Source organism: Pseudoalteromonas sp. G4, from assembly GCF_028875915.1.
In the GTDB taxonomy this organism is placed as follows: domain Bacteria; phylum Pseudomonadota; class Gammaproteobacteria; order Enterobacterales; family Alteromonadaceae; genus Pseudoalteromonas.
Window position 1 is genome coordinate 1 of record NZ_JAPEHW010000034.1, and the last position, 40,962, is coordinate 40,962.

41 protein-coding genes, 1 pseudogene and 1 riboswitch are annotated in these 40,962 nt (G+C 39.4%); of the genes and pseudogenes, 27 read left to right on the plus strand and 15 right to left on the minus strand.

Features of this window, described 5'->3' with window-relative positions; translation table 11 throughout:
* The 6 genes from tatC to ubiE all read right to left on the minus strand — a co-directional run.
* The coding region (tatC, locus tag ON073_RS11210; RefSeq protein ID WP_274761974.1) for a twin-arginine translocase subunit TatC at positions 1–589 on the minus strand (589 nt) is incomplete at its 3' end.
* Positions 570–911: a Sec-independent protein translocase protein TatB gene (gene tatB, locus ON073_RS11215; RefSeq protein ID WP_274761975.1), complete on the minus strand. Its 342-nt coding sequence runs from the start codon at positions 909–911 to the stop codon at positions 570–572. The genes tatB and tatC, both read right to left, overlap by 20 nt.
* Positions 912–913: 2 nt before the next feature.
* The gene (tatA, locus tag ON073_RS11220; RefSeq protein WP_274761976.1) at positions 914–1,138 is read right to left on the minus strand and encodes a Sec-independent protein translocase subunit TatA; all 225 of its coding nucleotides are present in this window, start codon (positions 1,136–1,138) and stop codon (positions 914–916) included.
* Positions 1,139–1,169: 31 nt separating this feature from the next.
* Positions 1,170–2,786, minus strand: coding sequence for a ubiquinone biosynthesis regulatory protein kinase UbiB (gene ubiB / locus ON073_RS11225; RefSeq protein ID WP_274761977.1), 1,617 nt, complete (start codon positions 2,784–2,786; stop codon positions 1,170–1,172).
* Between the two features lie 11 nt (positions 2,787–2,797).
* Positions 2,798–3,403, minus strand: a complete 606-nt coding sequence (locus ON073_RS11230) for a ubiquinone biosynthesis accessory factor UbiJ (RefSeq protein ID WP_274761978.1) — start codon at positions 3,401–3,403, stop codon at positions 2,798–2,800.
* 4 nt (positions 3,404–3,407) lie between these two features.
* On the minus strand, positions 3,408–4,160 hold the full coding sequence (gene ubiE, locus ON073_RS11235) for a bifunctional demethylmenaquinone methyltransferase/2-methoxy-6-polyprenyl-1,4-benzoquinol methylase UbiE (protein ID WP_274761979.1): 753 nt from the start codon (positions 4,158–4,160) through the stop codon (positions 3,408–3,410).
* A gap of 148 nt (positions 4,161–4,308) precedes the next feature.
* On the opposite strand from ubiE, the gene ON073_RS11240 reads away from it, so the two are divergent.
* Positions 4,309–6,228 (plus strand): EAL domain-containing protein, encoded by a 1,920-nt coding sequence (locus ON073_RS11240; protein ID WP_274761980.1) that lies wholly within the window; start codon positions 4,309–4,311, stop codon positions 6,226–6,228.
* Between the two features lie 8 nt (positions 6,229–6,236).
* On the opposite strand, the gene ON073_RS11245 is transcribed toward ON073_RS11240, so the two are convergent.
* On the minus strand, positions 6,237–7,241 hold the full coding sequence (locus ON073_RS11245) for a GGDEF domain-containing protein (protein ID WP_274761981.1): 1,005 nt from the start codon (positions 7,239–7,241) through the stop codon (positions 6,237–6,239).
* Between the two features lie 314 nt (positions 7,242–7,555).
* On the opposite strand from ON073_RS11245, the gene ON073_RS11250 reads away from it, so the two are divergent.
* Together ON073_RS11250 and ON073_RS11255 are read left to right on the plus strand one after the other, a co-directional pair.
* Positions 7,556–9,349, plus strand: coding sequence for a DUF885 domain-containing protein (locus tag ON073_RS11250; protein WP_274761982.1), 1,794 nt, complete (start codon positions 7,556–7,558; stop codon positions 9,347–9,349).
* A gap of 82 nt (positions 9,350–9,431) precedes the next feature.
* Positions 9,432–9,516, minus strand: a riboswitch (cyclic di-GMP riboswitch).
* Between the two features lie 172 nt (positions 9,517–9,688).
* On the plus strand, positions 9,689–10,750 hold the full coding sequence (locus tag ON073_RS11255) for a potassium channel family protein (RefSeq protein WP_274761983.1): 1,062 nt from the start codon (positions 9,689–9,691) through the stop codon (positions 10,748–10,750).
* 37 nt (positions 10,751–10,787) lie between these two features.
* Here the strand turns inward: ON073_RS11255 and ON073_RS11260 are convergent, their stop codons facing one another.
* Complete coding sequence (locus ON073_RS11260) at positions 10,788–11,036, minus strand: hypothetical protein (protein ID WP_274761984.1); 249 nt, start codon at positions 11,034–11,036, stop codon at positions 10,788–10,790.
* A 103-nt stretch (positions 11,037–11,139) separates the two neighbouring features.
* Positions 11,140–11,592, minus strand: coding sequence for an EVE domain-containing protein (locus ON073_RS11265; protein WP_274761985.1), 453 nt, complete (start codon positions 11,590–11,592; stop codon positions 11,140–11,142).
* Between the two features lie 74 nt (positions 11,593–11,666).
* On the opposite strand from ON073_RS11265, the gene tesB reads away from it, so the two are divergent.
* Positions 11,667–12,527 carry an acyl-CoA thioesterase II gene (gene tesB, locus ON073_RS11270; RefSeq protein ID WP_274761986.1) on the plus strand — a complete coding sequence of 287 codons (861 nt, stop codon included), beginning with the start codon at positions 11,667–11,669 and terminating at the stop codon, positions 12,525–12,527.
* A gap of 26 nt (positions 12,528–12,553) precedes the next feature.
* Here the strand turns inward: tesB and plsB are convergent, their stop codons facing one another.
* Entirely contained in the window at positions 12,554–14,965 is a 2,412-nt protein-coding gene (gene plsB / locus ON073_RS11275) for a glycerol-3-phosphate 1-O-acyltransferase PlsB (protein WP_274761987.1), read from the minus strand.
* Between the two features lie 250 nt (positions 14,966–15,215).
* Between plsB and lexA the strand changes: the two genes are divergently transcribed.
* The 5 genes from lexA (at position 15,216) to ON073_RS11300 (ending at position 20,289) form a co-directional block, all read left to right on the plus strand.
* The gene (gene lexA, locus ON073_RS11280; RefSeq protein ID WP_274761988.1) at positions 15,216–15,806 is read left to right on the plus strand and encodes a transcriptional repressor LexA; all 591 of its coding nucleotides are present in this window, start codon (positions 15,216–15,218) and stop codon (positions 15,804–15,806) included.
* Between the two features lie 341 nt (positions 15,807–16,147).
* Positions 16,148–17,278 (plus strand): cytochrome c oxidase subunit II, encoded by a 1,131-nt coding sequence (gene coxB / locus ON073_RS11285; protein WP_274761989.1) that lies wholly within the window; start codon positions 16,148–16,150, stop codon positions 17,276–17,278.
* Positions 17,278–18,852 (plus strand): cytochrome c oxidase subunit I, encoded by a 1,575-nt coding sequence (ctaD, locus tag ON073_RS11290; protein ID WP_274761990.1) that lies wholly within the window; start codon positions 17,278–17,280, stop codon positions 18,850–18,852. Before coxB ends, ctaD begins: the two co-directional genes overlap by 1 nt.
* Positions 18,852–19,427, plus strand: a complete 576-nt coding sequence (locus ON073_RS11295; RefSeq protein WP_274761991.1) for a cytochrome c oxidase assembly protein — start codon at positions 18,852–18,854, stop codon at positions 19,425–19,427. Before ctaD ends, ON073_RS11295 begins: the two co-directional genes overlap by 1 nt.
* Positions 19,411–20,289 carry a cytochrome c oxidase subunit 3 gene (locus ON073_RS11300; protein ID WP_274761992.1) on the plus strand — a complete coding sequence of 293 codons (879 nt, stop codon included), beginning with the start codon at positions 19,411–19,413 and terminating at the stop codon, positions 20,287–20,289. Before ON073_RS11295 ends, ON073_RS11300 begins: the two co-directional genes overlap by 17 nt.
* Before the next feature lie 13 nt (positions 20,290–20,302).
* Here the strand turns inward: ON073_RS11300 and ON073_RS11305 are convergent, their stop codons facing one another.
* Entirely contained in the window at positions 20,303–20,572 is a 270-nt protein-coding gene (locus ON073_RS11305; RefSeq protein ID WP_342455417.1) for a DUF2909 domain-containing protein, read from the minus strand.
* Here ON073_RS11305 and ON073_RS11310 point away from each other — a divergent pair.
* From ON073_RS11310 to ON073_RS11370, 13 genes are all read left to right on the plus strand, one after another.
* Positions 20,541–21,260, plus strand: a complete 720-nt coding sequence (locus ON073_RS11310; protein ID WP_274761994.1) for an SURF1 family protein — start codon at positions 20,541–20,543, stop codon at positions 21,258–21,260. The genes ON073_RS11305 and ON073_RS11310 overlap by 32 nt on opposite strands.
* Positions 21,253–21,777: a hypothetical protein gene (locus ON073_RS11315; protein ID WP_274761995.1), complete on the plus strand. Its 525-nt coding sequence runs from the start codon at positions 21,253–21,255 to the stop codon at positions 21,775–21,777. The genes ON073_RS11310 and ON073_RS11315 overlap by 8 nt, the downstream gene beginning before the upstream one ends.
* Before the next feature lie 11 nt (positions 21,778–21,788).
* The gene (locus ON073_RS11320; RefSeq protein WP_274761996.1) at positions 21,789–22,781 is read left to right on the plus strand and encodes a COX15/CtaA family protein; all 993 of its coding nucleotides are present in this window, start codon (positions 21,789–21,791) and stop codon (positions 22,779–22,781) included.
* Between the two features lie 9 nt (positions 22,782–22,790).
* Positions 22,791–23,687: a heme o synthase gene (gene cyoE, locus ON073_RS11325; RefSeq protein WP_274761997.1), complete on the plus strand. Its 897-nt coding sequence runs from the start codon at positions 22,791–22,793 to the stop codon at positions 23,685–23,687.
* Positions 23,688–24,314, plus strand: a complete 627-nt coding sequence (locus ON073_RS11330; RefSeq protein ID WP_274761998.1) for an SCO family protein — start codon at positions 23,688–23,690, stop codon at positions 24,312–24,314. It abuts the gene before it with no gap.
* Between the two features lie 79 nt (positions 24,315–24,393).
* Positions 24,394–24,690: an STAS domain-containing protein gene (locus ON073_RS11335; RefSeq protein WP_342455418.1), complete on the plus strand. Its 297-nt coding sequence runs from the start codon at positions 24,394–24,396 to the stop codon at positions 24,688–24,690.
* Positions 24,691–24,702: 12 nt separating this feature from the next.
* Positions 24,703–25,065 (plus strand): response regulator, encoded by a 363-nt coding sequence (locus tag ON073_RS11340; RefSeq protein ID WP_038638242.1) that lies wholly within the window; start codon positions 24,703–24,705, stop codon positions 25,063–25,065.
* 12 nt (positions 25,066–25,077) lie between these two features.
* Positions 25,078–27,189 carry a chemotaxis protein CheA gene (locus ON073_RS11345; RefSeq protein ID WP_274762001.1) on the plus strand — a complete coding sequence of 704 codons (2,112 nt, stop codon included), beginning with the start codon at positions 25,078–25,080 and terminating at the stop codon, positions 27,187–27,189.
* The gene (locus tag ON073_RS11350) at positions 27,189–27,695 is read left to right on the plus strand and encodes a chemotaxis protein CheW (RefSeq protein ID WP_274762002.1); all 507 of its coding nucleotides are present in this window, start codon (positions 27,189–27,191) and stop codon (positions 27,693–27,695) included. The genes ON073_RS11345 and ON073_RS11350 overlap by 1 nt, the downstream gene beginning before the upstream one ends.
* Positions 27,696–27,710: 15 nt before the next feature.
* A complete protein-coding gene (locus ON073_RS11355; protein ID WP_446728526.1) occupies positions 27,711–30,395 on the plus strand; it encodes a methyl-accepting chemotaxis protein in 2,685 nt (894 codons plus the stop codon).
* A 56-nt stretch (positions 30,396–30,451) separates the two neighbouring features.
* On the plus strand, positions 30,452–31,270 hold the full coding sequence (locus ON073_RS11360; RefSeq protein ID WP_274762003.1) for a CheR family methyltransferase: 819 nt from the start codon (positions 30,452–30,454) through the stop codon (positions 31,268–31,270).
* Entirely contained in the window at positions 31,267–31,875 is a 609-nt protein-coding gene (cheD, locus tag ON073_RS11365) for a chemoreceptor glutamine deamidase CheD (RefSeq protein WP_274762004.1), read from the plus strand. The genes ON073_RS11360 and cheD overlap by 4 nt, the downstream gene beginning before the upstream one ends.
* An 8-nt stretch (positions 31,876–31,883) precedes the next feature.
* Positions 31,884–32,912, plus strand: coding sequence for a protein-glutamate methylesterase/protein-glutamine glutaminase (locus ON073_RS11370; RefSeq protein ID WP_274762005.1), 1,029 nt, complete (start codon positions 31,884–31,886; stop codon positions 32,910–32,912).
* A 19-nt stretch (positions 32,913–32,931) separates the two neighbouring features.
* On the opposite strand, the gene ON073_RS11375 is transcribed toward ON073_RS11370, so the two are convergent.
* Positions 32,932–33,957 (minus strand): polysaccharide deacetylase family protein, encoded by a 1,026-nt coding sequence (locus ON073_RS11375; RefSeq protein WP_274762006.1) that lies wholly within the window; start codon positions 33,955–33,957, stop codon positions 32,932–32,934.
* Here ON073_RS11375 and ON073_RS11380 point away from each other — a divergent pair.
* Entirely contained in the window at positions 33,934–35,268 is a 1,335-nt protein-coding gene (locus ON073_RS11380) for an MATE family efflux transporter (RefSeq protein WP_446728527.1), read from the plus strand. The genes ON073_RS11375 and ON073_RS11380 overlap by 24 nt on opposite strands.
* Here the strand turns inward: ON073_RS11380 and ON073_RS11385 are convergent.
* Both ON073_RS11385 and nfuA read right to left on the minus strand, forming a co-directional pair.
* On the minus strand, positions 35,222–35,491 hold the full coding sequence (locus tag ON073_RS11385; protein ID WP_274762014.1) for a hypothetical protein: 270 nt from the start codon (positions 35,489–35,491) through the stop codon (positions 35,222–35,224). The genes ON073_RS11380 and ON073_RS11385 overlap by 47 nt on opposite strands.
* Positions 35,487–36,062, minus strand: a complete 576-nt coding sequence (nfuA, locus tag ON073_RS11390; RefSeq protein ID WP_274762007.1) for a Fe-S biogenesis protein NfuA — start codon at positions 36,060–36,062, stop codon at positions 35,487–35,489. Before nfuA ends, ON073_RS11385 begins: the two co-directional genes overlap by 5 nt.
* A 210-nt stretch (positions 36,063–36,272) precedes the next feature.
* On the opposite strand from nfuA, the gene ON073_RS11395 reads away from it, so the two are divergent.
* The gene (locus tag ON073_RS11395) at positions 36,273–38,831 is read left to right on the plus strand and encodes a M14 metallopeptidase family protein (protein ID WP_274762008.1); all 2,559 of its coding nucleotides are present in this window, start codon (positions 36,273–36,275) and stop codon (positions 38,829–38,831) included.
* 31 nt (positions 38,832–38,862) lie between these two features.
* Here the strand turns inward: ON073_RS11395 and ON073_RS11400 are convergent, their stop codons facing one another.
* Entirely contained in the window at positions 38,863–39,555 is a 693-nt protein-coding gene (locus ON073_RS11400; protein WP_274762009.1) for a ComF family protein, read from the minus strand.
* 61 nt (positions 39,556–39,616) lie between these two features.
* On the opposite strand from ON073_RS11400, the gene bioH reads away from it, so the two are divergent.
* The 3 genes and pseudogenes from bioH to ON073_RS11415 all read left to right on the plus strand — a co-directional run.
* Positions 39,617–40,360 (plus strand): pimeloyl-ACP methyl ester esterase BioH, encoded by a 744-nt coding sequence (gene bioH, locus ON073_RS11405; RefSeq protein WP_274762010.1) that lies wholly within the window; start codon positions 39,617–39,619, stop codon positions 40,358–40,360.
* A gap of 99 nt (positions 40,361–40,459) precedes the next feature.
* Positions 40,460–40,753, plus strand: coding sequence for a flagellar basal body rod C-terminal domain-containing protein (locus tag ON073_RS11410; protein WP_274762011.1), 294 nt, complete (start codon positions 40,460–40,462; stop codon positions 40,751–40,753).
* Between the two features lie 12 nt (positions 40,754–40,765).
* Positions 40,766–40,962 (plus strand): annotated as a pseudogene (locus ON073_RS11415) (putative metalloprotease CJM1_0395 family protein); the annotation flags it as partial.

Below are 40,962 nucleotides of genomic sequence, written 5' to 3' on the forward strand. Positions count from 1 at the left end.
TTTCTTTCAGACTTTCCTTGGTTGTTGCACCACTCCAGCAGAGCAACATAATCGCAACAGGTATTTCAAACGCAATACCAAATGCGAAGAACAACTTTAATACAAAACTTAAGTAACTACTGATGTCAGGCGTGATGGTCATGACATCTGGCCCTATACCTGTAAAAAAACCAAGCACTATAGGCATTACTAGGTAGTAACAAAATGCGATACCACTATAAAACAAAATAACGGAGGCCGCTAAAATCGGCATTAATACCTTTTTTTCATTTTGATATAAGCCTGGTGCAATAAATCCCCACACCTGATGCAAAATAAAAGGAAACGCTAAAAACAGTGCTGCAAATAATGTTAGTTTGAATGGCGCGAAAAAGGGCGCTGTAACATCTGTTGCAATCATGCTGGCATTTTCTGGCAGGTTTGATATCAAAGGGGTTGCCACAAACTCATAAATATCATTCGCAAAATAGACAAGCGCTAAAAATATTAACAAAATTGAGGCAAGTGCTCGCATTAAGCGATTACGTAACTCAACTAAATGGCTAATAAATGTTGGTGTTGTTTCAGCGTTACTGTGAGTGTTTGTCATTACTGCTATTCTGCACTTGCTCGGTCGTTTGATCGCTCGATTTGTAGCTGTGGGTCACTGATTGCGCAGCTTCAGAAAGTTCATTAATTGAACGCTGAAGTTCTGGCGATAGATTATCCATACCTTGTTGTTCGGCTTTTTTAAGGTTTTGATGCAGTTCATGTACACGCAATTCTTCGTTGATCTCAGCTTGTACATTGGTTGCCATTTGCTTAATTGTTTTTATCCAGCGTGCAACAGAGCGCACCGCTGTTGGCAAACGCTCAGGGCCCAACACAATCAGACCGACAACAAGAACAACAAAAAGCTCCCAAAAGCCCATGGTTATACCTTATCGTGCTTTTTTTCGCTTTCGCCTGTTTTATCGTGCTCAGTTTTATTTTGAATAGCCTCAGATTTTTGTTCTTCATCTGAAACTGCTTTTTTAAAACCTTTAACTGCACCACCTAAATCGCTACCGATCCCACGCAGCTTTTTAGTGCCAAATAACAATACGATAATTGCTAAGATAATTAGTAGTTGCCAAATGCTAATACCACCAATACCCATAATAGTTTCTCCAATTCAGTCGATGGTTAAATTATACCTGATGATTGCTTGAATGTCGCAAAGCGCGCCAAGCACAGATTGTAGCTGCGCTAAACAAAGCAATTGAGGGAATAATAAATTCAGTCACAAAAAATACAGTGCCAGTTAATGTAAATGTCATGGCAAAAATTGCCCATACAATAGCACGGTTAGATTGTTGTATTGTGACGTTTGCACTGTTATTTGTGTTTTGTTTAAGTGCTTTATAGAGTAAATCAGGCATTTCAGGCAGTTTTTCGCCCCAAAATGGAAGATTTTCTTTAATTTGTGAGAAGACCGCTTTAGGCCCTATTTGTTGTTTTACCCAATCTTCTAAAAATGGTTTTGCGGTTTTCCAAAGATCTAATTGTGGGTAAAGCTGGCGGCCTAATCCTTCAATATACAATAGCGTTTTTTGCAGTAGTACAAGCTGTGGTTGCACTTCCATATTAAATCTTCGGGCGGTATTGAATAGATTTACTAGTACTTGGCCAAAGGAAATTTCAGCAAGCGGTTTTTGGAAGATTGGTTCACATACCGTGCGAATCGCAAACTCGAATTCTTCAACATTTGTATCTGCTGGCACCCAACCTGAATCGACATGGAGCTCTGCCACTTTACGATAATCACGATTAAAAAACGCAATAAAGTTTTCGGCTAAATAGCGCTTATCTTCTTTGTTGAGTGTGCCAACAATGCCGCAGTCGATACCAATGTACATTGGGTTTTCTGGGTGTTCGCGAGAGACAAAAATATTACCTGGATGCATATCCGCATGGAAAAAGCTGTCACGAAATACTTGGGTGAAGAAGACCTCTACACCACGTTCTGCAAGCAGTTGTAAATTGGTGTTTTGTGCCTCAAGTGCGCAAATATCAGATACGGGAATACCGTAAATACGTTCCATCACCAGTACATTTTTACGGCTGTAATCACTATAAACGTAAGGGATATAGAGGCTATCGGAGTTTTCAAAATTGCGCTTAAGCTGAATCGCATTAGCGCCTTCACGCTGTAAATCAAGCTCATCTAACAGTGTTTTTCGATATTCGTTAATAACTTCAACAGGGCGTAGGCGTTTTCCATCAGGCAAAAATTGACTGACTAATTTAGCCAATTGCGCCATTAGCTTTAAATCCGCATAAATTGCATCTTCAATATCAGGGCGAATGACTTTTATCACTACTTCATGACTTTCATCATGGTGCTTTAACTGTGCAGTGTGAACTTGTGCAATTGATGCAGAAGCAAGCGGTTTAGTATCAAAATCGTCAAATAATTGATGAATGTCATCTAAGCCAAGGGCTTGCTCAATAAGCTTTTGCGCTTTTTCACCATCGAATGGCGCGACATTGTCTTGAAGTAAGCTAAGTTCTTTCGCGATATCAGGTGGCAGTAAGTCGCGTCTTGTTGATAACATTTGGCCAAATTTAACCCAAACCGGACCAAGAGACTCGAGTGCTAGGCGCAATCGCTGACCAACGCTCTTATCTTTGTGTTTGTTACCAAGCCAAAAGAAACATGCGCGCGCTATTTTTCCATACCAAGGAAACAAATGATTTGGGATAAGCTCATCTAGGCCGAAATTAAGCAAGGTTTTGATTATTTTATAAGCACGAGGGAAATGCACTAACTGGATCCTTAAATTACCGTTTTAAGCTTATCAACACGCTGTTCTAGTTGTGCCAAATTTTGTTGTAATGCACGGCAGTGTTGCTTGAATAATTGCGCTTCAAGCGGGTGAATCGAGACTTTTAACTCATCTTGTAAAAGGCTGGTAATTGTTGTCTCAGTTATCTTTCTTTGCTGTTTCAGTTTATGAGTTGTTTGTTTAATAAAGTTTACTAAGGTGTAAGCTGGGCCATCACCGAAATAGCGTGACAGATTATCCGCCCAATCGATGTCTAAGTTATTGAATGCTTTGCTGTAGTGCTGAGCAAGATTTAAATCACCGTCTAAATTGAGCTTACCGCTTCGGATAAGTTGAGTAACATTCTCAGGTTTTTCCAGTTCAAGCAGGGTGTTTAAATCTGCGCTAATAAAGCAGTCACTGCTTGCATCACCGTTTGGTAAAATATGAAACTTGGCACCGTCAAAAATCACCGTCATAACAGCATTAAGGTCGGTCACTTCAACGGTTAACTGCTGGCGAACAGCTGGAGTTAAATCATTAATAAACTCATTATCAAGTTTAATTAATTGATTTAATAGCTGCTCGATCGACGCTGCAATAAGGCTAGACACCATAGTGTTAGAACTTAAACCCTTTATGAAGAGCAACAATCCCGCCTGTTAGGTTTTCATAGCTGGTCATTTCAAAACCTACTTCTTCCATCATTGCTTTCAATGTTTCTTGGTCCGGGTGCATGCGAATTGATTCAGCTAAATAACGATACGATTCTGCATCGTTAGCAACGAGTTTGCCCATACCTGGTAGTAAGTTAAATGAGTAAAAATCATAAGCTTTATTCAGTGGCTCATAAATCGGCTTGGAAAACTCTAATACCAATAAACGACCACCAGGCTTTAATACGCGTTGCATTGACGCCAGTGCTTTGCTTTTATCTGTGACATTTCTAAGGCCAAAAGCAATGGTAATAAGATCAAATGTATTGTCTGGAAATGGCAATGCCTCAGCGTTCATTTGCACATATTCAATGTTCCCTACCTTACCTAAGTTACGCAGTTTGTCGCGTCCGACTTTAAGCATGGAATCATTGATATCACCAAGAATAACTTGGCCTTCTGGGCCAACAATATCACTGAAACGCGCGGTCAAATCGCCAGTACCACCGGCTAAATCTAAAATAGTTTGACCTTGGCGAGCACCTGAGCAAGCAATGGTATGGCGTTTCCATAAACGGTGAACACCAAACGACATTAAGTCATTCATTACATCGTATTTGGCTGCAACAGAATGGAATACATCGGCAACTAAACCTTGTTTTTCGTCTCTTGCTACAGATTTGTAACCAAAGTGTGTTTGCTCGTCTTGCGGCTTCATTTTCAATCCTATGATTATTAACGCCTATAGTTTACTCGAATGGAGTGAGAAATGACAATCATCAGCAAGGTCTAATAGCTTAAATTGGGCACTTTTGTTGATCTCACACTAGACTGAATTTATTGGTGAAAAAATGATCTTATAAAATATGACGTTAAAAACCTATTTTAACTTAATTGTGGCAGTCATTATGGTGCTGCTGTTTGCCGCTATTACAAGCTTTTCGCTGATAAATAGTAAGGCGTTTGTTAAACAGCAGTTAGCACAGCAAACTCAATTGGTTGGTCAAAATGCGGTGCAAACTCTCAAGGTTCAAATGGGGCTTGAGCAGGATGAAATGGTAAAACGCTTTACTGACTTTAAAAAAGCGTATGAGTTTACCTATTTACGACTTCAGCACAATAACAGCACTTTGCTTGAACACCGATCAAGCCCAAAAACAGTAATGCCACCTTGGTTGCAAAGCTTACTTGCCCTTAATAGCCCTTTATTTCAGCAGTCGGTATATGTTGATGAACGCGAATACTTGGTGCAGTTGCAAATATCAAATGTGATGGCCAATGATTATATATTTCAGCAACTAAAAGATGTGTGTTTGATTTTTGCTTTCTTTACGTTTCTTACTTGGTTTGTTTTTCGCGTCGCGATTAATATTATCAAAGCGCCTATTGAAGCACTTCAGCAGCATACCAATAAACTGGCCGATAACGATTTTTCAGTTGCCCCTGAAATTCACAGTGTTTCTGAAATGAATGCTTTGATGTCCAGTCATAATCGTATGACTAATCAAGTAAAAGAACTTGTTAATGAGCTTACAAAACGTCTTGAACATGCAAAAAATGCCTTATATCGCGATGAGTTAACTCAACTGGGTAACCGACGTTTATTTAGTGCGCAGTTTAGTCAGTTGTTGCATGAAGAAAAAAACCAAAACGGTGCGCTAATTTTGATGCGTCTAAGTGAATGGGAGAATGTTCGACGAAAAGAGGGGTTTTTAGTTGCAAGATCATTCTTAGAAGATGTCATTCATACATTGCAAAGCAACTCAAAGCAAGGAGCCAATGCGCGTATTTTCCGACTTAACGACAATGAGTTTGCTTGTGTTTTACAGCATCTAACACGTGATGAATTAGTAAAACTTCTCAATGATTTATCATCTGATTTAGCAAGGTTACAAGGACGTTATCAGCAGAAAAAAGAAGTGTTGATTGGTGCGGTACTATGGCACAGCAATGATGATATGTCGGCGGTAATGAAGGCTGCTGATGAAGCTGTTTTAATGGCAACAAAAGAACGTTGGCAATATCACTTATACGAACCTTCAGAACGCATTAAGAAAGTATCCGATATGCTTGCTACGCGTGAAGGAGTGCTATTAGCCATTAATGAATCAAGTCTGCACCTTTCTCAACATGGGGTGATGATGTCAGATCAATTGAATTTAATGTTTTCTGAGGTGCTAAGTAAAATTCAGTACAAGGACGAAATTATACCTACTTTATTGCTGCAGTCTAAAGCAGAGCAGTTTTCAGCAAGCGCGCAGTTAGATAAACGGATATTTGATCAAATTAGAGCCTTGTATATCAAGGGAAACTTAGATTTACCTGTGAGTATTAACGTCTCAGTGCACAGTGTATTAGATGATGAATTTTACGCATGGCTAATGGAGCAATCTCACCAATATGGAGATTTATTTTCTTCTATTATTTGGGAGTTTGATGAAATGATGTTGTCGCAAAGCCAATTAGCGCCTCAGGTAATCACTAAATTGCATAAACTAGGATCAAAGGTAGCGATTGACCATTTTGGTACTGGTGATAATACATTATTAGCTCTTCGCAAGTGGCCAGTCGATATTGTGAAGCTCGATGGCAGCTTTATTCATGAATTGGAGCAAAAACAAGATTCTTGGTATTTTCTTGAAAATATAATTAAGTTGGCGCACAGCTTAGGCGTTGTTGTTGTCTGTGAGCAACTTGAGTCTGAGCAACAAGTTAAATGGGCGAAAGAGTTGGGCAGCGATGGTTTACAAGGCTTTAAACTTGCACTGCCCCATTCGGTAAGTTGATTTATGCGTTAGGCTGGGTCGAAGAATACGTTATTCTTACCCTGCAGTTTTGCTCTTGCTACCGAGTGTCTTGCTGCTGCCGTCAGCTGATTTAGATTATTGTCATGCATTTCACTGATGCCCAATGAAATAGTCAATGTTGGCAAACGTCTGCCACTTCGCGAGCTGATAAACTTCAGCTTTTCAACACCTGAGCGCATTCTTTCAGCAATTTCTTTAGCTGTTTGCAAGCTTACATCAGGCAATAAAATGATGAACTCTTTCCCTTTGGTTCGAACAGGTAGTCCACTTTCTTGAACATAAGAGCGAATTTTTTTGGCCACTTTACCAATAACCACATCGCCAACGGCTTGACCGTACTTCTCATTGAAGTCATTAAAGTCATCAATATCAATGGCGATTGCACAGATAGACTTTCCTTGCTCAACCCAAACAGCTGCTTTATCGGCCATGTATGTTTCTTTATATAGACCTGTTAATGGGTCGACATGTCGCTGCTTTTCGATTTTTTGTAATTGTTGTTGGCAGATCTTGAGTTCTTGTCTGGCTTGCAATAATGATTCGTGCACATGTTGTTGCGAGCCTTTAAGCTCATAACTGGCATTGATTAAATCCGCGATAAGTTGTTTAGCTTCATTGATATCTGCATCATCAATTGCAATTAAACTGCTGTCGAGAGTCGCAATGTATTTATTGACGGTATCACTGCTTTTATCAATTGATGTATCCATAGTGTCTAATGTTTTTGAGACACCTTGAATTAATTCTTTCTGGCTTGAATCTTGTTCAGATAAATAGCGATTGAATAGATTTTCTAGGATGAAATTATCTAATTTTTCATCGGCGGCGAGTAATCCTTCCAGTTCTTCACACAAAGCATCGTTTGATTTTGAGATATAGCTATAAACTGTATGATAGTTGATCGGAATAGGTGGTAAATTATACCTTTCTAAAAACCAGCAAACCTCTGTCATTTTTTGCTGCGCTTGTGCCATGGAATCATGGTACTTCATAAAATCCCAACCTCAGTGGTTAATTACCGCTTAAATATTCACCCTAAATTATTAGCAACCTTCATCCATTAAAGTCCTAAGTAATTAGAAAACAATTTTTCTATTTTGGGAATAGGAAAAGTCTATTAATTATCAAAAAAAAGTGATTTTTTCACTATGAGTAATGCCAAAACTTAGTAATTGGAAACTATCACTACATAAATGATTAAAAACGCCTGTCTGTATACTGAAATGTTGACTTGGTCGCAAATAAGTTGAGATTAAAAAATGAAATTGCGTATGCTGGTACGAAATAATCATTTTGGTTTTAGTTTATGAGAACAATAAAAGTATCCCTATTGACGTTAGCCTTATCGAGCACTTTATTAACGGGTTGCCAATCAACAGACAATTCAACAGCTTCGCAACCAGTTGTTTCACAGGCGCAAACGGCACAGCAATTTGAGAAGTTAGCAGAAAAAATAGTCGCATACCGCAATAGTATTGACCCGTTTAAGAATAAAGATGGTGTCGATGGCTACTTTTTACAAAACCTCTCAAGTGAGTTTTTAGCAGAAAATTTTGCCAAGAATCAGGCATTTTTAAGTGAGCTCAACAGTATCAATGTTGCGCAACTTGATGAGCAAAACCAAATTAATCATTCAATTATGCTTTCTCAGGTGAAAAATGAGGTTGATGAATATCGTTTTAATACCCATTACATGCCATTAACCTCAGAGTTTGGTTTTCACTCTGCGCTGTCATTTATGGTTTCAAGCAGTAGCTTTAAAACATTAGAAGATTATCAGCTGTATTTAAATCGTTTAGCTGGGGTAAAACGCTATTTCGAGCAAAATACTTATTGGATGAAAAAAGGCATTGAGATTGGTTTAACACAGCCAAAACCTGTGCTTGTTGGTTATGAAGATTCAATTAAAGCATACCTAGTTGATGAGCCAAGCAAGTCAGCTTTTTACAAACCGTTTATTACAAAGCCTGAGCATATTTCTGACAAAGAGTTTGCTGAACTGCAGGGTAAAGCTAAAGCAATAATTGCAGAGCAAGTAATCCCTGCGTATGAAAACTACCTAGTTTTCTTCGAATCGGAATATAAACCAAATGCGCGTGCTGAAATAGGCATATCATCAACTCCAGGTGGAGTGGATTATTACCAGAATCGGGTGAAATACTACACCACAACCAATATGACTGCAGAGCAAGTACACCAACTTGGTTTACAAGAAGTAAAACGAATTCGTTCAGAAATGCAACAAATTATTGAATCGACAGGTTTTAAAGGTAGCTTTGCTGAGTTTGTTCAATTTTTACGAACTGATCCGCAGTTTTATGCCAAATCTGCTGAAGAGTTATTGAAAGAAGCGTCGTATATTGCCAAAAAAGCGGATGCGCAATTACCTAAATTCTTTAAACTGCTACCGCGCACGCCTTATGGTGTTGAACCTGTACCAGATTCAATTGCACCAAAATACACTACAGGTCGCTATGTGGGTGCCAATAAAGATACCGACCCAGGTTATTATTGGGTAAACACATATGGTTTGGACAAGCGTCCATTATACGTGTTAGAAGCGCTGACTTTACATGAAGCTGTGCCGGGTCATCATTTACAAATATCTCTTAATAAAGAGCTAGAGAATGTTCCTGACTATCGTCGCAATCATTATATTTCGGCATTTGGTGAGGGGTGGGGGTTATACTCTGAATACCTTGGCAAAGAAATGGGATTCTACCAAGATGCTTATAGCGAATTTGGCCGTTTAACTTATGAAATGTGGCGTGCTGCACGTTTAGTTGTAGACACAGGTATGCATTTATTTGGTTGGAGTCGTGAACAAGCTATGACTTTTATGCAAGAAAACTCTGCATTATCATTGCATAACATCAAAACAGAAACGGATCGCTATATCTCATGGCCGGGCCAGGCTCTTTCATACAAAATTGGTGAATTAACGATTAAGCGATTGCGTGCGAAAGTTGAAGCTGAGTTAAAGCAAAACTTTGATATAAGAGAATTCCATTATCAAATCTTAAAGAATGGCTCATTACCTTTAGATTTATTAGAACGTCAAATTGATAGATATATCGAGCTGGCTAAGCAAGCAAAATAAAATAAAGGCTGCTTCAAGCCACGTAATTTATGATGTTACAATGGTTTCGAAGCAGCCTACATAGCCCTCGACCTGTTAAAGTGGTGGCAGCACCGCAATCATAGGAAAACTCCCTTAGACCGATAGCTTTGCGTCCCCAGTTTTCACTGAGTTTGCCCTTTTCGAACTCAACAGTTCTATTTAAGTTTAGAACGAGTTTTGGTTTTTGACACTTTTAATTGTTATTTTTTCCAATCGTGTAAACTTGTTATAGTTTTTAAAGGATTTTGGTACTCGCTTGCTCATTTAATGGGTTAAAGATAAAGTGCTTTTCATTAAGTTAATTAAATTATAGTTATCATGAACTTAGTTATTAAGAAAATTTTAATAGCTATTCGGCGACATATTCACCATGTTAGTTGGACATCGGTGGTTTCGCTGCTTGCATTACATATGCTCCTAACATGGGCATGCTTGTATGCGGCTAGAGAAACAGAGCTGTTAGCGTTAAATCAATTTATTTATTACTACATAGTAACCACCTCTACGGTGGGATATGGCGACTTAAGCCCTGCCACTGAGTGGGGGAAACTATTTGTTGCTTTAGTGCAGATCCCGGTTGGGTTAGCACTGTTTGGTGTTGTTTTAGGTAAAGTTGGACAAAGTATTACGGGGTTAATCAAAGCATCTATGACTGGCGATAAAGATTTTTCAGGACAAACAGAGCACATTATCATTTTTGGTTATCACCATGCGCGTACACGCAAGATGATTAACTACATATTGGCTGATAATAAACGCTTGGAGCGACGAATTTTATTGGCTGTAGATGAAGAAATGACGCATCCGTTTTCAGATAATCCACATGTTGATTTTGTTAGGCTTTCCAGTTTCACTGACCTTGATGAACTAAAGCGAGTGTCTATTGATGGCGCTGATAAAGTGATTGTGGATGGTGCTGATGATGATCAAACTTTTACAACTGCACTAAAAATGAGTCGCCTAGTAAATGATAAATGCCATATCAGTGCTTATTTTCTCGATGAAAGCAAAAGTGAGATGCTTCGAGAGCATTGTAAAAATGTTGAATCTACCAGCTCTAAGTCAGTAGAAATTCTAGTACGCTCCATGCAAGATCCTGGTTCAAGTCGTATTCAAGAAGAATTGCTATCAACATTACATGGCGATACGCAATTTAGTTTAGAAGTGGGTAAGGTGAAAGAGGGCCTTAAGTTTGAAGCATTATTCTTTTATTTTAAAAAAGAGTGTGATGCAACGATACTAGGGGTTGCACAAAATCGCGTTGGTGATGGCTTAGATTTGAATCCACCGCTGGATATGGTGATTAAACAAGGTGATATTTTACATTATATGGCAGTGGAACGAGTATTAAGTGACGAGATAAACTGGTCATCACTATAAAATTTAAGCAATTAAAAAGGCAACGAAAGTTGCCTTTTTAACGAATGTTATAAGCTGGTTCCATATCGACTTCACCAAGGTGATCTATGGTGGCGTAGATAGAATCGCAGCGCGCGAATGCTAAATAGTTGTTTTCTAGTTTTCGAGCAAACGCGAGCTGATAGCCATAACGATTTAACTTATTCAACTCAACTTTTTGTGCAAAGCTTAAATTTTGCCAAAAGTCGTTTAAATCGCGCTCTCCCTGCCTTCTATCATCTAAAGGGTTTTTTGTTAAAGCGGACATAGTTTATTCGCAGTTAAAAAATAGACAATTGATATTAATACATACCAAAGAGTTGTGTCTAGTCCGATCAGGTAAAGAGTCTGAAATTAACGGTGAAAATCATTTAACTGTATGTATTTAATATGTATTCCCACTCATCGTCGGTGACAGGTTGAATGGAGAGGCGACTACCTTTTTGTACTAAATACATAGATTCGAGCTGTTTATCAGCTTTTAATTTTGAAAGTGCAATAATGCGTAATTTATCGACAAATTCAAGAGTCACACTAGTCCATCTTGGGTTGTCTGTAGTAGCTTTAGCATCATAATATTTTGACTGACTATCAAACTGCGAAGGGTCAGGAAAAGCCGTTTTAATTACCTTTGCTATTCCAACAATTCCAGGTTCTTTGCAGCTTGAGTGGTAAATAAAAACGAGATCGCCCAATGCGACTTGATCTCTTAAAAAGTTTCTTGCTTGGTAATTGCGGATCCCATCCCAAATTTCTTCTTTTTTACGTTTTAAATCGTCAATCGAAAACTCATCAGGTTCGGTTTTAAATAACCAATATTGCATTACCCATTCTCGCTAATGTTAAACTAATCAGTGTTTGCTATTATAGCGATACTAGCAAATTACGAAATAGTGTTATGAGTCAGGTACTAGGCGATCTTTTAGCGTTACTTAAGTTAGAAAAAATTGAGCAGGGTTTGTACCGAGGTCCAAGTCAGGATCTTGGATTTAAAGCGGTATTTGGTGGCCAAGTTATGGGTCAAGCCTTATCAGCTGCCAAGGAAACTGTTGCCGAGGATAGGCAGGTGCACTCACTGCACTCTTATTTTTTAAGGCCGGGTGATGTTGCGCATCCAATTGTCTATGATGTTGAAAACATACGTGATGGCCGAAGTTTTAGTACGCGCAGAGTAAAAGCAATTCAGTTTGGTAAACCGATTTTTTACATGACTGCGTCATTTCAAGTAGAAGAGCTAGGCGTTACTCACCAAGCGGCTATGCCGAATGTACCAGGACCCGATAAGTTGCCATCCTCGCTTGATGTATATCGAGAGCATAAAGATCTGATCCCAGAGAAAATCCGCAATAAAATAATTTGTGATAAGCCGATTGAAATGCGTCCGGTGAATTTTCAAAATCCATTTAAGCCTATTGTGACTTTGCCTGAGCGTTATGTGTGGTTTAAAGCCAATGGTGATATGCCGAATGATCCGCGCGTTCATAAGTATCTTTTAGCATATGCATCTGATTTTGAGTTTTTACCAACAGCATTACAGCCGCATGGTTTATCATTTTTACAGCCTGATATGCAGGTGGCAACAATAGATCATGCAATGTACTTTCACCGTCCTTTCCGTTTGGATGATTGGATTTTATATGCGGTTGATAGTCCAACAGCAAGTGGCGGCCGTGGTTTAGTGCGTGGGCAGTTCTTTAATCAGCAAGGTGAGCTGATAGCCTCAACCATTCAAGAAGGTGTTATTAGGCAATACAAATAGAAAAGGCGGTTAAACCGCCTTTTTATTTAGTTTTCTAATGCACTTGCTATGCTAGGCGCAAGTTGCTCAGAAATAATTTTGCTGAGCTTATGGGTGGTTTGATTGCCTGAGATCTTGCCTTGTTCGCAATCATTAATCATATCGTTTTGTTTTAAAGTACAAATAAAACCAGAGAGTATTTTCTTGTCAAAAAACTCTGGTGTATCAATACCAAACAGTTGTGCTAGTTGCTGTGCAAACTCTTGGCTTTGTTGTTCTAATTGCTCTTGAGAAATACCATCAGTAACTAAAATCAGTTTGATTACACTGGCGTAGCGAATCAGAGTGCATTGAATAAAACGTGCTAATAAATTGAGCTGAGCTAATGATTTGCTGTTTGGGTTAACAGCAATTGAGTCATTCTCTATGGTAACAAAGCCAATGCTGCTTAACGCTTCAATTGACTCGTTGATGTAATTCTCACAATACGGCTGCATAAACCACTCTTGTTTAAATAGTGGGTAAAGTGCTTCCACTTGGTTTATTAATTTCTCGCGTGAAATCTGCTTATGACTAACTAAAATCGAGCTAATTAAACTCGGCACTGCAAATAAATGAAGCACATTATTTCGATAATAATTGAGTAATACTTTTTGCGTATCTTTAATGCGAATGACATCAACACGGCTTTGTGTAATCGTTTCAAACTTATCTAATTTTAATGCGTGTTCTAACAACTGTTCAGCACTTTGTTCTGGTAGGCTTACATCTTGGCTATATGGAGCTATTTCAAGCAGTCTTAAATAGCTTGTCATAGATGCAATAAGCTCAGTTTTTGTCATGGCTTGCTTATCGGTATTTAGCAAAATGCACGACATCAATGTAACCGCATTAATTGCAGCTGCGTTATTAATATTAACCATTACAGAATCAGCTAACTTACCTACCATAGGAGTAAGCCAAGAGGGTTTATTTGAAGCATTGATGCTTTCACGCCAATCTGATTGGTGATGTGTAAGGTACTGATTAATGTTAATAGGCTCGCCAAAATTAACATTGCCTTTACCGTAATTTTTTAGCTTTCTTAGTGTTTTAAAAACACCCAAAACAGATTCGTTTTTCTTTTTTTGCCCAGCCAATTCGCCTAAGTAGGTATTTACTTCCATTACATGTTCGTAGCCAATGTAGACAGGCACAATTGAAATCGGTCTATCGATACCGCGTAAAACTGATTGCAATGTCATTGCTAACATCCCAGTTTTAGGTGGCAGCAAACGACCTGTTCTGCTACGACCACCTTCAGTATAAAACTTAACGGCGTATCCTTTAATAAACAATTGGCTTAAATACTCACGAAATACCGTGGAGTAAAGTTTGTTGCCTTTGAATGAACGGCGTAAGAAAAATGCACCACAGCGTCTGAAAATAGGGCCTGCAGGCCAAAAACTTAAATTGATACCAGCCGCAATATGCGGCGGCACATAGCCTTGATGATAGATTACATAAGTCAGTAATAAGTAATCCATATGACTACGATGACAGGGCATATAGATAATCTCATGACCTTTGTCAGTGAGCTCTTGAATGCGCTCTGGATTATTAACTTCAATCCCGTTGTAAAGCTTGGTCCAAAGCCATGTAAGAATTCGCTCTGAGACACCAATCATTGATTCGTTGTAATTAGCGGCAATTTCATCAACTAATTTGATGGCATTATGACGTGCTTCAGTGATTGAAATATTTTTACTTTTTGCTTCTTCTTCTATTGCTGCTTTTACGGAGGCAGAAGCAAGTAGCCCTTGATAAAGTTGATCTCGTGACGGTAATTTAGGGCCAAGCGCTGCCAGCTTTTGGCGCTTAAAGTGCACGCGAGCAACGCGAATGAGTTTATGTGGTAAATCGCTGCTTTGTTTTTTTCCTGTGAGTTCAGATAGCTGCAAAGGGCGACTAAAACGAATTAAGTTGTCACGACCAGAAACTAAGACTACAAAGAGTTTACGTAGCCAACTTGGCGTTAAAGAGCTCGATAAGATTGTTCCAAGCCCTGGCTTTTCTTTACCTGGATTACGTCCCCACAAGATCGTCACAGGAATAACTTGTAAATCATTTACATCAGATTGTTTTAATGCGCTGAAAATTTCTTCGCTTATAGCAAGTGCAGGGCTTTCTTTTTTCGCTTTACCAAAAAGTGGTGAGCGATGGTGAATTGGTATATAGCGAGGAACTTGTTTTGAGCCAATTTGTTGATTAATTTGCGGATCAGGTAAGCCTAATTTTTTACAAGTGGTTCTTAGTACTGCTGCATCAGCAAACGAGTTTAATAAAGTGATATAAACGGTTGGCTTATTTACATCAATACCAAGATTGTCCAAAGGGTGTTCCGGCACAATTTTAGAACGTACAAAAAGTTTGTTCATACCGTTTGCGAACCACTGAATCAGAGTACTAACCAAATTCATAAAACCAACCTAAAACAAAAAGGGGCGCTAGCATACCAGTTAACGTAAAAAGATTAAATAACTGGTCATGCCAGAAGAAAAATAAAGCAATTGAGTGTACAGCTGTAAGCATTATTTTCTTGCTTGTACAAAAATTTCTAAATGAAATGTAAGTATTAAGCATAGCGCGAATTATCAAAGAATTAAAAGTTGCGAAATAACAACAACTGTATATACTCACAGTTACCTGTACTGTATGGAAAACCAGTGAATGAGACCATTAACTAAACGCCAAGCGCAAATTTTAGAGCTTGTTAAAGTATTTATTAAAGATACTGGCATGCCCCCAACTCGTGCTGAAATAGCCTCTACATTAGGATTTAAAAAAGCGCTTGCTAAAAAAGGTGTAATTGAGATGGTACCTGGCGCGAGTCGAGGTATTCGTTTAGTTGAGGAGGAAGAGCCAGAGCAATTAGGGTTACCGCTAATTGGCCAAGTAGCAGCAGGCTCACCTATTTTGGCTCATGAACATATTGAAAGTCATTATCAGGTGGATCCGCATTTGTTTAATCCATGTGCTGATTTCTTACTGCGCGTTAAAGGTGAGAGTATGAAAGATATTGGCATTATGGATGGTGATTTATTAGCCGTGCACCGAACTCCTGTTGCTAATAATGGGCAAGTTGTTGTCGCGCGCGTAGATGAAGATGTAACGGTTAAGCGCTTTGAAAAAGCTGGTAAGCATGTGTTACTGCATGCTGAAAATGAAGCATTTGATACTATCAAAGTCGATTTAGAGCACGATCACTTCAATATTGAAGGATTAGCTGTTGGCGTTATTCGAAACGCAGATTGGATGTAAATAAAAACAGTTAATAAGTAAGGCTAGTTGTTAAAGTTACTAGCCTTATAAACTAAGCAAACACTTCTTAACAACACATTTCTAGTGTCAAATCCCCTTACTTAAATATCGCTAACTTGTAGATTTATAAAAAATTTATCTTAAATTTGACTTGCGTAAAAATTAATCGTTTACTAGACCTTAGTAGTAACCTTTGTTTTCTTTGAGCTTAAGTGCGGGCTTTGAAAACAAAATATAATAAAGAAAATGGAGTGATGCTGTAGTGCGTCGTGTGATCAAATCACATTAACTTTCACTGACCATTTCCTAACAACATAATAATAATTAGCAAAGGAGCGAGCATGAGGTTAGTTAAACTATCCTTATGGTTACTATTGAGCTTTCCTTTTTTAGCAGTTGGGACGAGTCAATATAACTTACCTGTTGGGGTGACGGACATCAGCCGTGATGTTTACGAGCTCCATATGACCATATTTTATATCTGTTGCGTTATTGGATTAATTGTATTTGCCATCATGTTTTGGGCAATTATCCATCACCGTAAATCTAAAGGGGCTGTTCCTGCCCAATTTCATGAAAGTACCAAAGTTGAAATTTTGTGGACAGCAATTCCATTTGTCATTTTGATTGCCATGGCGGTTCCTGCCACCAAAACATTAATTGCAATGGAAGACACCACCAAAGCGGACCTGACAATCAAAGTCACCGGCTCACAATGGAAATGGCATTATGAATACCTTGACCACGATGTGTCATTCTATTCTGTGTTATCAACTCCTCGAGAGCAAATAACCAATCAAGATGAAAAAACAGAAACCTATTTGTTAGATGTTGATAAGCCATTAATTATTCCTAAAGGCAAAAAGGTGCGTTTTTTAATGACCTCAGATGATGTTATTCACTCTTGGTGGGTACCTGAATTTGCTGTGAAAAAAGATGCCAACCCTGGTTTTATCAATGAAGCTTGGACACGTGTTAATGAAACCGGCATCTACCGTGGCCAATGTGCTGAACTGTGCGGTAAAGACCATGGCTTTATGCCAGTTGTTGTTGAAGTAAAAGAGCCTGCTGAATTTGATCAATGGCTCGCTAATGCGCAATTAGAAAAAGCACAGGCAGCAGCTGCTGAAAAAGCATCGCTTGATTTGACTCTATCTAAAGATGAATTAATGACACTTGGCGAACAAGTTTACATGGCAAATTGTGCTGCATGTCACCAACCTACAGGTATGGGATTGCCAGGCGTATTCCCAGCACTCAAAGATAGCCCTATTGCACTTGGCGATGTTAAAGCGCATATCGGCATTGTGGTTCACGGTAAACCAGCTACAGCGATGCAGGGGTACAGCAAAATGCTGTCTTTAAAAGAGCTTGCCGCAGTGGTGACGTATGAGCGTAATGCTTGGGGTAACAATACAGGTGACTTAGTTCAACCTAGTGATATTCAAGAATCTATGGGAGAAGCACAATAATGACAACAATAGCTGAATCTCATCATCACCATCATGCCCCAACAGGCATCAAACGTTGGTTATTTACGACAAACCACAAAGATATTGGCACGCTTTATTTATTATTTGCATTGCTGATGTTTTTGACTGGTGGCGCAATGGCGCTAGTGATCCGTGCTGAATTATTCCAGCCAGGATTGCAATTTGTAGAACCTCACTTTTTTAATCAAATGACAACTGTGCATGGCTTAATTATGGTTTTTGGTGCCGTAATGCCTGCATTTACAGGGCTTGCAAACTGGATGATCCCAATGATGATTGGTGCGCCAGACATGGCTTTACCAAGAATGAATAACTGGAGTTTTTGGATACTGCCTTTTGCATTTTTTATTCTTTTAATGTCGCTCTTTATGGAAGGCGGCGGTCCTGCATTTGGTTGGACTTTTTACGCACCTCTTTCAACTACTTATAGTAATGACAACACGGCATTATTTGTTTTTGCGGTTCATATAATGGGTATTAGCTCGATTATGGGGGCAATCAATGTGATTGTAACCATCGTTAATATGCGTGCTCCAGGTATGACCTATATGAAACTGCCACTGTTTGTATGGACATGGTTAATTACGGCGTTTTTATTAATAGCTGTAATGCCTGTTTTGGCAGGTGCTGTGACTATGGTATTGACTGATAAATATTTTGGCACTGACTTCTTTAATGCGGCTGGTGGCGGTGATCCGGTAATGTTCCAGCATATTTTCTGGTTCTTCGGTCACCCTGAAGTGTACATTATGATTTTGCCGGCATTTGGTGTCATCTCCACAATCATTCCAACATTCTCGCGGAAAAAACTATTTGGCTATGCGTCGATGGTTTATGCCACTGCATCTATTGCGTTTTTATCGTTCATTGTGTGGGCGCATCATATGTTTACTACGGGGATGCCGCTTGCAGGTGAGTTGTTCTTTATGTACAGCACCATGTTGATTTCGGTACCTACAGGGGTAAAAGTGTTTAACTGGGTCGCTACTATGTGGCGAGGTTCAATTAGCTTTGAAGTGCCAATGCTCTTTTCCATCGCGTTTATTGTGTTATTTACCTTAGGTGGTTTTTCCGGCTTGATGTTGGCAATTACTCCTGTGGATTTCCAATATCATGATACCTATTTTGTTGTAGCACATTTCCATTATGTATTAGTTACCGGCGCTGTGTTTTCAATTATGGCCGGTGCATATTATTGGTTGCCTAAGTGGACTGGCAATATGTATCACATAGGCCTTGCTAAAGCGCATTTTTGGCTATCATTAATTAGTGTAAATATCTTGTTCTTCCCAATGCACTTTGTTGGATTAGCAGGTATGCCTCGTCGTATTCCAGACTATGCCCTTCAATTTGCTGATTTTAATGCACTAATAAGTATTGGTGGCTTTGCATTTGGATTATCACAGTTGTTATTTGTTGCTGTGGTATATAAATGTGCTAAAGGTGGCCAAAAAGTCCCTGCAAAAGTATGGGATGGTGCTGAAGGTTTAGAGTGGGAAGTTGATTCTCCTGCACCTTATCACACTTTCTCTGAGCCACCGGAAGTGAAGTAATGAACAACGTAAAGCTACTTAAAAAGTTAATTTTAACCAGCTTGCTAATGTTTGCTTTTGCATTTGCTTTGGTGCCTCTATATGACGTTTTTTGTGATATCACAGGATTAAACGGCAAACCGAATATGGAGCAAGCTAAAGTAAGTGCTAACAGTGATGAATCACGTAGTGTTCGTGTAACGTTTATTACCCATGCGCAAGCTGGGGCGCCTTTCAAAGTGAAGGCGAAACGTTACAGCGTTGATGTTAGCCCTGGTGAAATGGAGCGCATTGAGTTTATTGCGCAGAATCTATCGAGTAGCGACAAAATAATGCAAGCCGTACCGTCAGTAGCGCCTGGTCGTGCGGCTAAATATTTACATAAAGTCTCTTGCTTTTGTTTCAATCAACAGCCGTTAACCAGTAAAGGCTCAGCGGATCTACCTCTACTATTTTACTTAGATGAAACGCTGCCAAATGATATTCATGAAGTTACTTTGTCATACACAATTTACGATATCACCGCAGATGTTAAGGGGAAAGTTGCAAGCAATAGCAATAGCGATGGAGAGTTAACAAATGAAAACTCAATATGAAAAATATTATGTACCTGAGCAAAGTCACTGGCCCATTGTCGGGGCTGTTGCATTATTCTTAATTGCAGTTGGCTCAGGTTTAGCGGTAATGCAAACTGCTAAACAGCAAGGTGGAATAGGTTTTTATGTCTTGATATTGGGCATCGCAGTTCTGCTTTATATGTTATTTGGCTGGTTTAAAAATGTGATTGATGAATCACAAGGTGGGCTTTATTCGGCACAAATGGATCGTTCCTTTAGGCAAGGAATGGCGTGGTTTATTTTCTCTGAAGTGATGTTCTTTATGGCATTCTTTGGCGCGTTATTCTATGCCCGAACCTTTGCTGTACCTTGGTTAGGTGGTGACAGCAATAATGCCATGACCAACGAGGTATTGTGGCCTTCTTTTGAGGCGGTATGGCCGTTATTAAATACTCCAGGTGGTGATGAAACTAAAGCGATGGGGTGGCAAGGTTTACCTTTAATCAACACCATTATTCTGCTTACATCTTCAATCACCTTGCACTGTGCTCACACAGCAATGGAGCATGGTAAGCGCACACAATTAAAAACCATGTTAGCACTGACAATTGCACTTGGTGCTATTTTCTTGGTGTTACAAGGTGAGGAATATGTGCACGCCTATCAAGATTTAGGGCTTACGCTCGATTCAGGCATTTACGGTAATACCTTCTTTTTATTAACCGGCTTTCATGGCATGCATGTAACGCTAGGTACTATCTTGTTATTTGTTGTATTTGTGAGAATTTTGAAAGGGCATTTTAGCGAAGAAAAGCATTTTGCTTTTCAAGCAGCTGCTTGGTATTGGCACTTTGTTGATGTGGTGTGGTTGTGTTTATTCGTCTTTGTGTACGTACTTTAAGTGTCAACACTGATTAACCAACAACGTAGGGGTTGCTGTTTGGCGTAATAAGACCAAACAGCATCGCAATTAAAATAATCACTAATACTATTGCAGAAAATATTACTCTTCGCCCTAAGTAATGGGACATAGAGTTGGGAGAGGCGTCGCTTTTAAGCATGCACACAAGTGCCTTAAACAAACTAAAAACGATGTATAACAATAAGAATACGATAATTAATTTTATCAACATAAGTTGGAGAGTTTGCGGTATGCGGTTAACCCAGAATAGTGCAAAAAGCATCACTCTGCTAGTGTGTACAACCACAATTGCATTTATTTGCGCAAGTTTAGCTGTTTGGCAATACCAAAGGTCACAGCAAAAAATAACTATTCTTGAAAAATTAGAAAAACTCAGTGAACAAGGTGTTTTACCTTGGCATCAGTTAGCTAGTTTGCCTAAAGAGTGGGTAGCAACAGGGCTTAATGTATCTTTAGAGGGAGCGCTAGCCCCAGAGTTTTGGTGGCTTGATAACCAAGTGGTCAATGGAAAATTTGGTTATGATTTGATTGTCGCTGTTAAACCTTTTAATTCATCTCGCTGGTGGCTCGTAAATATGGGGTGGTTTGCGGGTTCTTATCAACGAGAGCAACTTCCAGATGTAAATTTACCACCGCAATTGTCACTCAATGGCGTGCTTAAAGTAAGTGACTTTGAAGGGTTTAGCCTGGCCGAAAACCAAAATGAAGTCGTGCAAGGCCAACGCTTGCAATACATTTCTCCTCAATTGGCGTCAGAGTTACTCAATCAAGAGTTTGCACCATACATTGTCTATGCAAATGCGCAAAGCGCACTAGGTGCATTCCATTATCAAGTTATCAATATGTCGCCAGACAAACATCGCGCATATGCGTTGCAATGGATTTTACTTGCGCTTGCAGCACTTGTTGTTGGTGGAGCTATATATCGCAAAGGAGGTTCAAATGAATAAAACACTTTGGTTGTTTATTGTGTGCTTTATTGCCCCTGTAATAGTTGCTGTGATGGCCCTCAAATACAGTTGGCTAGAGCCTGCACAAACAAACTATGGTCACTTTCTTGATAATGAAAAAATCATCTCAAATTGGCCTTCAGATCAGCATACCAAATGGTCTCTAGTTACTGTAAACAATCAAGATTGCAATCAAGCTTGTTTATCAAAAAATCAATTAATAAAAAATGTATTTGATGTGCTTGGTAAGCACAATTTATATGTAGGTGCGTATGCTATTGAACAACAAATAGGGTCTTTACAGTTAACGGACTTGGTTTCTACTGAGCACGCATTACATGAATTAGACCAACAACCTTTAACCATGGAAGTTGATGCCATTTACCTGGTAGATCATCGAGGTTTGGTAGTGCTTGAATACCCTGTGACCTATCAAATGCAAAATGACAATGAGATGAAGCGCGGATTAATTAAAGATCTGAAAAAGTTACTTAACTACAGTCGCAGTCGAGCTTAAGGAGAAGTTGAGTGAAGGGTTATCATAAACTGGTTTTTTTTGGCTGTCTCTTTGCACTTATTGTTGTGGGCTTGGGTGCGTATACAAGGTTAAGTGATTCGGGCTTAGGCTGTCCTGATTGGCCTGGCTGCTATGGTTTTCTGACTGTGCCAAATGAAGCCCATGAAATTGAAAAGGCTGAAACGCATTTCCCAAGCCTAGAAGTAGACCAAGGCAAAGCATGGAAAGAAATGATCCATCGCTATTTTGCAGGAGCGTTAGGCATAATTATTTTACTGATTGCGATTTATGCGTTAAAGCAGCGTCAGCATAAACTCGCACCTGTAAAACTACCTTTATTACTTTTAGTCTTAGTTATCTTTCAAGCGGCACTTGGGATGCTGACTGTGACTATGAATTTACAGCCGCTCATTGTGATGGGGCATTTGCTCGGCGGATTTTCTATTATTAGTTTGCTGTTCTTGCTTTATATCAGATTAACATCGGAGCGAATTCCTGGAGGAGATTCTGGGGCGAAACCCTTTTATGGTTTATCGTTAGTTGCATTATGTTTTGTTATTTCACAGATTGCTCTCGGTGGTTGGCTTGCCGCTAATTATGCTGCATCGTTATGTGCTGATTTTCCTCTTTGCGGAGCAAACACGTTCGAACGTTTTTCGTTTAGCAGTATTTTTCAACTACCTGACGATCATGCCACTTATGAATATGGTGTGCTTTCAGCCGAGACCAGAATGTCGATTCATTTTTTCCATCGAATATGGGCATTAGTGACTGCTTTTGTGGTGTTTTGGGTAGGGTTCAGAATACTCAAAAATTGTTATTCAACGGTGGTTAAACATGCTGTTTATCATGTATGGGCTGTACTGTTATGCCAAATCGCTTTAGGTGTAAGTTTAATTTTATTACACATACCACTTAATGTTGCGCTTATGCATAACCTGACAGCTGTCTTATTGCTCTTGAGTTGTGTGCGATTGGCTTACCTCTTAAGAAGCAAGTGCTAGGAGTAATTTATGACAAGTAACGTTTTACTATTACAGCGCTCTGTCAGCGCAAAAATTCATGAGTACTTGGTGTTATGTAAATATAAAGTGGTAATGCTTTTAGCATTAACTGCTGTTGTTGGGCAGGGCTTAGCCCCAGCTTCAGGGCGTTCATTACTAGAACAAACCCTAACAATCTTTGGTATCGCGTTATTAGCAAGCAGTGCTGCGGTAATTAATCATATTGTTGATAGTGATATCGATAAAAAAATGCGTCGCACAGATACCCGCCCAGTTGCAACTGGCAGCATTTCGAATACACATGCGTTTACTTTCTCAATGATACTTTTAGTGATTGGCTTTTGTATTTTAGTGCAATTTGCTAACTGGTTGACGGCGTGGCTGACGATGTTTGCTTTAGTAGGTTATGCTTTTATCTATACGTTGGTACTAAAAAGAAGAACACCACAAAACATTGTGATTGGTGGTTTTGCTGGAGCAATGCCACCACTACTTGGTTGGGTGTCTGAAACCGGTGCGATGTCAGCTGAGCCTTGGTTGTTAGTGATGATAGTGTTCGCATGGACGCCCCCCCATTTCTGGGCGTTAGCGATTGATCGTAAAAAAGATTATGAAAATGCAAAAATACCAATGTTGCCGGTAACTCATGGTATAGAATTTACAAAAACCATGGTTTTATTATATAGCGTGCTATTAACATTGGTGTGTGTATTGCCATTTTTAATTGGTATGTCAGGTAATATTTACCTAATTGCTAGCTTTGTGTTGAACAGTATATTTGTTTACCGAGCTTGGCAGTTAAAATTTGCGCCTAAAGAGAAGTTAGCGATTAAACTCTTTATCTATTCTATTTGGCAACTTATGCTACTATTTATTGCACTGTTTGTAGATAAGTGGTTGATTTAAATGCCTCAAATTAGACTTCGTTGGCTCTCTATACTTTTTATCTCGTTGCTTATGGGGTGCGGTCCCAAAGCGCCACCTGAAACCCATGGTTTGCTTTATCAAGAAGCGAGAGCGGTTAAGCCATTTATCTTAGAAGATCAACTTGGCAAAAGCGTTTCTGAAGCTAACCTTAAAGGTCAATGGACACTATTGTTTTTAGGTTACACGAGTTGTCCTGATATTTGTCCGATGACGTTAGCAAAATTAACTCAAGTCTATGAAAAACTTTCCGATACCTACCCTGTAAATATTTGGTTTGTTTCTGTTGACCCTAAGCGTGATGTCGCTGATAAACGTCGACAGTATATTGATTATTTTAATCCAAGCTTTACAGCGGTTTCAGCGGAGCATAAACAGTTGTTTCCATTTGTTAGGAATTTAGGCTTAGTTTATGCCATTCATGATGATGGAGAGACTGAAAATTACACCGTTGACCATAGTGCTTCTGTCACCTTGGTTGACCCAACTGGTACCGTTAGAGCGATATTCAAACCTGAATTTGCAAAAGGAAAAGTACCGATTATCGACCAGTCAAAAATTATAGAAGACTTGACTAAGATAATTGAATACTATTCTAGCGCACTATGAATTTAAGTTGCCTAACACATTAATTAGATTTAAATAATCGATAATATTTTGGCAATTTCAAATTCTGGGTCTACGCTTAATTTTAAGCGAACAAGGAAAGAAAACTATGTATCAGTTACCCGCCGAGCTTGTCATAAACTCGGTCTCTGAGCTAAAAGAAACTCTCTTAGATTTGTTGTCGAAGCAATCGAGTATTGAACTTGATATTTCTCAGGTTACTCGTGCTGATACAGCTTCAATTCAATTACTCTGTTCGTTGCAAAAAAATCTAGCGGAAACTCAGCAGCAAATTACTTGGCATGGCAATAGTAATGCGTTATTTGCTGCAGCAAAAACTTTGGGAGTGCAAGATTTTCTTGCCTTGTCAGAACAATAATTTGGGGTCTGTATGAAAAAGATTTTGGCGGTTGATGACTCAGCATCAATGAGACAAATGGTTGGTTTTACGCTTAAAAAAGCGGGTTTCGATGTAACAGAAGCAAAAGATGGAAGCGAAGCGCTTGAAATAGCAAAAGGCGAAAGCTTTGATGCTGTGATTTCGGATGTAAACATGCCAGTAATGGATGGTATTACACTTATCAGAGAGTTAAGAGCGCTTCCAGCTTATAAATTTACACCAATGCTGATGCTAACAACTGAATCAGGTTTGGATAAAAAGACTGAAGGTAAAGCAGCAGGAGCGACTGGCTGGATTGTAAAACCATTTAATCCTGACCAATTATTGGCTGTAATTAAAAAAGTCATCCGATAAACAGGAGGCGGCATGAGCATCGACTTAAGCCAATTCTTTGAGGTTTTCTTTGAAGAGAGTCTTGAAGGTCTGGATGTAATGGAATCTGAGTTACTAAATCTCACACCGGGAGACTTAGACAACGAAACCATCAATACTATTTTTCGTGCCGCTCACTCAATAAAAGGCGGGAGTGGAACTTTCGGATTCACTCACGTTTCAGATTTTACTCACGTACTCGAAACTCTGTTAGATCAAATTCGCGAAGGATCTCGTGAGTTAACATCTGAGCATGTTAATTTACTTCTTCAATCGGTCGATTGCTTGCGAGAAATGCTTGGTGATTTGCAAAACAATCAAGAGACAGATTTGACTAATGCGACACAATTAAAAGAAAAATTCGAATTAATCTTATCTGGTGAAGAGCAATCATCGAATGTTCAATCGCCTGCTGGGCAACAACAGGTTGCAATCGAAGCGCAAACTGACCATGGTGCATTAGATACTTATGAAGTGGTTTTTAAGCCACAACATCATTTATTCAAAACGGGCAATGAGCCTATTTACCTCATTGAAGAGCTTGCTGAGCTAGGTGAATTAGACGTTGTTGCTAATCTTGAGTTAATCCCAGATATTCACAATATTTCTGCTGATGAATGTTACGTCACTTGGACTTTTTATCTTGAGACAGATAAAGGTGAAGATGCCATAAAAGAAGTGTTCGAATGGGTTGAAGATGATGCTGAAATTACCATTACTTTGTGTGGTGGGCTGTTTGGTGATGACCCTGTTGAAGAGAATACGGCAAATGAGCCAAGTGCCTCAGAATCTTCAGCACAAACTACAGCTGCTTCAAAAAATGAAACCAAAAATGATGTATCTCCAGCTGCTAATAAAGCAGCTTCAAAAGCAGCGTCTACTGAAAGCACATCAATTCGAGTAAGCATTGATAAAGTCGATTCGCTTATTAATATGGTGGGTGAACTTGTTATTACTCAAGCAATGTTGACACAACTCGGTGAAGGTGAAATCACTGAAAATAAGATGATGGCATTGCAAGAAGGGTTAGCACAACTAGCGCATAATACACGCGACCTGCAAGAGAGTGTTATGCGTATTCGGATGTTACCTATTAGTTTTGTATTTAGCCGCTTCCCACGTTTGGTGCGAGATACCTCGCAAAAATTAGGCAAAGAAGTTGAGTTAAAGTTGCTTGGTGAACAAACCGAGCTTGATAAAACTGTGATGGAAAAAATATCCGATCCTATGGTGCACTTAGTGCGTAACTCATTGGATCATGGCCTTGAAACACCCGAACAAAGGGAAGAGGCCGGCAAGCCTAAAGTGGGTACGGTGACGTTAAATGCATTTCACCAAGGCGGTAACATCGTAATTGAAATTATGGATGATGGTGCAGGCCTTAATACTCAAAAAATCAAACAAAAAGCAATTCAAAATGGCCTAATCAACGAAGGTGACGAACTTTCAGATGATGAAATTAATGAACTGATCTTTATGCCAGGTTTTTCAACAGCCGATCAAGTAAGCGATATTTCTGGTCGCGGTGTTGGGATGGATGTTGTAAGGCGAAATATTCAATCCCTAAATGGCTCAATTGAGGTTACTTCAGAGCAGGGTATTGGTTCTACTTTTACCATTCGTTTACCACTAACGTTAGCCATTTTAGATGGGCAACTCGTCACGGTTGCACAGCATACGTATATTATCCCGCTTATTTCCATTGTTGAATCTCTGCAAATTGATTTAAAAATGGTGAATTGTGTTGGAGGCGGGCTAAATGTTTTACGTTTGCGCGATGAATACATTCCAATTTTAAGATTGCACCAAATTTTTAATCATAGCGGTGCTATAGAAGACCTCGACAAAGGCCTGCTGGTTATTGTTGAAAGTGATAACCAGAAAGTAGGTTTGCTTGTTGATGACTTATTAGCTCAGCAACAAGTGGTTATTAAAAGCCTTGAAGCAAATTACCAAAAAGTAGAAGGCGTTTCTGGCGCAACTATTTTAGGTGATGGACGAGTTTCTCTGATCATAGATATTACCGGTTTAATTAAGTTGGCAGGCCTTAAAAAAGCAGGCTCCACAGAGCTGGCGATAGAGTCATTAGAAAGTGAGGAAGCTTAATGGAAGCAGTCGTTGATGAGCTCTTAGACTCAGCTGATGAACACCAAGAAGATAATATCTGCCAATTCCTTACTTTTATGATGGCAGATGAAGAATACGGCGTTGATATTTTAGCTGTGCAAGAAATAAGAGGTTGGGAAGAAATTACTCAAATTCCAAACTCTCCCACTTATGTAAAAGGTGCGATTAACTTGAGAGGGACGATTGTTCCAATCATAGATTTACGCGCACGCTTTGGTTTACCTCAAGTACCCTACAGTTCAGTAACTGTAGTTATTGTGGTTAAAGTTGGATTACAAAGTGGCGATAAAATTATGGGTATAGTGGTTGATGCTGTTTCAGATGTTTATAGCATTTCCGAATCAGATGCACGTGATGTGCCTGATGTCACTAATACTGAAAATACAGAATTTGTTCATGGTCTAGTGAATGTTGGCGAGAAAATGGTGGTTTTACTGGATCTCGAACGTGTGCTCAACCTTGAATTTGGCGCAAGCAAGAATTAATTTCCGTTAGGGGGCATGATGGAAAATATAAAAGCAACCATATTAAATAAACTCTATGTATCTGCCGCGGTGGTTTTGGTCGGATTCTTTATCTGTTTGCAATTAGCAGGTGTAGACATGCAGCAAGGGCTTGCGGCTATTGCCGTCTTTGTTCTAGTTGTAGCGGGTATAACGTTTTTTCTGGCACAAAGTGTGACAGCAATCGCCGAAAAGCTTGAGGTTGTATCTGCATCGTTACCGAGTTTATTAGAGGGTAATGCTGAAAAGTTAGCACTTGTTGATCAAGATAAGTTTCCAGCTTACTTCAGAGCACTCGATAGCCTGTTAAATAAAGAAGTCGAAACGGAAGAAGTATCAGACAATGCATTAGCATCGAGTAAGTTAGAAGCCCTCGAAGTGTGCCAAGCGAATGTTATGTTGGCAGATGCCGACTGCAACATTGTTTACGTTAACAAATCAGTCGTAGATATGTTGTCTAAAAACCAAGTTAAGTTGCAACAAGCTCTACCGAATTTTAATGTGAATACGCTTGTTGGTACTAATGTTGACGTTTTCCACCAAAACCCAGCACATCAACGCAGTATGCTTAAAAATCTTCAACAAGTATACCGTACTAAAATTCATGTGGCTGGCTTGCATTTCGATCTAATTGCAACACCTGTTTTCTCAGATAGTGGAGAACGTTTGGGTACTGTGGTTGAGTGGGACGACATCACTGAGCAGTTAGCCCAGCAAGAACTCGCAGCAAAAGAAGCTGCCAATAATGCACGTATTGCTAGCGCATTAAAAGTTTGCCAAGCAAATGTGATGCTCGCAGATAATGATTTGAACATTGTTTATGTTAATGATTCAGTAGTTGATATGTTAAGTTCAAATCAGTCACAAATCCAAACAGTCTTACCTAACTTTAAGGTAAGTGAGTTAGTTGGAACATGTGTTGATGACTTCCATAAAAATCCTGCGCATCAACGCGGCATGTTGGCAAATCTTAAATCGGTTTACCAAACAGACCTTAATTTAGCAGGTTTCACTTTTGGCTTAATTGCCACACCGGTATACGATGAACAAGGAGAACGAGTAGGAACTGTTGTTGAATGGGATGATAAAACAGAGCGCTTAGCAGCCGAAAAGCAAGCTAGAGATATAGCTAACGAAAATGCACGAGTTCGTCAGGCACTAGATACAGTAAATACCAACACAATGATTGCAGACGCAGGTAATAACATTGTGTATATGAATGAAGCTGTGTTGAACATGATGCGAAATGCTGAATCAGATATTAAACGCGATTTACCAAACTTCAATAGTTCAGCGCTATTGGGTTCAAATATGGATGTATTTCATAAAAACCCTGCACATCAACAACATATGGTTGATCGTTTAACATCTACATACAGTACTGAAATCACGGTGGGTGGTCGTACATTTGCACTTACAGCTAACCCTATTTTCTCTGAAGACAAAGAACGTTTAGGTACGGTTGTTGAGTGGCTTGACCGCACAGGTGAAGTAGCTATTGAAAAAGAAATTGATGAGTTAGTTTCAGCAGCTTCAAGTGGTGAACTTGATACACGTATTGAAGAGGTTGGTAAAGAAGGCTTCTTCCTGAGTTTAGCGCAAGGCTTGAACAAACTTGTGGGCATTTCTGACAAAGTGATAACAGAAACAGCCGAAATGCTGGATGCCATGGCACATGGCGATTTAACCAAACGTATCGAGAGCGATTATTTAGGTTCGTTTGATAAATTAAAACGCGATGCAAATACAACCGCTGAAAAATTAACAGAAGTAATTGAAAAAGTAAGTGTTTCATCTAATTTAGTGGCCAGTGGTGCGGAAGAGATTTCGCAAGGTAATACCGATTTAAGTCAGCGTACTGAAGAGCAGGCTTCTTCTCTTGAAGAAACTGCATCGAGTATGGAAGAGATGACAAGTACCGTTCGTCAAAATGCAGATAATGCAAAAGTTGCGAATGAATTAGCTAACGACACGCAAACTAAAGCTAAGCAAGGTGGCGAAGTTGTTGAGCGTGCCGTTGAGAGCATGGCCGAAATCAATCATTCAAGTAAGAAGATTGCCGATATTATCGGGGTAATTGATGAAATTGCTTTCCAAACTAACTTATTAGCATTAAATGCTGCTGTAGAAGCTGCGCGAGCAGGTGAACAAGGCCGTGGTTTTGCGGTTGTAGCTGGCGAAGTGAGAAACCTTGCACAGCGTTCTGCAGCTGCAGCGAAAGAAATCAAAGAGCTTATTCGTGACAGTGTTAGTAAAGTTGAAGATGGTACGTTACTTGTTAATGAATCGGGTAGCACATTACAAGAGATTGTGGCATCAGTGCAGCGGGTAACTGAAATGATTGCTGATATTACCGTTGCTTCTGAAGAGCAAAGCTCTGGTATTGAGCAAGTTAATAAAGCAATTACCCAAATGGACGAAATGACTCAGCAAAATGCGGCACTCGTGGAACAAGCATCGGCAGCGAGTGAGTCTATGGCTGAACAAGCAAACGGTATGCGTCAATTACTAAGCTTCTTTAATACCAGTGGCAGTAGTGGTATTGAAACACCGAGAATTGCACAAGGTTCAACTTCAAGACCAGCACCAAAAATCACCTCTCGTAGTGAGCGTTTGCAAATCTCATCAGTGCCATCAGGCGATGATTTTGCTGACAACAGCGAAGAGTGGGAAGAGTTTTAACTGATGTAGTTAAGAGCTAAGCAATTAAACTTGCTTAGCTTACTCTAGGAGTCATTGTGGCGAAGGAATTTTTGCTTACAGATGGTGAGTTCGAACTTATTGCGAAAATGGTTTATGAGGCATGTGGTATTGTGCTTGGTAGCCATAAACGTGAAATGGTTTATTCTCGCCTTGCTCGCCGAATAAGAGTGCTGAATTTATCAAGTTTTGCCGAGTATATTAATTATTTGGAAGATCATAAACGCGAAGAGTTTAGTCACTTTATTAACGCGATTACGACCAACCTCACTTCTTTTTTTCGTGAGCCATATCACTTTGACTTTTTGCGTGAAACATTGATCCCTCAAATATTAGAGCGCAATCGAAATACTAAGCGAGTAAGAATTTGGTCCGCTGGTTGTTCCACTGGCGAAGAGCCTTACACTATTGCGATGACAATTGCTGACCGCTTTCCACCTTCGTGGGATGTGAAAATATTAGCAACCGATCTGGACTCGAATGTGCTATCAAAAGCCAGTGCTGGTGAATATGCTGAAAATTCCATAACGGGCTTAGACGATTCGCTAAAAAAGCGCTTTTTTTTGCGAAATAAACAAAGTGGTTTGTTTAAAGTCAGGCCAGAGCTCAGAAAAAACATATATTTTAAGCGTTTAAACTTATTACAAGACTGGCCTATGAAAGGTGAGTTTGATGTGATCTTTTGTCGCAATGTCGTTATTTATTTTGATCAGCCTACCAAAGAGTCTTTATTTCAACGTTACGCTGAAAAATTATGTACTGAAGGTCATTTATTTTTAGGTCATTCAGAAAGTATGAATAAATCGCAGACTCAGTTTGTAGCGTTAGGGAAGACAATGTACAGGAAGGCTTTTTGAATACAGAATTTAAACGGTGCCTACATGGCTTTGAGCACATTAAACGATATTGGGATAGAGGGCGCGATAGTGTTGTTGCGAAAATTTTACCCGGTGAAGTTTATGTGACTAAGCAAAATGAATTAATATCGACGGTTTTAGGTTCGTGTATTTCGGCATGTGTTTACGATCATAAAATGGGCATTGGCGGTATGAACCATTTTATGCTGCCAGCTAACAATAATGCCGGTATTGATAGTTTAAGCTGCCGTTATGGCAACTGGGCTATGGAATTTTTGATTAATGAAATTATTAAAAACGGTGGCAGTAGAGATAATTTCAAAATTAAAATATTTGGTGGTGGAAAAATTATTAAAGGCATGGGCGATGTTGGTGAGGGAAACATTATGTTTGTCTCGCAATATTTGAAAAATGAAGGGCTACAAGTTGAATCACATGATGTTGGAGGCCCGTGGCCTAGAAAAGTGCTGTTTAATCCAACAACAGGTAAGGCACATGTGAAAAAATTACGTAGTATGCATAATGACACAATTCAACAACGTGAATTTAAATATCTTCATGAAATTGAAGAACAAGATACGCATACAGATATCGAGCTGTTTTAGGAATGAAGATGATCAGGGTTTTAGTAGTCGATGATTCGCCTTTAATTCGGGCGGTACTGACAGAAGTCTTACAACAAGCACAAGATATAGAAGTCATTGGTACGGCGAATGATCCTTACCAGGCTCGGGATTTAATTAAACAATTAAATCCCGATGTCTTAACGCTTGATGTTGAAATGCCAAAAATGGATGGGGTTAGTTTTTTAAAAAACCTGATGCGTTTAAGGCCAATGCCAGTTGTGATGATTTCTACCTTAACGCAGCAAGGCGCGCCGGTTACCCTTGAATGTCTTGAGCTTGGTGCAGTTGATTTTGTGGCTAAACCGACGCAACAAGTTGGCGACAAGCTGCTTGATTATGCGGAAACACTGCATGAGAAAATTCGCGCTGCTGCAAAAGCGCGTGTCCGTTCATTAAAGCCTGTAGCTACGCCTGTTACAAAGCCAGCATTTGGTAGTTTTGATGCCACTAAGCTGGTGGCTATTGGTGCATCAACGGGTGGCACTGAGGCTATTAAAGAATTACTTACAGGTTTGCCTGATACTTTTCCTCCTGTTGTAATCACGCAGCATATTCCACCGGTTTTTTCGGCATCCTTTGCTGAAAGAATGGATCGCTCCGTTGCGCTCACGGTTAAAGAAGCAGAAGATGGCGAGCTAATAAAACCAAACCATGTTTATATTGCGCCGGGTGATTATCATTTAGCAGTTGTTGGCAGGGCGGGTAGTTTAAAATGTAAAGTGGCGCAGTCTCCTCCTGTGAATCGTCATCGCCCAGCAGTGGATGTTTTATTTAAGTCAATTGCCAAACTTGAGCTCGGTAATAAAGTTTGCGCATCAATTTTAACGGGTATGGGGGCTGACGGTGCTGCAGGCTTGCTTAAATTAAAAGAATACAATGCGTATACTCTAGCTCAGGATGAAGCATCATCAGTGGTGTGGGGCATGCCGCGCGCAGCTATTGATCTGGATGCTGCGCACAAGGTATTAAGTTTAGATGCATTTGCCGCAGAAATTACAAACTGGGCAAAGAAATAATTTTGCAGCCCTTTCGTTATTAGTTCGCAACTACGAAAGGGTGTGATAGCCAATAAAAGCGTCCGGGCTTAGCTTTACTTGGTGCGGTACAGTTATAGCGAGAACGTCCTTTATTAAGCTCCTTTTCAGCTTGTATCTCAACGTGATTGTCACTTAGCCAAGTTATTTTTGCTGTATTACCAGCAATAAAACAGTTAAACCGACCTTTGTTAAAATCCTTTTCTAGAAATGACAATTTGAGTTGTGGTTTTGTGTTGTTAGTCACTGATTTTGCATCGACTTTAAATGCGAATGGTAAGCTGGCTATTTTTGTTTTTAAAGTTTCTAAATTGGCGTAAATACCTGATGCTGGAAAACGTGGCACGCGCGTTAAATCTGTATGCTTACTAACAGCTCCTGAATGCTGTCCAATTCCCACAAAACCGAGTTCAGCTACCAGTTCTTGTAAGGCTTGATTAAATTCCCCGTAAGGGTAGGCTAAATATTTAAAGTTATGACCAATTTCTTGTTTAATTCTTAGCTCAGAATGTGTGATATCATGACGCATTCTCTCTTGCCATTGGGAAAACGATTCCCCCTTTTCAAGTACATGAAGGTAATCATGCTTCGCACTGTGGTTTGCGATAAATGCACCAGCTTTACTTAATTCTCTTAATTGCTGCCAATTCATTACATAGCTTTTTCCCTCATCAATCAGCTGAGGATTGACGAAAATGGTATAGGGATAGTTAAAGCGCTTTAAAATGGGAGCCGCTTGGGTGAAATTGTTTATAAAACCATCGTCAAAGGTGAGTGCGACAGTTTTGTCAGGTATACTCTTTTGCTGCTTTATTGCTTCAATTATTTGGTGCAGAGGCACGACTTGATAATCGTGCTCTTTTAAGAAGCTTAAATGGTCACTAAATTCACTTTCAGACAAACTTGTTACTCTCGGTAATGTTTCTGAAACGTGATGGTATTGCAAAATGACTGCGGCTTGAGCAAGGCAAAAATATAAACTTAAAAATAGTCCAAGGCTTAAATGAAAAACTTTTTTACTCGCCATAAATCTTTCCATATTGGATTGTTACTTCTCGCGTGGCCAATGATTTTATCAAACATCAGTGTACCATTACTGGGCTTGGTTGATACAGCAGTGATTGGCCACCTAAGTGACGCGAGCTTTTTGGCGGGTGTTGCACTGGGCAGTATGGTTATTAATCTGCTTTTTTGGCTGGCAGGCTTTTTGCGTATGAGTACCACAGGGTTGGTTGCGCAAGCTTATGGCCAAAATAGTCAACAAGGATTGATGCAGGAACTAAAAGGTGCAGCGTTACTCTCAATCTTAGTTGCGACACTATTACTTCTCTTAAGCCCTTTCATTAGCCTTTTTATGGGGCATTTTCTTTCTGGTAGTGATGATGCAATTGGCCATGCCCAAACATATTTTAATATTCGGATTTTTAGCGCACCGGCAGCGCTTCTTAATATGGTTATTCTCGCGTGGATGCTAGGTACCCAATTTAGTAAAGGAACACTGATAATTGTATTGGTAACTAACATCGCGAATATTATTTTAGATGTACTTTTTGTGGTGGTTTTTGAGTGGCAAGTTGAAGGTGCAGCTTTTGCGTCAGTGGTGGCTGATTATATAGGTTTGCTTGCGGCCCTTGTGCTTTTAAAAGCGCGTTTTACAAAGCATGAATTGTCGTTTGTTACTTTGTTAAAGGTGCCATTAAAAGGAATGATGCGATCATTAAAACTGAATCGCGACATTTTCATTCGCTCTTTGTTTTTGCAGCTATGCTTCGCATTTATGACTTACTACGGCGGTTTTCTTGGCGATGTAACACTTGCAGCGAATGCTGTTTTGCTCAACTTTTTGCTGTTGGTGAGTTTTGCCCTTGATGGTATTGCTTACGCAGTTGAAGCAAAAGTAGGCCAAGCAAAAGGGCGGCAAAAAGCACAAGCGATCCATTTGTGGGTGGTGATAGGGCGTTTCTGGGCATTTATCTTTGCTTGTCTCTATAGTGTGCTATTTATGATTTTTGGCTCGGCTATTATTGGTCTATTAACCGATTTGCCAAATGTGATTAGCACAGCGGAAAACTATTTAGTTTGGTCCATTATTCTTCCACCTATTGCGAGCTTTTGTTTTTTATATGATGGAGTATTTGTTGGTTTAACTAGAGCGAAAGAAATGCGTAATACTATGATATTTTCTGCGTTAGTTGGATTTGCAGGCGTTTTTGCAGTGAGTTACCAATGGGGAAATCATGGACTTTGGTTAGCGATGACTAGTTTTATGGCACTAAGAGGGTTAACGCTCGCTAAAAAATATCACGATGCTTGGCGTCTTCGTCAGCTTTTGCAATAACTTGCGAAAAGCGGTTAGCGAAAATACCCAAATACCCGTAAATAGCAAAATAGAGTGCTATGGGTAACAACAGCAGGCCTCCAATTTGAAAGTAATGGCTATTAAAGTAGCCATAAACAATCAATGCAGCTGCAACTACAAATAAGCCTAAACCACTTAGAAAGCGCTTTAGGCTTATTTTAGGTTCATTACCTAGGCGGTAAATAACCTGTTTATACTTAATAATATGAGTGCTCGCCAGATTGGTGCTCAGTAATATCACGTACACCTGTGATTTCTTCAAACTTAGCAATCATTTGAGTTTCGATGCCATCTTTCAATGTAACATCAATCATAGAGCAGCCATTACAGCCACCGCCAAATTGTACAACGGCAATACCGTCCTCAGTGATTTCAACTAAATTAACCTGGCCGCCGTGATTTGCAAGTTGCGGGTTAATTTCTGTTTCAATCATGTGTTGTACACGCTCTTGAAGGCTTGCATCATCGCTAAGTTTTTTCGCTTTTGCGTTTGGTGCTTTTAGCGTTAACTGTGAACCCATTTTGTCTGTTACGAAGTCGATATCCGCTTCTTCTAAAAATGGTGCACTCTCTTCATCAACAACTGCATCAAAGCCATTAAATGGAAGTTTAATGTCAGTTTCTTCAATTGCATCAGCCGGGCAATACGAAACGCCACACTCAGCTTGTGCCGTACCAGGGTTAACCACAAAAACGCGAATATTTGTGCCTTCAGCTTGATCAGCGAGTAATTTGGCAAAGTGGCTTTGTGCTGCCTCAGAAATGGTAATCATAATTCGACCTATACCTGACTAATTTACTTGGTTTTTAGTATATCACTTTTTTTGTTTGCTAAAATAGTGGCAGAAGTTGAAAAAGGCTTTAACTGGTCTTATTTTTTTGCCGCTTCGCCTGAAACGAGTGGGTTTAAATAGTAAACATTGTTAGTGTAAGTTTGCGCAATAATGCAATAAACATAACCAACCTATCATTATGGCATCACTATGAAAAAGCTGTACCTTTTACTTATAACAGCCTGTTTGGCACTGCTCAGTATAGAAAGCTCAGCTAAGAGCCTAGATTTTTATTTTGACGAAAAAATTAATTTTGACCCAACTATTCCAACACCTGAATCAGTGCTTGGTTACCAAGTGGGTGATTGGCATGTTCGCCATGATCAACTTGTAGCGTATATGAAGTTACTTGCAGAAAAAAGTGAGCGTATTGACTTAGAAGTAATAGGTTACAGCCATGAGCAGCGTCCTCTTTTACTGCTTACTATTACAAATCCGACAAGACTTAATAATATTGATGCTGTGCGTAAACAACATTTAGCTCAATCAATTCAAGGAAGTAACATTGAAAATGATTCACCTGTTATTACTTGGATGGGCTACAGTGTGCACGGCAATGAAGCAAGCGGCAGTAATGCGGCGTTGTTAGTGGCATATTATTTAGCCGCGGCACAAGGCGAAAAAATAAATAAGCTGCTAGATGAAACTGTGATTCTACTTGATCCTTCACTGAACCCTGATGGATTAGCGCGTTTTTCTCAGTGGGTTAATAGCTATAAAGGTAAAAATATTTCGGCAGATCCAAATCATAAAGATCACAACGAAGCTTGGCCAAGTGGCCGAACAAACCATTATTTTACTGACTTAAATCGTGATTGGTTGTTACTACAGCACCCAGAATCACGTGCTCGTATAGCTAAATACCATCAGTGGATGCCGCATGTACTTACAGACTTTCATGAAATGGGCCCGCACAGTACGTATTTTTTCCAACCGGGTATTCCATCACGCAAGTTTCCGTTAACACCGGATGAAAATGTGCAATTGACGAAAGATATTGCGACTTTTCATGCTGCGGCACTCGACCAGCAAGGTGAGTTATATTTTACTGAAGAAAGCTTCGACGATTTTTATATCGGTAAAGGCTCTACTTATCCAGATATTCATGGAACAATTGGTATTTTATTTGAGCAAGGCAGTGTTCGCGGCCATAAGTATGACACCATTAATGGGCTTCGCGAGTTCTCTGATGCAATTAAAAATCAATTAACTACATCTTTGTCAACGTTTGATGCTGTTGTGTCTGGCAAGCAGGGTTTACTTTCTTATCAACAACGCTTTTATCAAGACACTGCAAAGTTAGCTAAAAAAGATGATGTAAAAGGTTATGTAGTTGCTGGGGTGAAAGATAAGTCACGATTTAATGCATTCTTAACGCTGTTAAATCAGCATCAGATTAAAGCTTACCCGCTCAATAAAGATGCAAGTGTTGCAAAGCAAACATTTCAGGCAAGCAGTAGTGTTTTTATTCCGCTCAATCAGCCGCAGTACAGATTAATTAAAGGTGCGTTTTTACAACAAACAAGCTTTAACGATAATACATTCTATGATGTGTCAGGCTGGAATTTAGCACATTCGTTTAATTTAGCATTTGCAGAGGTTCGCTCAACTCGTGCGGTTAAGTATCAAGAACAAGCTTGGCAGCCGACTTTCAATAAAAGTAATCAAACACTTTCATCAAATTATGCCTTTGCATTTGAATGGAATGATTACCTTGCACCTAAATTACTTTCACAGTTACAACAAAACGGTATTGTTGCACGTGGTGCTATGAAGCCATTTACAGCATCAACAACTAATGGCGAACATGCATTTGCCGCAGGCACAATAATTATTGCCAAAGGGTTGCAGCAAGATGAAAATTGGTTCAATAAACTACAAAAATTAGTTAGTAAATCTACTGTAAAAGTTCATCAGATTACCTCTGGCTTAACCACACAAGGCATTGATATTGGTTCACGCAACATTGTACCTTTAAAAGCACCAAAAGTACTGCTAGTGGGCGGACAGGGCACAAGTCAGTATGAAGTGGGAGAAGTGTGGTATTACCTTGACCGTTATCTCGATATTGCAGCTACATTAGTTGATTTAGAGCGATTATCACGAATTGATTTGGCACCTTATACCCACATTATTATGACAAATGGCCGCTTTTCGTCGGTTTCAACTAAAACTGTTGATAAATTAAAATACTGGGTTCAGCATGGCGGCGTTGTTTGGGGTCATAAATCAGGCGCTAAGTTTTTGGCCGATACAGGCATTTTAAAGGCGGAATATCTTTCTAGCAGCGATTTGGCTAAGGCGTTTCCAACTGATAACTTAAGCTACGCAGACAAAGACAGCTATCATGGCGATAAGCGAATTGCTGGTGCAATATTTAATGCAAATATCGACTTAAGTCACCCTTTGAGTTTTTCATATGAACGCAATACATTACCTGTGTTCAAAAATAACACTTTCGTTTTAAAACCTAGTACAAAACCTTTTGTGAACGTTGCAACCTATACGGCAGAACCATTACTTGCCGGATTCAGTCATGATAAGAACAATCAACAGATTGCTGAGCAAGCTGTACTTGTCGCGCACAACTTTGGCAAAGGAAAGGTTGTAGCGATGTCTGATAACCCTGTTTTCAGAAGTTACTGGTATGGTACAAGCCGTTTACTTAGCAATGCGATTTTCTTTGGTCATGCAATTGACTCAGAGTAAATTGCTTTAATTAAGGGGCGAAAGCCCCTTTTTAATGACTATTTAATGGATCGCTAATAGCAACTACCCAAACAGAGACCTGCTTTACACCAGCTTTTTTTAATAGCTGTGTTAATTCATTAACCGTATTGCCAGTTGTAATGATGTCATCAACGATAGCCACATGTTGATAAGGCCGAATTAAGTTACAACTAAATGCTCCTTTGATATTACTTTTTCGCTGCCTTTTATTTAATTCGCTTTGCGCCTTTGTGTTTTTAACGCGTATTAAAGATTGGGTATCAATTGGGATATTCAAATTTCGCCAGATTTCTTCACTTTGATTAAAACCACGCCGAAAATGTCTAAACCAGTGCAGCGGGACAGGCATTATGACCTCTGGGTATTGCCAATTTTTTTGGTTGCTAGCTTCTTTAAGTTGTTTTTTTATTAACTGGCGAAGGGCATTGATATAAATACGCTGTTTATTAAATTTAAGCCCTTTTAACCATAATGAAGAGGGAGGCTGATACCAAGTTACCGCAAATAACGAATCAAATTTAGCTGACTTTAGTAATTTATCGATATCTGGGCGGTGAAGTAGATTTGCAGAATCTTTGAATGTGATACGTTCAATATCGCCTAGGCAAGAGCGGCATAATTTTGCCGGAGCAAGAAGCTGCTCACGGCAAGAAACACAAAGGTTGGGTAAAACCCAATTTAATAATTTGTTATAAAAATTCATGCAGGATTTCCATATCACTAACTGTTAGTATAGCGGCAAAATTTTTAAGCGAGGAAATTCGATGGCGAACGTTGTTTTATTGCATGGCTGGGGGATGAACCAAGGCATTTGGCAAATGCAAAAAGAGACGCTTGAAAAGCACAGTGAGCACACTTTTATCACATTAAATTTACCCGGTTTTGGTGGTAATCAATTTGATGACACTAAACAATATCAATTAGAAAATGTCACACATCAGCTATCACAAGAGATTGAAGATAACTCTGTTTTGGTTGCATGGTCACTTTCCGGCTTAATTGCCCTTAAAATGGCAGAGCTATATCCAAGCAAAGTAAAACAAATCATCTTAATTGCCTCGACTCCATTTTTTGCATCTAATGATGAATGGCGTGGTATTGATGAAAAAGTTCTTGATACATTTATGTCGCAATTAAGCAAAGATCATAAAAAAACAGTTGAACGTTTTCTTGCAATTCAAGCAATGGGCAGTGAGCACGCCAAGCAAGATATTAAAGAAATTAAATCATTGCTCGCTGCGTACCCTGATGCACAACCAATTGCACTATCAGGCGGCTTAGAAATATTGAAAAATGATGACTTGCGTGAGCTTTTTGCCACTATTGAAGTGCCAATTTCAGGGGTTTTTGGCCGTTTAGACTCACTTGTTCCTGTAAAGTCAGTGCTTAAAATGCAGCAGCTCAATGCTCATTTTAAAGCGGATATCTTACCTAAAGCTTCACATGCGCCATTTATATCTCATCCTCAAGAGTTTACTAACTTACTGTTATCCCATATAGAAAATTAACCTTGATAGAGGGCGGCAAATTATTGCCGCATTAACTTTATTTTGTGTGAAATTTGAGCGATACTATAGCTATCACAAGTGTTTTAATTGAGGGTGCTTATGGATGTTTCAAATAACTTGAGCTCTGCTTTTAATTCGGGCTTAAAAGGTTTGCAAAGTGCATCTGATGGTATCACTGAGGCATCGTCTAATATTGCTCGTGCACAAACTGAGCGAGAAAATATTGAACGCCCAGAACCGACTCCTGAAACAAGAGAAGCACAAAGCCAACCCGTAAATGTAACGGAAGAACTTGTTAACCTTCGTGTAGAGCAGTTTAATGCTCAAGCAAATACACGTTCTATTCAAACCGCTGATGAAGTGCTTGGCACTTTAATAGACGTGAGAGTGTAACTCAGCAACTAAATGAATATTGTATCGACTTACCCTAACATTAGCCTTAACACCGCTAATGTTCATACTGAAAATGCCCGTCGCGATAATCAATTGCGAGACTTGGTTACACCTGCAAAACAAGCTGAAGCCTCTGCAACTAGCCCTCGTTTAGCGGCCGAGCAAGATAAAACACGTCAACCAGGCTCAAGCCAAATTGCTAATCAAGA

What these genes read in the sequence shown, in the direction of transcription:
- tatB (WP_274761975.1), bottom strand. Translation starts at nt 911, where the DNA reads ATGGGCTTTTGGGAGCTTTTTGTTGTTCTTGTTGTCGGTCTGATTGTG.
- tatA (WP_274761976.1), bottom strand. Translation starts at nt 1,138, where the DNA reads ATGGGTATTGGTGGTATTAGCATTTGGCAACTACTAATTATCTTAGCA.
- ON073_RS11230 (WP_274761978.1), bottom strand. Translation starts at nt 3,403, where the DNA reads ATGGTGTCTAGCCTTATTGCAGCGTCGATCGAGCAGCTATTAAATCAA.
- ubiE (WP_274761979.1), bottom strand. Translation starts at nt 4,160, where the DNA reads ATGAAGCCGCAAGACGAGCAAACACACTTTGGTTACAAATCTGTAGCA.
- ON073_RS11240 (WP_274761980.1), top strand. Translation starts at nt 4,309, where the DNA reads ATGACGTTAAAAACCTATTTTAACTTAATTGTGGCAGTCATTATGGTG.
- ON073_RS11245 (WP_274761981.1), bottom strand. Translation starts at nt 7,241, where the DNA reads ATGAAGTACCATGATTCCATGGCACAAGCGCAGCAAAAAATGACAGAG.
- ON073_RS11250 (WP_274761982.1), top strand. Translation starts at nt 7,556, where the DNA reads ATGAGAACAATAAAAGTATCCCTATTGACGTTAGCCTTATCGAGCACT.
- ON073_RS11255 (WP_274761983.1), top strand. Translation starts at nt 9,689, where the DNA reads ATGAACTTAGTTATTAAGAAAATTTTAATAGCTATTCGGCGACATATT.
- ON073_RS11260 (WP_274761984.1), bottom strand. Translation starts at nt 11,036, where the DNA reads ATGTCCGCTTTAACAAAAAACCCTTTAGATGATAGAAGGCAGGGAGAG.
- ON073_RS11265 (WP_274761985.1), bottom strand. Translation starts at nt 11,592, where the DNA reads ATGCAATATTGGTTATTTAAAACCGAACCTGATGAGTTTTCGATTGAC.
- tesB (WP_274761986.1), top strand. Translation starts at nt 11,667, where the DNA reads ATGAGTCAGGTACTAGGCGATCTTTTAGCGTTACTTAAGTTAGAAAAA.
- plsB (WP_274761987.1), bottom strand. Translation starts at nt 14,965, where the DNA reads ATGAATTTGGTTAGTACTCTGATTCAGTGGTTCGCAAACGGTATGAAC.
- lexA (WP_274761988.1), top strand. Translation starts at nt 15,216, where the DNA reads ATGAGACCATTAACTAAACGCCAAGCGCAAATTTTAGAGCTTGTTAAA.
- coxB (WP_274761989.1), top strand. Translation starts at nt 16,148, where the DNA reads ATGAGGTTAGTTAAACTATCCTTATGGTTACTATTGAGCTTTCCTTTT.
- ctaD (WP_274761990.1), top strand. Translation starts at nt 17,278, where the DNA reads ATGACAACAATAGCTGAATCTCATCATCACCATCATGCCCCAACAGGC.
- ON073_RS11295 (WP_274761991.1), top strand. Translation starts at nt 18,852, where the DNA reads ATGAACAACGTAAAGCTACTTAAAAAGTTAATTTTAACCAGCTTGCTA.
- ON073_RS11300 (WP_274761992.1), top strand. Translation starts at nt 19,411, where the DNA reads ATGAAAACTCAATATGAAAAATATTATGTACCTGAGCAAAGTCACTGG.
- ON073_RS11310 (WP_274761994.1), top strand. Translation starts at nt 20,541, where the DNA reads ATGCGGTTAACCCAGAATAGTGCAAAAAGCATCACTCTGCTAGTGTGT.
- ON073_RS11305 (WP_342455417.1), bottom strand. Translation starts at nt 20,572, where the DNA reads ATGCTTTTTGCACTATTCTGGGTTAACCGCATACCGCAAACTCTCCAA.
- ON073_RS11315 (WP_274761995.1), top strand. Translation starts at nt 21,253, where the DNA reads ATGAATAAAACACTTTGGTTGTTTATTGTGTGCTTTATTGCCCCTGTA.
- cyoE (WP_274761997.1), top strand. Translation starts at nt 22,791, where the DNA reads ATGACAAGTAACGTTTTACTATTACAGCGCTCTGTCAGCGCAAAAATT.
- ON073_RS11330 (WP_274761998.1), top strand. Translation starts at nt 23,688, where the DNA reads ATGCCTCAAATTAGACTTCGTTGGCTCTCTATACTTTTTATCTCGTTG.
- ON073_RS11340 (WP_038638242.1), top strand. Translation starts at nt 24,703, where the DNA reads ATGAAAAAGATTTTGGCGGTTGATGACTCAGCATCAATGAGACAAATG.
- ON073_RS11345 (WP_274762001.1), top strand. Translation starts at nt 25,078, where the DNA reads ATGAGCATCGACTTAAGCCAATTCTTTGAGGTTTTCTTTGAAGAGAGT.
- ON073_RS11350 (WP_274762002.1), top strand. Translation starts at nt 27,189, where the DNA reads ATGGAAGCAGTCGTTGATGAGCTCTTAGACTCAGCTGATGAACACCAA.
- ON073_RS11355 (WP_446728526.1), top strand. Translation starts at nt 27,711, where the DNA reads ATGATGGAAAATATAAAAGCAACCATATTAAATAAACTCTATGTATCT.
- ON073_RS11370 (WP_274762005.1), top strand. Translation starts at nt 31,884, where the DNA reads ATGATCAGGGTTTTAGTAGTCGATGATTCGCCTTTAATTCGGGCGGTA.
- ON073_RS11380 (WP_446728527.1), top strand. Translation starts at nt 33,934, where the DNA reads ATGAAAAACTTTTTTACTCGCCATAAATCTTTCCATATTGGATTGTTA.
- ON073_RS11375 (WP_274762006.1), bottom strand. Translation starts at nt 33,957, where the DNA reads ATGGCGAGTAAAAAAGTTTTTCATTTAAGCCTTGGACTATTTTTAAGT.
- nfuA (WP_274762007.1), bottom strand. Translation starts at nt 36,062, where the DNA reads ATGATTACCATTTCTGAGGCAGCACAAAGCCACTTTGCCAAATTACTC.
- ON073_RS11395 (WP_274762008.1), top strand. Translation starts at nt 36,273, where the DNA reads ATGAAAAAGCTGTACCTTTTACTTATAACAGCCTGTTTGGCACTGCTC.
- ON073_RS11400 (WP_274762009.1), bottom strand. Translation starts at nt 39,555, where the DNA reads ATGAATTTTTATAACAAATTATTAAATTGGGTTTTACCCAACCTTTGT.
- bioH (WP_274762010.1), top strand. Translation starts at nt 39,617, where the DNA reads ATGGCGAACGTTGTTTTATTGCATGGCTGGGGGATGAACCAAGGCATT.
- ON073_RS11410 (WP_274762011.1), top strand. Translation starts at nt 40,460, where the DNA reads ATGGATGTTTCAAATAACTTGAGCTCTGCTTTTAATTCGGGCTTAAAA.